The sequence below is a fragment of the Streptomyces sp. NPDC104307 genome, from assembly GCF_055584045.1.
In genome coordinates this window covers 1-56,574 of record NZ_JBVJMU010000027.1, presented here as the reverse complement: position 1 = coordinate 56,574, position 56,574 = coordinate 1, and the positions used below count along the sequence as shown (strand labels likewise).

The following is a 56,574-nucleotide window of genomic DNA, read 5'->3' as shown; positions in this document are numbered from 1 at the left end:
TTCGGGGCAAGCAGCAGCCCGACGGCTGAAGGGGACCACCCTCCATGAGCCCGTTTCCCAGCTCCGCACCACGTACGGAGAACTGGCGCCACCTCCGGGTCACGACGCGCGACGGGGTCGCCACCGTCACTCTGGCCCGCCCAGAGAAGCTCAACGCGCTGACCTTCGGCGCCTACGCGGACCTGCGGGACCTGCTGGCCGAGCTGTCCAGGGAGCGTTCCGTGCGGGCCCTGGTGCTGGCCGGTGAGGGGCGCGGCTTCTGCTCCGGCGGCGACGTGGACGAGATCATCGGGGCCACCCTCGCGATGGACACCGCCCAGCTCCTGGACTTCAACCGGATGACCGGCCAGGTGGTACGGGCCCTGCGCGAATGTCCCTTCCCCGTCGTCGCGGCCCTGCACGGAGTTGCCGCGGGCGCGGGCGCCGTCCTCGCGCTGGCCGCCGACTTCCGGATCGCGGACCCGACGGCCAAGTTCGCCTTCCTCTTCACCCGCGTCGGGCTCTCCGGCGGCGACATGGGCGCCGCCTATCTGCTGCCCCGGGTGGTCGGCCTCGGCCACGCCACCAGACTCCTGATGCTCGGCGACCCCGTCCGCGCATCCGAGGCGGAACGCATCGGGCTGATCAGCGAACTGACCGAGGAGGGCCGCGCAGACGAGCGGGCCGGGGAGCTGGCGCGCCGCCTCGCGGACGGCCCCGCGCTCGCCCTCGCCCAGACGAAGGCGCTGCTCACCGCCGAACTCGACATGCCACTCGCCGCCGCCGTCGAGATGGACGCCGCCACCCAGGCCCTGCTGATGCACGGCGAGGACTACGCCGAGTTCCACGCCGCCTTCACCGAGAAGCGGCCGCCGAAGTGGCAAGGCCGGTGACCGTCTCCGGCACCGGGGACCCGAAGGGCCCGCACCGTATCGCCGTCATCGGCGGCGGCCCCGGCGGGCTCTACGCCGCGGCGCTGCTCAAGCGGCTCGGCCCGGAGCGCGAGATCACCCTCTGGGAGCGCAACGCCCCCGACGACACCTTCGGCTTCGGCGTCGTCCTCTCCGACGAGACGCTCGGTGGCATCGAACACGCCGACCCCACGGTCCACCGCGCGCTCCAGAAGGAGTTCGTCCGGTGGGACGACATCGACATCGTCCACCGGGGCCACACCCAGACCTCCGGCGGCCACGGATTCGCCGCGCTCGGCCGCCGCCGCCTCCTGGAAATCCTGCACGAACGCTGCGCCTCCCTCGGGGTGCGGCTCCGCTTCCGCACCCAGGCCCCGCCCGCCGCCGAACTCGCCGCCTCCCACGACCTGGTCATCGCCGCCGACGGGGTGCACAGCGCCACCCGCGAGGCCCACGCCGACAGCTTCGGCCCCCGCGTCAGCGACCACCGCTGCCGCTACATCTGGCTCGCCGCCGACTTCGCCCTGGACGCCTTCCGCTTCGAGACGGCCGAGACCGCGTACGGCGTCATGCAGCTGCACGGCTACCCGTTCTCCCCGGACGCCTCCACCGTCATCGTCGAGATGCGCGAAGAGGTCTGGCGGGCCGCCGGATTCGACACCTGCGAAGTGGCCGAGTCGATCCGGCACTGCGCCACGATCTTCGACGCCGCGCTCGGCGGCCGGCCGCTGCGCTCCAACAACTCCTCCTGGCTCACCTTCAGCACCGTCGTCAACGCCCACTGGTCGCACGGCAACACGGTCCTCATCGGTGACGCGGCCCACACCGCGCACTTCTCCATCGGCTCCGGCACCAAACTCGCCGTGGAGGACGCCCTCGCGCTCGCCGCCTGCGTCGAGGAGCAGCCCGGACTGTCAGAGGCACTCGCCGCGTACGAGAACGAGCGCCGCCCCGTCGTCGAATCGACCCAGCGCGCCGCCGCGGCCAGCCTGCGCTGGTTCGAGGAGCTGGGGACGTACGTCGACCAGCCGCCCCGCCAGTTCGCGTTCAACCTCCTCACCCGCAGCCGCCGCGTCACCCACGACAACCTGCGGCTGCGCGACTCCTCCTTCACCGCCGCCGTCGAGGAGGAGTTCGGCTGCCCGCCCGGCACCCCGCCGATGTTCACCCCGCTGCGGCTGCGCGGACTCGAACTGCGCAACCGCGTCGTCGTGTCACCCATGGACATGTACTCGGCAACCGACGGCGTCCCCGGCGACTTCCACCTCGTCCACCTGGGCGCGCGGGCGCTCGGCGGCGCCGGGCTGGTCATGACGGAGATGGTCTGCGTCAGCCCCGAGGGGCGCATCACCCCAGGCTGCACCGGTCTCTACGACGAGCGACAGGCCGCTGCCTGGAGCCGGATCACCGACTTCGTGCACACCGGATCGCCCGGCACCGCCATCGGCGTCCAGCTCGGCCACTCCGGCCGCAAGGGCTCCACCAAGCTCATGTGGGACGGCATCGACCAGCCGCTCGACGCGGGCAACTGGGCCCTGATGGCCGCCTCCCCGATCCCGTACGCACCAGGGGTCAGCCAGCTCCCGCACGCCCTGGACCGGGCCGGACTCGACGCCGTGCGCGGGCAGTTCGCGGACGCCGCCCGCCGCGCCGACGCCTGCGGATTCGACCTCCTGGAACTGCACTGCGCCCACGGCTACCTGCTCTCCGGCTTCCTCTCGCCCCTCACCAACCGGCGCACCGACCGCTACGGCGGATCACTGGAGAACCGGCTCCGCTTCCCGCTGGAGGTCTTCGACACGGTCCGGGAGCTGTGGCCGGACGACCGCCCGATGACCGTCCGGATCTCCGCCACGGACTGGGCCGAGGGCGGCACCACGGCCGAGGACGCCGTCGGGATCGCCCGCGCGTTCGTCGCGCACGGCGCCGACGCCATCGACGTCTCCACCGGGCAGGTCGTCCCCGGCGAGCAGCCCGAGTTCGGCCGCTCCTACCAGACCCCGTACGCCGACCGGATCCGCAACACCCTGTGCGTGCCCGTCATCGCGGTCGGCGCCATCTCCTCCTGGGACGACGTCAACTCCCTGCTGCTCGCGGGCCGCGCCGACCTCTGCGCCCTGGCCAGGCCCCACCTCTACGACCCGCACTGGACGCTGCACGCGGCGGCAGAGCAGGGCTACCCGGGACCGGGCGCGCCCTGGCCGCTCCCGTACCGCGCGGGCAGCCGCACCCCGCCGGCCGGCCGCACCGACGCACCGAAACCGCGGCTCACCCTGGGCTGAGCGGCGGTCAGCTGCTCGTTGCCCGTGCCTGGGCAGATGTCGATGACCATCGACCTTCGCCCCGCCCCGGAACGCCTTCGTGCCCGCGCGCGACTCCTGCCCCAGCTCCCCGTACCGCCGCGATCAGCCGGCGAGGCTCGGCGGCCTCAGCCATCGTCGGACGCCACGCTGACCAGCATCCGGTCCGAGACCGCCCGGTAGCCGATCCGTGTGTACACGCCGTTGCTGGTCGGGTTCGACAGGTCGGTGAAGAGCAGCACCTCGGCCGCGCCCGCCTCCCGGGACACGCGGCTGACCTCGGCGGTCACCGCCGCCGCGTACCCGTGGCCGCGGTGCTCGGGCGGGGTGTAGACCGGAGCGACGCGGACCGTGCCGGAGAGCCGGAGCGAGACGCCCGCCATCGACACGGGGACACCGCCGTCCTCCCAGAGCGTCAGCCTGCCCTCCGCCGTCCGCTCGTCCACCGCCCGCTCGTGATGGCCCACACCGCGGTCCGGCCCGCCGATCTCGGCGCTGAACGCCGCGAACCAGCGCAGCAGCGGCTCCCGGTCGGCTGGGGTCGCGGGCCTGGCCCTGCCGGTGGGCGCGGGCGAGGGGGGCACCAGTTCGCCCAGCCGGTAGAGCCGCTCCTCCTCGTCGACCCGGTGCGCCGGCCAGTGGGCCGCCACCGCCTCGGCGATGGCCCGGTCCGCGTTGACGCGGGTGAGCGGGCGGGCGGCCATCAGCGGGCCGACCGCCTGCGGAGCGAGCGTGTTCAGCGAGACCGGATAGGGCGGTGTGTGGATCAGGGTCCCCGCGACCTCGCCACCGGGACCGCGCCACCAGCCCAGGAGCGGGGGGTGTTCACCAAAGGCGTGCGGACCGTGGCGGCGAAGGGCCGCGGTGATGGTCAGCACGAGGGTGTTCTCGGCCGGCCGGGCCGCGAGCGAGGCGCCGGCCGCGTCGAGGAAGACGTCGACGTCGTCGGCGAAGGTCCATGTCATGCACGCGCATTCTGCCGGGCGCGGCACCGGGGGCGCAGCCGGTTTATCCGCGGACGAACGCCGCCCCGGCGTCCCGCAACCGCTCGTGCAACCGCCCGAACACCTCCGCGGATCTGGTGCCCGGCCACCCCCGCGGCAGCAGTTCCGGCGGCAGCCCCGGGTCCGCGTACGGCACCTGCCGCCAGGAGTCCAGCGCCAGCAGGTAGTCCCGGTAGGCCGCCTCCGGATCCGGTACCTCGTCCGGCCGGGAGTCCCAGGCCCGCAGCACGGGTTCGTGGCGCTCCAGGAAGCCGTGGTGGAGCCGGGCCACCGCCTCCAGGTCCCACCAGCGCGCCACCGACTCGCCGGTGGCGGCGAAACCCAGGTGGTCACCGCGGAACAGGTCGACGTACGGGGCGAGTCCGAGCCGCTCCAGGGTGTGCCGGGTCTCGTCGTACAGCCCCGCCGGGGCGATCCAGACACCGGGGGCGGCGGTGCCGAAACCCAGCCGGGAGAGCCGCGAGCGCAGCAGGTGCCGCTTGTCGCGCTCGGCCTCCGGTACGGAGAACACCGCGAGCACCCAGCCGTCGTCGAGCCGGGGGGCCGGGTGCCGGTAGATGCGCCGGTCGCCGTCGTCGAGCAGCTGGCGGGCGTCGGCGGAGAGCGCGTACCCGGCGGCCCCGTCCGCCGTCCGGGCGGCGACGAGCAGCCCGCGCCGCTTCAGCCGGGAGACGGAGGACCGTACGGCCGGGGCCTCCACGCCGACGGCACCGAGCAGCCGGACGATCCCGGCGACCGGCAGCGGGGCCTCGTCGGGGGTCCGGCCGTAGGCACCGTAGAGGGTGACGATCAGCGAGCGGGGTGCGTGCGGTTCGGCCATGCGATCATTCTCGGCCGGGCGTGGCGGGGCCGGTACCCGGGTCGTCCGTACGCAGCCGGAACCGCTGCAGTTTGCCCGTCGCGGTACGGGGGAGTGCGGGCAGGAACGTGATGAGGCGGGGGCATTTGTGCGGGGCCAGCTCCGTCTTCATGAAGGCGCGCAGCGCGTCGGCCGAGAGCGCGGAGCCCTCCCGCAGCACCACGTACGCCGCCACGATCCGGCCACGCAGCTCGTCCTCACGGCCCACCACCGCGGCCTCCGCCACCTCCGGGTGGCGCAGCAGGGCGTCCTCGACCTCCGGGCCCGCGATGTTGTAGCCGGAGGAGATGATCATGTCGTCGGCGCGGGCCACGTAGCGGAAGTAGCCGTCCGCGTCGCGCACATAGGTGTCGCCGGTGAGGTTCCAGCCGTGCCGTACGTACTCCCGCTGCCGTTCGTCGGCGAGGTAGCGGCAGCCGACCGGTCCGCGTACGGCCAGCAGCCCCGGCTCGCCGTCCGGGACCTGCGTGCCGTCCCGGTCCACCACCCGGGCCTGCCAGCCGGGCACCGGGACGCCGGTGGTGCCGGGGCGGATCGCGTCATCGGCCGCGGAGACGAAGATGTGCAGCAGCTCGGTGGCGCCGATGCCGTTGATGATGCGCAGACCGGTCCGCTCGTGCCAGGCCCGCCAGGTGTCTTCGGGCAGGTTCTCACCTGCGGAGACACAGCGGCGCAGCGCGGAGAGGTCGTGTCCGTCGAGCCCGTCGAGCATCACCCGGTAGGCGGTGGGCGCGGTGAACAGCACCGAGACGTGGTGGGCGGCGAGGGCGGGCAGCAGCAGCTTGGGGCCGGACTGTTCCAGCAGCAGCGCACAGGCGCCGGCCCGCAGCGGGAAGACCACAAGACCGCCGAGCCCGAAGGTGAAGCCGAGCGGCGGGGAGCCGGCGAACACGTCCTCCGGCACCGGCCGCAGGACGTGCCGGGAGAAGGTGTCCGCGATGGCCAGCACATCGCGGTGCAGGTGCATGCACCCCTTGGGGCGGCCGGTGGTGCCCGAGGTGAACGCGATCAGCGCGACATCGTCGGACGCGGTGTCCACGGCCGGGTATCGGCCCGGTCTCGCGGCGGCCAGCCGTAGCAGGTCGTCCGGCGCGTCGCCGCCGTACGCGGTGATCCGCAGCCCGGGTACCCGGGCCCTCGCCAGGTCGTCGACCGAGCGGGCGTCGCACAGGGCGTGGGTGATCCGGGCGATCGAGCAGATCGTGGCGAGCTCGGAGGCCCGCTGCTGGGCCAGTACGGTGACGGCGATCGCGCCGGCCTTCAGGACCGCCAGCCAGCAGGCGGCGAGTCGGGGCGTGGTCGGTCCGCGCAGCAGTACCCGGTTGCCGGGCACGACTCCGAGGTCAGAGGTGAGGACATGGGCGATCCGGTCGACCAGTTCGCGCAGCTCCCCGTAACTCAGCACCGCGCCGTCCGGCGTACGGAAGGCCGCGCGGTCGGGTCCGAAGCGTTCGGTCGTACGGTCCAGGAGTTCGGCGGCGCAGTTCAGCCGGTCCGGATAGCGCAGCTCGGGCAGGTCGAAGACCAGCTCCGGCCACTGGTCCTCGGGTGGCAGGTGGTCCCTGGCAAAAGTGTCGATGTGCGCTGAGGTCTTCGGGTCCATGACGGATTCGCCCCCTTGTCGCCTCTGGAGCGTATCGTTTGGGTGACGGTAGTCAACGGTCCGCGATAAAACTGGCTACGAGGCAAGGCGCGTAAGTACGAGGCAAGGCGCGTAAGAACGGCACCGCGAAGTGAACGGCACCGCGTACAGCTTCCGACGGGACTCCGACAAGAGAGGCGCCGGTATGACGGCATTCTCGCTCGATCCGGCCCAGACCGCCTGGTGCGAGGAACTGCGCACCCTCGCGGAGCAGCGGCTGCGCCCCCTCGCGGAGAAGGGCGAGCCCGGCCGGGTGAACCGTCCGCTGGTCGCCGCCCTCGGTGAGCTGGGGCTGCTGGACCGGCTGCTGGGCTCCGGCGCCCTGGACCTCTGCCTGCTGCGTGAGTCACTGGCCCGGGGCTGCACGGAGGCCGAGACCGCGCTCGCGCTCCAGGGCCTCGGCAGCTGCCCCGTGGTCCAGGCGGGCACGGCGGCCCAGCGGGAACGCTGGCTGCCGGAGGTCCGGGCGGGCCGCGCCGTCGCCGCGTTCGCGCTCAGCGAGCCGGGGGCGGGGTCCGACGCGGCGGCCCTGGCGCTCGACGCCGCGCCCGCAGCGGACGGCTGGCGGCTGACCGGCGAGAAGTGCTGGATCTCCAACGCCCCCGAGGCCGACTTCTACACCGTGTTCGCCCGTACGACGCAGGGCGCCGGAGCCCGGGGCGTCACCGCGTTCCTGGTCCCGGCCGACCGTCCGGGGCTGACCGGCAGCCCCCTCGACATGCTCTCGCCGCACCCGATCGGGGCCCTCGCCTTCGACGGTGTGCCGGTCAACCGGGACGACGTGCTGGGCGAGCCGGACCGGGGCTTCCGGGTCGCCATGAACACCCTCAATCTGTTCCGGCCGAGCGTCGGAGCCTTCGCCGTCGGCATGGCCGCGGCGGCGCTCGACGCCACCGTGGAACACACCGCGACCCGCACCGCGTTCGGCGGCCCGCTCGCGGATCTCCAGGCCGTCTCCCACCAGGTCGCCGAGATGGCCACCCGCACAGAGGCCGCCCGACTGCTGGTCCACGCGGCCGCCGCCGCGTACGACGCGGGGGAGCCGGGTGTCCCGCGCCGTGCCGCCATGGCGAAGCTGTTCGCGACCGAGACCGCGCAGTTCGTCGTGGACACGGCCGTCCAGCTGCACGGCGCCCGCGCCCTGCGCCGGGGCCACCTGCTCGAACACCTCTACCGGGAGGTCCGCGCCCCGCGGATCTACGAGGGCGCCAGCGAGGTGCAGCGCACGATCATCGCCAAGGAGCTGTACGCGAACCGGGAGCCGTCCGCATGAGCCCGATCCACCGCATCAACCCCGCCGAACTCTCGCCGCCCGCCGGCTTCTCGCACGCGGTCACCGTCACCGGGAGCCAGCTGGTCTTCCTGGCCGGGCAGACCGCGCTCGACCAGCGCGGCGACATCGTCGGGACCACCCTGCCCGAGCAGTTCGCCACCGCGCTCACCAATCTGCTCGCCGCCCTGCGCGCGGCGGGCGGCGCCCCGGCGGACCTGGCCCGGGTCACGGTGTACGCCACCGACGTGGCCGACTACCGGGCGAACGCGGCGGAACTGGGCCGGATCTGGCGGCGGCTGGCCGGCCGCGACTACCCCGCGATGGCGGTGATCGGAGCGGTCCGGCTCTGGGACGAACAGGCACTCGTCGAGATCGACGGCACGGCGGTACTGCCCTGACCGGGCCGCGCGGCCAGTACCGCGCGGCCCGCCCGACGGATCAGTACGGCTTCACCAGCACGTGCGCTGCGCCCGGAATGCCGACCTTCAGCAGCTCGTCCTCCTCGGGCGTCGTCTCGCCGCCGGTCTCCTGCTTGAGCACGGCGCGCGACATCGCCTGCACCCACATGGCACGGGGGCGGCGGCGCTCCTCCCAGGCGGCGAGCGCGGCCGCGACGTCCGGCGTGGCGTCAAGCGACTGGGCGAGCACCAGCGCGTCCTCCACGGCCATCGCCGCACCCTGCGCGATGTGCGGGGTGCTCGCGTGCGCGGCGTCACCGGCCAGCACCACCCGGCCGACGTGCCACGGCTCCTCGACGGTCACCTGGGAGATCCGCGAGTACACCACGTCCTCGGGGCCGGTGACCGAGGCGAGCGCCTCCGCGACCGGGCCGGAGAACATCGGCAGCCGCTCCTTGAGCTGCTCGTGGGCCTTTTCCGGGTCGGGCCGGAAGTCCTCGGACTCCGGGAACACCGTGCCCAGGTACATCAGTTCGTCCGTGATCGGGGTGAGCAGCGCCTTGGCCGCCTGTCCCGCGGTGCTCATCACGACGCCCTTCACCCGCTCCTGGCGGGGCATGGTGACGCGCCAGTTGGCGAATCCCGTGTACTGCGGGGCGTAACGGTCGCCGTACAGCCGGGTGCGCAGCGGCGAGCCGATGCCGTCGAAGCCGACGACCAGGTCCCAGCGGCCGGCCGCGCCGTCGGACAGGGTGACGTCCACGCCCTGGCCGTCGTCCGTGAGCTCCGCGATGGTGGCGCCGAAGCGGATCGTGGCGCCGGCCGCCTGGGCGGCGTTGCCGAGCACCTGGGCCAGCGCGGGGCGGGGTATGCCGTTGTTGGAGGGGGCGTCGTCCATCCGGGGCTGCGGAATCTCCGCCAGGGTGTTCCCGGCCGGGTCCGCGATGGTCAGGACCTCCCACTCGAAGCCCGCCTTCAGGCAGTCGTCGAGCACCCCGATCTCCCGCATGACGTGGAGCGCGTTGGACGGCTGGATGATGCCGACGCCGAGTGCGTCGAGCTCGTCGCGGAGCTCGACGACCTCGACGGTGTGGCCGCGCCGGGCCAGGGCGGTGGCGAGCGTCAGCCCGCCGATGCCGCCGCCGTGTATGAGGACGCGCAGGGGTGTTGCCATATCGGGTCTCTCCAGAGAGGGAGTCAACGGGAATCAGCGTTACCGGCCGGAGCCGGACGGGAACGTCAGCCGGCCGCGACCGGCAGGCTCATCAGGTGTTCGACCAGGGCCAGCAGCACGTCCCGGCCGAACGTCCGTTCACGCACGTCACCGACGAGCAGCGGGACATGGGGATCGAGGTCGAGCGCCGCCCGCACCTCTTCCGCGGTACGGGTGTTGTGGCCGTGGAAGCAGTTGATCGCCACCACGAACGGGATGTCGCGGCTCTCGAAGAAGTCGATCGAGGCGAAACTGGTCTCAAGGCGGCGGGTGTCGGCGATCACGACGCCGCCGAGCGCGCCGTTCACCAGGTCGTTCCACATGAACCAGAAACGCTCCTGGCCCGGTGTGCCGAAGAGGTACACGACCAGCTCGGGACTGACCGTGATCCGGCCGAAGTCCAGTGCCACGGTGGTCGTGTCCTTCTGGCCGACACCGGCCAGATCGTCGACGCCGACGCTGGCCTTGGTCAGGAACTCCTCGGTACGCAGGGGTGCGACCTCGCTGACCGCGCCCACCAGGGTGGTCTTGCCGACGCCGAAGCCGCCGGCGATCAGTATCTTGACGGCGGCCGGGGCCGCCTGACTGCTTGTCATCTTTACTCAGAGTCTCCGGAGTCCGTCGCGAACAGCGGCCAGCACGCCCATGTCCGCACCACCGGCCGCCCGTGCCACCGAGAGCGGGGCGCGGGCGAGCAACAGGCCGTGCGACACCAGGTCCGCCAGCAGGATCTTGGTCACCGAGACCGGAAGGTTGAGGTCGGCAGAGACCTCGGCCACCGCCGCGGGACGCAGGCAGCGCTCCAGGATCATCCGGTGTTCCGGCTGGAGCCGGCCGGGCCTGGCCGCCGCGCCGTGTTCGTCCCGCGGGTCGTGGGCGGTCGTCAGCACGGTGATGAGGGTGAAGTCGTCCCGCTCGGGAGCGGTCCGGCCACGGGTGATGGTGTACGGGCGCACCATGGTGCCCGCCCCGTCCTCCTCCTCTTCCTCCCAGTGCGGGGTCACGCGTGCGGCCCGTCCCCGCCGCCGAAGGCGTTGAACTCACCGCGCACCGGAGTGCTGAGCTTCTGGCCGACCTGCTGGACGAGGTTGTGCATGGCGAGCGACATGATCTCGGCGTCCACCTCCTGGGAGGCGACGACGGCCAGGTGCGTGCCCTGGGCGGCCGAGATGATGAAGAGCCACAGGTCGGAGAGTTCGACGATCACCTGGTGTACGCCGCCGCCGTTGAAGAGCTGCCCGACTCCCCGGGCCAGACTCTGCTGGCCGGTGCAGATGGCGGCCAGCCGCTCCGCGTCCGCGCGCTCGACCGTGCGCGAATGGCTCACCACCAGGCCGTCGTCGGACAGCAGCACGGCGTTCAGCGTCTCGGCCACCGAGTCCACGAGGCCGTCGAGCAGCCAGTCGAGGTCCTGATGAGTGGCGGTTGTGCGTGTCATGACCGTTCTTCTCTCGTGGGGAGGTGGGCGGGCGGGCCGGGATCCGTCGGCGGTTCGTCGGTCGCGCGGGCGGCGCGGGACCGGCGCTGGAAGGCTCCGATCGCGGCTCCGGCCCTTCGGGGGGCCGGCCGCCGGAGCGGGGTCTCGTCCCGGCTCTGCGGCCGCGGCGCGGCGGGCCCGGCGGCCGGGTCGATCCGCAGCTCGTCCGCGAGGCTGGCCTGCCGTACCCGGCGCGGCAACGGGGGCTCCGAGGCCGGTGCGACGGGCAGCGCGGGCCGGCCGGCCCCGCCGCCGGCGGCCGTGGCGGACGACGGCGGTGCCGGATGGTCGGGCTCGGCCACCGGCAGCCGCCCGGGGTGCCCGGTGGGCGGTTCCGGCAGCCGGGCGCCGGGGAACCCGCTCCGGTCACCTGCGGCGCCCGCCGGATACGGGCCCGGGTACGGCTGCTGCGGAGTCATGTACGGCTCCTCCGGCGTCGGGTACGGCTGGTGCGGTACTGGGTACTGGCCCTCGGCCTTCATGTACGGCTGCTCGCCCCGGTCGTACGGGTCCTGGTGGGACCCGCCGTACGGGGACACCGGCCCGGCGGAACCGTACGGAGACGCCACGGGGGCGGGAGCGGGAGCGGGAACGGGCGCGGGTACCGGTGCGGTGTACGGCGGGTACGGGTGCTCGCGCCCGTCGGACGCGGCGTTGAAGGAGCCGCCGAACGGGTCGTCCGCCGGGGCGCCCGCGGTGGCGCCCGAAGTGGCTTCCGCGGTGCCTTCGGCAGTGGCATCCGCCGGGGCGGGCGGCTGCTGCCCGTCCGGGAAGGGCTGGGCCGCCACGCTGTACGGGGCCGCCGCGTCGAACGGCGCGCCGGAGGTGTGCAGCGCGGTGACCCCGGCGAGGGCCTGGCCGCGGCCCCGGCTGGGCAGCGCCTCCGCGTCGCCGGTCGCGGCGGGCACCGGGGGCGCGGCGGGCCGGGCGGCCTCGGGGGAGGGGACGCCCACCGGGCCGGTGCGCGGCTCGGTGACCGTGAGCGCGTCCGGGACGAGCACGACGACGCGGGTGCCGCCGAAGGCCGAGGGGCGGAACTCCACCCGCAGGCCGTGCTGGTCGGCGAGGCGCGCGATCACGTACAGGCCCAGCCGGATGTCGTCGGAGTGCGCCAGCACGTCCATCCTGGGTGGCCGGCTCATCAGTTCATTGGCGTCCGCCAGCTGTTGCTCGTCCATGCCGAGGCCGCGGTCCTCGACCTCGATGGCCAGTCCCCGGCTCACCCGGGCCGCCCTGACCTCGACGGGGCTCGGGGGCCTGGAGAAGCTGAGGGCGTTCTCGATCAGCTCGGCGAGCACATGGGAGACCGGACCGACGGCCCGCTCCGAGAGCCACGGGGCGCCGTCCAGGTCCAGCACCACGCGCTGGTAGTCCTGCACCTCGCCCTGGGCGGAGCGCATGACGTCCAGCAGCGGAACGGGCTTGCGCCAGCGCCGGTGCGGGGAGCCGCCGGCGAGGATCACCAGGTTCTCCTCGTAGCGGCGGAGCCGGGCGGTGAGGTGGTCGAGGTCGAAGAGGCCGTCCAGCACCTCGGGGTCCTCGTGCTTGCGCTCCAGCTCGTCCAGCTTCTTCAGCTGCTGACCGATCAACTGCTGGGTGCGGCGGGCGATGCGCTGCAGCAGCCGCTCGAAGCCGCGGTGCTGGTCGGCCTGTCTGACGGCCGCCTCCACGGCACCGGTGCGGGCCAGGTTGAGCGCGTTGCCCAGCTGCGTCAGCTCGTCGGACTTGCCGCTCCCGCTGTCCGGCGTAATGGCACGGGCCTCGGCCTCGACGTCGATGCGCTCGCCCTTGGCGAGGCGGTCGACCACATCGGGCAGCGTCCTCTCCAGCTCCTCTGCGCGTTCCTGGAGCCCGCCGATACGGCGGCGCAGGTTACGGGAGAGGCGCCAGGTGAACCAGATGACCGCGATGACCGCGAGGAGACCGACCACGGTGGTCAGGACGACCCTGATCAGCAACGAGATGACGCTGTCCTTGCCGTTCTCGACCACCATCGCGGTGCGGTGTTCCATCAGCTTCTTCAGCTGGGGAGTCAGATCGTCCATCGCGCCGCGCCAGGTCTTCTCCTTGGCGCTGAGGCTGACGAATCCGGCACTGTCCGGATCGGCGGGACGCAGCACCTCCGTCTCCACCTGGGTCTTGGTCTTCCAGGCGGGACCGGCGGCGATCTCGTCCCACATCGCCTTCTCGTCCGGCGGAAGGTAGGGGGCGACCTTGGAGGAGTACTGGAACGGCTGGGCGGCGACGGCCTGCCGGACCTCCTGGAGGTCCGCCGTGCTGATCTTGCCGTCGGGCCAGCCACGGGCCAGCAGGGCATCCGTCCGGGAGATCATCTCCTTGCCCCAGAACAGGTCGACCAGCGGCTGCGAGAGCGTGGTGATCTTGCCGTTGTCCACATGGCTGAGCGCGGTGAACAGCTGCAGATCGACCGTGATCAGATCCGTGTAGTAGCGGTACACGGCCTTCTGCTGATCGCCGTCGCCCTCGTCGACCAGGGTCCGCTGGGCGGGGAGTTGGGTGATCGCCTGGCGGGCCTGGGCGACCGCGTCGCGCACCTCGCCGGGTGCGTCGCCGGTGTCGATGTCGGAGAGGGTCTGGAAGCTGGTGATCGCCTCGTCGGTCAGCTTGCGCTGCTTGCTCAGCGCGTCGGTGGCTCCTCCGCCGCGGGCCAGCGCCTCGGCACTCAGCCGACGCTCCTCCTGCAGGTTGTAGTACACGATGTTGGACGGCTGGCCGGCCTTCTGGGCCAACTGCCCCTGGGCTGCCTGGGTCTGGAAGTCGAGCAGAGTCTGACCACTGGTGACGGCCCAGAGGGCTGCCAGTGCGACACCGGGGACGACGGCCAGTACGAGCAGGGCTGTCCGCAGCGACATGGTGGTCGAGTCGCTCCGCCGAGACGCGCGCGTGCGCAGGGCATGCTCCTTGGCGATGATGCCAGCCTCACGACTGGTCAAATCCGTTTAGAACTTCGACAGATAGATATTAGCCACACTGTAAAAATGAAAAGTAAGTGGCCTCACATGTCCAACACCGGACAATCACGGACTCGCCATCTACGCGCGGAGCAGTCGCGACCGATCTGAGTGCGCACGGGTGGGCGCGGCGCGCCGTACGGGTGAAGCCGGTTAAGGGATATATCTGTATTTAGTGCCCTTTGCCCGTTCTGCAACATCGTGCGGCGGACCGACCCGCGGAGCCGTATGACCGCGCTCATCGTCTGCCACTTCGTCCTGGCCGCGTGCGCCCACCCGCTGGTCCGGCGACTGGGCACGCGCGCGTTCGTCGTACTGGCCCTGCCGCCGGCCGCCACCACCTGCTGGGCCTTCACCCAGTGGGACACCGCCGCCTCCGGCGCCTCTGTCACCTGGTCGTGGCACTGGATCCCGGACTACGACGTCGCCCTCGGCCTGCGCCTGGACGCGCTGGCCGAACTGATGGTGCTGCTCGCGGCCGGTGTCGGCACACTCGTCCTGCTCTACTGCGCCTCGTACTTCACCGAAGAGACTCCGCAACTGGCCGGATTCGCCGGGAACCTGCTCGCCTTCGCCGGGGCGATGCTCGCGCTCGTCCTGGCCGACGACCTGATCTCGCTCTATGTGTTCTGGGAGCTGACCACGGTCTTCTCCTACCTGCTGATCGGCTACAACAGCGAGCACCGGCACAGCCGCAGATCCGCCCTCCAGGCGCTCACCGTCACCACCTTCGGCGGCCTCGCCATGCTGGTCGGCTTCCTGATCCTCGGTCAGTCGACGGGCACCTACCGGATCTCCGCGATCCTCGCGGACCCGCCCCGCACGAGCGTCGCCGTCTCGGTCGCCGTGGTGCTGATCCTGTGCGGAGCGCTGTCCAAGTCCGCGATCTGGCCGTTCAGCCTCTGGCTCCCGAACGCCATGGCCGCGCCCACCCCGGTCAGCGCGTACCTGCACGCCGCCGCCATGGTCAAGGCCGGCGTCTACCTGGTCGCCCGACTGGCACCCGGATTCGCCGATGTCCCCGTGTGGCGGCCCGTCGTGATGGTCCTCGGCGCCGCGACCATGCTGCTCGGCGGCTGGCGGGCGCTGCGGCTCAACGACCTCAAGCTCGTCCTCGCCTACGGCACCGTCAGCCAGCTCGGCTTCCTCACCCTGCTCGCCGGAATCGGCAATCGTGACGCGGCGCTGGCCGCCGCCGTCATGATCCTCGGCCACGCCCTGTTCAAGGCGCCGCTGTTCCTCGTCACCGGCATCATCGACCACGCGACGGGCACCCGGGACCTGCGCAGACTCTCCGGCGTAGGACGGGCCCTGCCGCACGTCTGCGCCGTCGCCGTGATCGCCGCCGCGTCCATGGCCGCGCTCCCCCCGCTGCTGGGCTTCGCCGCGAAGGAGGCGGCCTTCGAGGCGCTGCTGCACGGCGACACCGCGGACCGCTGGGCGCTGGGCATCGCGGTCGCGGGATCGATGCTGACCGTCGCCTACACCGTCCGGTTCGTCTGGGGCGCCTTCCTGCGCAAGCCCGGCGTCACCGACACCCCGGTCCACCGGGTCGGCCCGGCCTTCCTCGCCCCGCCCGCGCTGCTCGCCGCCTGCGGACTGGTCCTCGGCCCCGGCGTCGGGTGGACCGACCACCTGCTGAGCGCCTACGCGGACACCTTCCCCGCCCCCGCGCACCCCTACCACCTCGCGCTCTGGCACGGATTCGGCACCGCGCTGCTGCTCTCGGCCGTCGCCGTGGCGGGCGGCGCCGCGCTCTTCGCGTGGCGCGGCGGGGTCACCCGGCTCTCCCGGCGGATCGCCTGGCCGACCGCCGACAACGTCTTCGGGCATCTGCTGCTCGGACTGGAGCGGCTCTCCCTCCAGATCACCGGCTTCGTCCAGCGCGGCTCGCTCTCCGTCTACCTCGCCACCACGCTGCTCGCGATGCTCGGCGGACAGCTGGCCGTGCTCGCCACGGACCGGCCCTGGCGCGGGGCCGCCGCGCCCCGGCTCTGGGACGCACCGCTGCAAGGGGCCATCGCCGTGCTGACCTGCGCGGCGGCCCTGCTCTGCCTCACCGTCAGACGCCGCATGAAGGCCGTGGTGCTCGCCGGACTCACCGGGTACGGGACCGCGTTGCTCTTCGTCGTCCAGGGCGCGCCCGACCTGGCGCTCACGCAGTTCTGCGTGGAGACCGTGTCGATGATCGTGTTCGTGCTGGTGCTGCGAAGGATGCCGGTGCACTTCCAGGAGTCGGTCAGCAGCTGGCGCCGTGCCGTGCGCATCCCGGTGGCACTGGCCGCCGCCGCCACCCTGAGCGTGGCCGTCTGGGTCGCGGCGGCCGCGCGCACCGCGAGTCCGGCGGGCGCCGCCATGGTCGAGGAGACCGCGCACCACGGCCTCAAGGACGTGGTGGCCACCATCCTGGTCGACCTGCGGGCCTGGGACACGATGGGGGAGTCCGCCGTGCTGGCCGCCGCCGCGATCGGTGTGACGAGCCTGATCTATCTGCACCGCCGGGCCGAGGGGGCCGCGGCGCCCCCGGAGCGGGAGGGGCACACCGCCTGGTCGTTGACCACGGGCCGGCTGCCGGGGCTGCCGCACGGCGACGAGGGGGCGCCGGAACGCGGCTGGCTGGCGGCCGGCGCGACGCTCGCGCCCGAGCACCGTTCCGTCGTCTTCGAGGTGGTGGCCAGGCTGCTGTTCCACCCGATCCTGGTGCTCTCGGTGTATCTGCTGTTCTGCGCGGAGAACATGCCGGGCGGCGGCTTCGTCGCCGGACTGGTCGCCGGAGTCGCCCTGATCGTCCGTTACTTGGCGGGCGGCCGCTTCGAACTGGCCGAGGCCGCCCCGCTGCAGCCCGGACTCTTCACCGGCCTCGGGCTCTTCCTCTCCACCGGGGTCGCCCTGCTGGGCCTCGCCGACGGCACGGTCCTGCACGCCTGGACGTATGACGGACACCTGCCGCTGATCGGCGCGTACCACTTCGGTACGCCGGTCGTCTTCGACTTCGGTGTCTATCTCCTGGTGCTGGGCGTGGTGTTGGACATCGTGCGGGCCCTCGGTGCGAAGGTCGACCGGCAGATCGAGCGGGCCGCCGCGCAGGAGGCCGCAGACCTGGCGGCCGGACGCGGACCGGCGCCCGGGACGGGAGGCGCGGGATGACCGTCAGCGCCTCCCTCCTCGCGACCGCCGCGGTCCTGTGCGCGGTCGGCGGCGCCCTCATGCTCACCCGGCCGCTCACCCGGATCCTGCTGGGCGCGGTGATCGCGGGCAACGGCATCAACCTGCTCGTCCTGTCCGCCACCGGGACGGCCGGCCGCGAACCCCTGCTCTACGGCGTCGCGCTGAGCAAGGTCACCGATCCGCTGCCCCAGGCCATCGCCCTCACCGCCATCGTCATCACCCTCGCCACCACCGCGTTCCTCCTGGCCATGGCCTACCGCAGCCACCAGCTGACCGGTACCGACGAGGTCCACGACGACCTGGAGGACCGGCGCATCGTGCTGCGTGCCGAGGTACTGGGGGAGCGCGACGAACTGCGCGAGCGGTACCGGTCCGAGTCCGACCGCACCGAGGAGGAACGCCGCCGCTATCGCGCGGAGCGCCGCCGACTGAGAGCCAGACTGCGCGCCGACCGCGCCCTCCAGGCCCGCGGCCGGGACGCGTCCGGCGACCTGTGGCACGACGTCCTGGGCGCGGACCCGGAGCACTACGCGGCGACGGCCGACGGCGAAGGCCCCGCGCCGGGCCCCGACGCCGCACCGGGACCCGGCACCGGCTTCGGCTCCGACGCCGCCCCCGCCCCCGACGACCGGACCGGCCCCGACAACCCGACCGCCCCCGATTCGACCGCCCCCGACAACCCGACCACCACCCCCAACGAGCCGACCACCCCCGACCATCCGACCGCCCCCGAAGAAGAGACCCGACCCGACGACCCGAACCGAGGAGACACCGGGTGAACGCACTCGTCCCGCTGCCGGTGCTGCTGCCGCTCTGCGCCACCGGCCTGAGCCTCGCCTTCGGCACCCGGCTCAAACAGTTCCAGCGCTTCATCAGCGTCGCCGTGCTCACCGCCGTACTGGGCCTCTCGGTCACCCTGATGATCGACGCGGACATCGAAGGGCCGCTCACCGTGCACCTGGGCGACTTCGCGCCGCCGCTCGGCATCACGCTGGTCGCGGACCGGCTCTCCGGGCTGATGCTGACGGTCTCCTCCGCCGTCACCCTCTGCGTCCTCGTCTACTCCCTCGGCCAGGGCATGGCCGACCGGGACGAGGAGACACCCGTGGCGGTCTTCCACCCCGCCTACCTGATCCTGGTCGCCGGGGTCTCCTGCACCTTCCTCGCCGGAGACCTGGTCAACCTCTACGTCGGCTTCGAGATCATGCTGGTCGCCAGCTTCGTGCTGCTCACACTCGGCGGCACCGGCCCCCGGGTCCGCGCGGGCTCCACCTACGTGATCATCTCGCTGTTCTCCTCGATGCTCTTCCTCACCGCCATCGCGATGACGTACGCGGCCACCGGAACCGCCAACTTCGCCCAGCTGGCCGGGCGCCTGACCGCACTCCCGCTGGGTGTCCAGACCCTGATCCAGGCGATGCTGCTGACCGTCTTCGCCATCAAGGCCGCCGTCTTCCCGCTCGCCGCCTGGCTCCCCGACTCCTACCCGACCGCGCCCGCCCCGGTCACCGCGGTCTTCGCCGGACTGCTCACCAAGGTCGGCGTCTACTGCATGCTGCGCACCGAGACCCTGCTCTTCCCCGGCAACCGGCTCGGAGACCTGCTGATGGCGGCGGCCCTCGCCTCGATGGCCGTCGGCATCCTGGGGGCCGTCGCCCAGACCGACCTCAAGCGGCTGCTCTCCTTCACCCTCATCAGCCACATCGGCTACATGATCTTCGGTATCGGCCTCGCCACCCGGCAGGCGTACGGCGGCGCGATCGTCTACGTCGTCCACCACATCACCGTGCAGACCACGCTGTTCCTGGTGGCGGGGCTGATCGAACGGCGCGGCGGCACCACCGAACTCACCCGGCTCGGCGGCATCGCCAAGGCCGCCCCGCTGCTCGCCGTCCTCTTCTTCGTACCCGCGATGAACCTGGCCGGGATCCCGCCGCTGTCCGGATTCATCGGCAAGCTCGGACTCATGCGTGCCGGTGTCGCCGACGGTGGTGTCTGGGCCTGGATCCTCGTCATCGGCTCCACGGCGACCAGCCTGCTCACGCTGTACGTGATGGCCAAGGTGTGGAACCTGGCGTTCTGGCGGGCCGCGCCCCCCGGGCAGGCACTGGACGGCACGGTCCTGGAGTCCGACGAGGAGGACGACAGCGACGCCGACGAGGGCCCGGACCGGATGCCCGGCACCGGCGACGAAGGGGTACGGATCCGCCACCAGCCGGCCGGGCGCGCCGTGGCGGCCACCCTGCACGGCCACGCCGTCACCACCACGACGAAGCTGCCGAGGCCGATGACCTGGGCCACCGCCGCGACGGTCGCGCTCGGACTCGCCTACACCGTGTTCGCCGGCCCGCTGACCTCGTACACCGACCGCTCGGCCGCCGAACTCCTCGCCCGCTCCCCCTACATCGAGGCGGTGCTCGGACGGTGAGACGACTGATCAGGTTCTCCTACCGGAACAAGGACCTGCCGCCGTTCAGCTGCGAGTTCCGCGGCCGCCGCCGACGCGTGCTCGACCTGCCGCTGATCGCCTGGCTCACCGTCATCTGGGTCCTGCTCTGGTCCAGCCTGCACTGGGCCAACGTGCTGACCGGAGTGGTGGTCGCGGTCGCGGTCTGCCTGGCGTTCCCGCTCCCGCAGGTCGACCTCGGGCTCCGACTGCACCCCTGGGGCATCCTGCGGCTGGCCGGCTTCCTGCTCTACGACATGTACACCTCCGGCGTGAAGGTCACCCGGCAGATCTTCGCCGACCGTCCGCACCGGGCAGCCGTGATCGCCGTACCACTGCGCTGCCGCTCGGACCTGATGCTCACGGCGACCGCCGTCGCGATGTCCAACGTGCCCGGCGGCTCCGTCGTCGAGGTGCGCCGCGCCACGGCCACCGTCTTCCTGCACGTCCTGGACGCGGACCGGCCCGCGGAACTGGACGCGGCCCGCCGCTCGGTATGGCGCATGGAGGAGCTGACGGTCCGGGCCTTCGGCACCCGCGACGAGATCGCCCGAGTCGCCGCTCCACCACCGACGGCGCCGCACACCGGTCAGCGGCCGGAAGACCGGGGGGAGGGCGCATGAGCGTTCCGGAGGCCGTGGACCGGGGGCTGCTCATCGCGGCCGTCGTCGTGATCGTCATCGCGGGTGCGGGTCTGCTGACCCGTATCTGGCGGGGCCCCTCCATGCTGGACCGGGCGATCTCACTGGACGTCTGCGCGGCCCTCATCATCGCCGGGCTCGGCGCCAAGTCGGCCTTCGCCCGGGACCCGTTCTACTTCCCGATCATGCTGGTGCTGGCCTTCCTCGGCTTCACCGGCTCGGTCGGCATCGCGCGCTTCATCGCCGCACGCGACCGGCCGCCGGGCCGAGCACACGCCGACGGTCCCGAGAAGCCGGACAAGGAGGCACCTTGAGCGTCTGGCTCCAGATCACCGACACGGCCGGCGCGGTCCTGGTCCTCCTCGGCGCGGCCATCTGCCTGCTGGGCGTGATCGGCATGCTGAAGCTGCCGGACGTCCTGTCCCGCAGCCACGCGGCGACCAAACCGCAGTCCCTCGGCATGCTGATCGTGCTGGCCGGGGTCGCGCTGCGGCTGCGCAGCGGCATGGACCTGGCGACCCTGGCGCTGATCGGCTTCTTCCAGCTGATGACCGGCCCGGTCGCCGCACACCTGGTCGCGCGCTCCGCGTACCGGACCGGCCAGGTCGACCACGGTGAGCTGCTCTTCGACGAACTGGACGAGCAACTGACGGAGGAGAGCTGACGGGGACAGCCGGGCGGGCCCCGTGTCCTCACGTCGGCACCCGGTTCAGGTGCCGGATTTGCTGTGGAGCGTGGGTGGGAGTCGTGAGGGTTCGCGCAAGGTTCCCGGGATCCGGTGACGGGGGCGGAAGGCTCGGAGGGTTCGTCCGGCGCTCCCGAACGGGTCCGTGGCGCCGGCCTATGCGATGGGAGACCGATCAACGATGCTCACTCCGCTACGCAGCAGAGTACGGACGGCCGCGCTCGCGCTCTCGGCCGTCGCCGCCCTCGCCTTCGGCACGACCGCCACGACCGGCGCGGCAGCGGCGCCCCTTCCCGCCCCGGCTCCCACGAAGCAGGGGCCGACCTCGGTGGCGTACGTCGAGGTGAACAACAACAGCATGCTCAATGTCGGCAAGTACACCCTCGCCGACGGCGGCAACGTCTTCGACGTCGCCGTGGTCTTCGCGGCGAACATCAACTACGACACGGGCACGAAGGCGGCGTATCTGCACTTCAACGAGAACGTGCAACGCGTCCTCGACAACGTTGCCACGGAGATACGGCCGTTGCAGGAGAAGGGCATCAAGGTCGTCCTCTCGGTGCTCGGCAACCACGAGGGCGCGGGCTTCGCGAACTTCCCGAACCAGCAAGCGGCTTCGGCGTTCGCGAAAGAACTCTCGGACACCGTGGCCGAGTACGGCCTCGACGGGATCGATTTCGACGACGAGTACGCCGACTACGGCAACAACGGCACCGGCCAGCCCAACGACAGCTCGTTCGTACAGCTGGTGACGGCGCTGCGCTCGAACATGCCGGACAAGATCATCAGCCTCTACAACATCGGCCCGGCCGCCTCGCGGCTCTCCTACGACGGTGTGGACGTCTCGTCGAAGTTCGACTACGCCTGGAACCCCTACTACGGCAGCTGGCAGGTCCCCGGCATCGCGCTGCCCAAGTCGAAGCTGTCCCCGGCGGCGGTCGAGATCGGCGGCACCTCGCAGAGCACGGTCACCGATCTCGCCCGCCGTACCGTCAGCGAGGGGTACGGCGTCTACCTGACGTACAACCTCGACGGCGCCGACCGCAGTGCCGACGTCTCCGCGTTCACCAGAGAGCTGTACGGCAGTGACGCCCTCTACACGCCGTAGGGCGGCCGAACGCCCGGGGATGTGAACCGCGGTCCGGGCGGGTGACGCCCGGCCGCGGCGCTCACCGGCGGCGCGGCCCCCCGTTCCGCGCCGCCGGCGTTCTCCCGGTCACCGGGCGCGTGCTCAGGGAGTGTTGTTGGCCAGTGCCAGCAGCCTCGCGCTGGTGCCGCTGAAGCGGTCGCGGTCCACGGCGCCGGAGATGCCGCCCACCGAGCCGGAGTCGGTGTACTGCCAGAACGTCCAGTACGGGAAGCCCGCCGGGATGGAAGGGCTGGAGGCGCTGGTCCAGTGGGCCACGAAGAGCGGGCTCTTGGCGGACATGCCGGTCCAGCTGCCGGTGCAGGTGTTCCACCAGCTCGCGCTGGTGTAGATGACGGCGTCCCGGCCGGTCTTCGCCTTGTAGGTGTTGTAGAAGTCGAGGATCCAGGTACGCATCGACGCGGTGGACTTGCTGTAGCAGCCGCCTTCGAGGTCGAGCATGCCGGGCAGCGTCAGGTTGTCCTTGGACCAGCCCCCGCCGTGGGCCACGAAGTAGTTGGCCTGCGCCGCGCCGGTGGAGAGGTTCGGCCGCGCGAAGTGGTACGCGCCCCGGATCACCTTGGCGTTGTAGGCGTTCGTGTAGTTGGCGTTGAAGGCGGTGTCCTGGTAAGTGGTCGACTCGGTGGCCTTGATGTAGGCGAACTGGATCCCGGCGGACTTCACCGACGCCCAGTTGATCGTTCCCTGGTAGTGCGAGACGTCGATCCCCGGCACCGTGGCGTTCAGCTGCGGGGAGGCTCCCTCGGCATCCAGCCGGAGGTGCCCGGTGTCCGGCTGGAAGGTCCTGCCGTCCTCGGTGTAGCCGACGCCCATATAGCCGTCACCGAGCGGGATGGTGCCGTCGGCGGGCGCCGGCCGGGCCGCGGCCGGGACCGCCGACATCATCGGGGCGAGGGCCAGGCCCATGGCGAGCGCGGCGGCCGCCACGAGTCTGTGACGGACGGAACGGGGAGTGCGGATTCGGGATAACAACGGGTGCCTCCTGGCGCGTCGAGGGGGATGGGACGGTGTCCAGAGGTGCCGCAAGCCGTGCGGGTCTACCCGCGTAGCCGGCGGTTCGTCGCATGTGCGCGTGGGGTGCGGTGGGGGAGGTACGGGGAGTGCGATGCACAGAGTGTTCTTGATGTGAACGTGTCATGAGTGACGCATGGGTGAGCCCGCGATGTAAAGGGGGTACGGGTTCCAGCTATGGTCCAGACCAGTGCGGAAGGGGCGGAGCTGCGGGAACGGCCCCCCGCCGGCCGGAAGTTTCCAGAAATGAAAACTGCCCCGGGCCCGAGGGCGCGTCCGCAGAGTCCCGTCGTACCCGCGCACACGAACCCGTTCGGCTTGCGCGGTCGTTGCGCAAGCCGAACGGTGCAGGAGTCACGCGGGCGCTCCGGACCGCGATGCGGATCTCGCAACAGGACTCCCGCGATCCGGTGCACACCGCGTCCGCGCCGGGAGGGACGTCCGGATCACCCGAGCGGGGGAAGCCGCCCGATGCGCCTGCACGGGCAGGAAGCCGCTGCCGGCCGGGACCGCCGTACCTCCGGCGGCCAATCCCTGACTGTCTCCTGACCGCTGCCTGTCCGTTCCCCGACGGCGGGGAGACGGAGTTCTGATGGAGCCCTGAACCGGGATGCCTTGTCCCGTCCCGGGCCGCACCGGATCCTGGGAAGACGGTACCCGCGGCGGGCGGAAGGGAACGGGACGCATGATGCTGACGACGACGGCACACCCTTCGCGGGAGGTCTCCGCATCCGCCGGCCTGTCCCCGGGGGTCCGCAGGGTCACCCTCGACGCGGCCGGGATCCCCCTGTCCGCACTGCTGAGCGAACCCGCAGAAGGACGCCCGCCACGCGCCACCGTCGTCGCCCTGCACGGCGGCGGGATGAGTGCCGGCTACTTCGACGGACAGGCGCATCCGGACGTCTCCCTACTCACCCTGGGGGCGCGCCTGGGCTGCGCCGTTCTGGCGCTCGACCGGCCCGGGTACGGCGCCTCGGCTCCGCACCTGCCCACCGGACAGGGTCTGATGGATCAGGCGGAGGCGGTCCGCGCGGCGCTCGCGGACGCGCGGGCCCGTCTGGTGTCCGGCCCGCTGTTCCTGCTCGCCCACTCCTTCGGCGGCAAGCTCGCTCTCGCCCTGGCCGCCGACGCCCCGCCCGGCTCCTTCCTCGGCCTGGACATCTCCGGCTGCGGTCACCGGCCGGCCGCCTCCGCGGCGCTCCTGGGCCACCGGGCACGGACCAGCCTGCGTCGGCTCAACTGGGGCCCCCTGCGGCTCTATCCGGACGGAACCTTCCGCGAGATCGGCGCAGTCGTCGCTCCCATGCCGGAGCGGGAGATCGAATCGGCGCAGGAGTGGGACACACTGGCCCCGCGTCTGCTGCCGCGCGTGCGGGTGCCGGTGCGCTTCACCTTCGCCGAGCACGAGGCCTGGTGGCGCCAGAGCGAAGCAGACCTCACCGACCTCGCCGAGCAGTTCTCGGCAGCCCCCCGCGTCCTCGTCGACCGGCTCACCGGGGCCGGGCACAACATCAGCCTCGGCTGCGCGGCCAGGGCGTACCACCTGCGTGCCCTGGCCTTCCTCGACGAGTGCCTCGCAGCGGGCCCGCGGTCCGCCGCACGGTGACCGCCGACGCCCGTGCCCACCCCTTCCGGGCCCTCGGGATCCACAACTTCCGGCAGTTCGCCGCGGGCCAGGTGGTCTCGGTCGCGGGCACCTGGATGATGGTCGTCGCCCAGGACTGGCTCGTCCTGGAACTGACCGGGGACTCGGCGACGGCCCTCGGCACCGTCACGGCTCTCCAGTTCACCCCGATGCTGCTCTTCACGCTCCACGGCGGAAGGCTGGCCGACCGGTACGACAAGCGGGTGCTGCTGCTGGCCGCCAACCTCGTGTCGGGCCTGCTCTCGATTCTCCTGGCGGTGCTCGTCCTCACCGGTACGGCCGGGCTGACGGACGTCCATGTCTTCGCGTTCTGCCTCGGCCTGGTCAACGCCGTCGAGGTCCCCACCCGGATGGCGTTCGTCGGCGAGCTGGTGCCTCCCCACCTGCTGCCCAACGCATCGGCCCTGAGCGCCGCCTACTTCAATGTCGCCCGTGTCGCGGGCCCCGCCGCGGCCGGCCTGCTCCTCACCCTCCTCGGGACCGGCTGGGTCATGCTCGTCAACGCCCTCAGCTATCTCGCGACCGTCATCGCGCTGCGCCGGATACGCCCCGCCGAGCTGCTTCGCACAGCCCGCGCCGCAGGCCGTACGCGCGTCGTCGACGGACTGCGGTACGTGCGCGGGCGCCCCGATCTGATGGTCCCGTTCGCCCTGGTCGCCGGAGTAGGCCTGTTCGGACTCAACTTCCAGCTCACGCTGCCACTGCTCGCCAAGACCGTCTTCCACGCCGACGCCTCGTCGTTCGGCCTGCTCACCACCGTCTTCGCCGCGGGCTCCCTGACCGCCGCGTTCTTCACCACGGCGCGCACCACACGGCCCTCCGCTCGTCTGGTCACCGTGTCGGCCCTCGTCTTCGGGGCGCTGGAGGCCGCCGTCGGCCGAGTGCCGGGCTACCCGGCCGTCGTGGTCCTTCTCTTCCTCACCGGTGGTGCCTCCCTCTACTTCGCCCAGGCCGCCAACCACCGCATCCAGCTCGGCTGCGCACCCCTTTACCGAGGCCGCACCCTCGCCCTGTACGCCCTCATCCTTCAGGGCTCCACCCCACTCGGCGCCCTGATGGTGGGGTACGTCGCCGAGGCGCACGGCGCTCGAAGCGCGTTCGTCGTGGGCGGGCTGGCCTCGCTCGGCACAGGCCTCGCCGCCCTCTGCCTGCGGGCGGGCCGCGCCGGACCCGCGCCCGCCGGGAAGACCCCGGGTGCCGTCGGACCCACCGCCGACGACGTGCGGACCGGGAACGCGCAGCCGTGAACGCCCCTCCGCATGTCCTGCTCAGGACCCTGTCACTGCCGGCACCGGGCGAGGCCTCCGCGCCCCTGGCCCACAGCTGCCTCGACGACGGGGAACGGGCCCGTGCCGCCGGCTTCGTCGGCACGCGGGCCCGCCTTCGCTATGTCACCGCCCATGTCGCGCTGCGCCACGTCCTCGCCGAGTACACCGGCACGGAACCGGCGCTGCTGCGGTTCGGGCGCGAGCGGATCAGCGGCCACATGGAGGGACGCCCGCGCGGCCGGCCGGTCCTGCTGGGCCTCCCGGCCGGGCCGCACTTCTCCCTCTCGCACAGTCATGACCTGATCATGATCGCCGTCGCCGACGTGCCCGTCGGCCTCGATGTGCAGCGCGTGCCACCGCCCGGCACTGTCGACGCGCTGCTGCCCCGGCTGCACCCGGACGAGAGCGAGGGACTCCTGGGTGTCCCCCCGGCCGGGCGCACCGTCGCCTTCACCCGGCTGTGGACGCGCAAGGAGGCCTACCTCAAGGGTCTCGGTACCGGGCTCACGCGGGGGACGGCCACCGACTGCCTCCTGGAAGGGGCGCGGACGCCACCGCCGGCCGGCTGGTACGTACGCGACGTCCCCGTACCTTCCGGGTACGCGGCGGCGACCTCCGCCCGGCACCCGGTATCCCCGAAGCCGTGAAGGACCCCTACGCCTCGGCAGCCGTACCCGCACGGCGCGAACCGGCCACCGAGGCGAGCAGTTCGCTGGTGTACGGATGGGCGGGCTCCGCGAACACCCGCGCCACCGTGCCGGACTCGACGAGCCGGCCGCCCCGCATCACCCCGACGCGGTGGGCGATGTCCCGCACCACGGCAAGGTCGTGCGAGATGAACAGGCAGCTCAGCCCCGACTCGTCCTGGAGCTCGGCGAGCAGATCCAGGATGCGCGCCTGCACCGACACGTCGAGCGCCGACACCGGTTCGTCGCACACCACCAGATCGGGGCGCAGCGCCAGCGCCCGGGCGATCGCCACCCGCTGCCGCTGCCCGCCCGACAGCTCGCGCGGGCGCCGCCGCAGTGCGCCGGCCGGGAGCCGCACCCGGTCCAGGAGAGCGACCGCCTCCTGGGTACGCCAGGCCCGGCTGCCCACCCGGTGGGCGCGCAGCGGCTCCGTGACGATGTCCCCCACCGTCAGGCGCGGGTCGAGAGAGGCGTAGGGGCTCTGATGGACGATCTGCATGCGGCGCCGCAGCCGGCGCAGCGCCTCCCCGCGCAAACGGGTGATGTCCTCGCCGTCGAAGTGGACCGTGCCGGACGTCGGATCGGCGAGGCGGACCAGCAGCCGGGCGGTGGTCGACTTTCCCGATCCCGACTCCCCGACCAGGGCGAAGGTCTCCCCGCGCCCGATCCTCAGGTCCACGTCGTCGACGGCACGGACGGGCGCCGCCCCGCGACCGGCCCCGGCGAACTCCTTCACGAGCCCCCGGGCCACGACCAGATCCCGGTCCGGTCCGGCGGACCGGACCGGCGGGGTCCTCTGCCGTACCGACGTCAGGCTCGGCGCGGACCTCAACAGCTCGCGGGTGACCGAGTGCCCGGGGGCGCCCAGCACCTCCTCGACGGGCCCGGACTCGACGATCTCGCCGTCCGACATCACCGCCACACGCTGCGCCCGGTCGGCGGCGACACCCAGATCGTGGGTGATGAGCAGGACCGCCGTCCCGGTCCGGGCGACGAGTTCGTCCAGGTGGTCGAGGAGAGCCCGCTGCACGGTGACGTCGAGCGCGCTGGTCGGCTCGTCGGCGATCAGCAGCCTGGGCCGGGCGGCGAGAGCGATCGCGATGAGTACCCGTTGCCGCATCCCGCCGGAGAGTTCGTGCGGGTACTGCCGGGCCCGCAGCTCCGGTTGCGGCAGGCCCGCCTCGGCGAGGAGCTCGACAGCCCGCTGCGCCGCCCGCCGCCTGCTGTCCACCAGCTTGTGGATCAGGAGGACTTCACCGACCTGCGGGCCGATGCGGCGGACGGGGTTCAGCGACACCATGGGGTCCTGCGGGATGAACCCGATGTCCCGGCCGCGGTGCCGGCGCATCGCCGCTTCCCCGGCCGTGGCGAGATCGGTCGCGCCGAAGCCGATCCGGCCCGCCGTGAGCGCCGCGCCGGGCGGCAACAGGCCCACGACGGCATGGGCCGTCGTGGACTTGCCCGATCCCGAAGCACCCACCAGCGCGAGGACTTCGCCGGGTGCGACGGCCAGGCTCACTCCGCGCACCGCGTCCACCCTGCCGGTTCCCGAGCGGTAGGAGATCCGCAGGTCCTCGATGCCGAGCAGGACGGGGGGTGGCGCCCCGGCCGCCCCTGCTCCTTCGGACTCGGGCGCGGACCGGCCCGCCGGCCGGGCGACCGGCCCGCCCGGGGGTGTCGTCGGCTTCTTCATCAGGTGCTCTCCTTCGCCTCGCCGTCGAGGGCGCGCGCGATGCGATTGGCGGCCAGGACCGTCGCCGCCAGGGCCAGACCGGGCAAGGTGGTCAGCCACCAGGCGGTGGCGAGGTAGTCGCGGCCACCGGCGACCAGCGACCCCCACTCCGGGGCCGGCGGGCGCGCCCCGTAGCCGAGGAACGACAACGAGGACACCTGGAGCACGACTGCGCCGAAGTCCACCGCCGCGTACACCAGGACGGGCCCGGCCGCGTTCGGCAGCACGTGTCGCAGCAGCACGCCGTACCACCGTGTGCCACTGGCGCGGGCGGCCTCCACGTACGTGGTGCGGGCGACCCGCAGGACCTCGGCCCGCATGATCCGGGCGAACATGGCCACGCTCGTCACCCCGACGGCCACGGCGACCTCGATCGTCCCGAAGCCGAGTGCGGTCACCAGCGCGAGCGACAGCAGCAGTCCGGGCACGGCGAGCAGCACGTCGGTGAGCCGCATCAGCACGCCGTCGACCCACCCGCCGGCCGCGCCGGAGACCAGACCGGTCAGTGACCCCGTCACCAGGCCCACGAGCACGGCGAGAGCGGCCGCCCGCAGGGTGAGGGAGCTGCCGTGCACCAGCCGGGTGAACAGATCGCGGCCGAGCTGGTCGGTGCCCAGGAGGTGCTCCGCGTCCGGCGGCCGCAGCCGGTCCTCGGGAACTCCGGTCAGCGGATCGCCTCCCGCCAGCGCGGCAGGGTGCAGCGCGGCGAGGAGGACCAGGGCGATGAACAGGACGGACAGGACGAGACCGGGCCGGGCGAGCCAGAACCGGACGGTCCGGCGCAGCCACGCCCTCCGCTCCGGGGCCCGTCCGGCCAGGGACGTGCCGAGCGCGGTCACGGGTTCACCGCCGTCGGGCCCGTTGCCGTGATCCGCGGGTCGAGCACCGGGTGCAGCAGGTCCACGGCCAGGTTCGCCAGGACGAACGCGCACGCCCCGAACACCACGAGCCCCTGGACGACGGGAATGTCCTGCGACGTCACGGCGGTCGCCGTCAGCCGGCCGATACCCGGGCGGGCGAAGACGGTCTCCACCACCACGGACCCCGCCAGCACATGGCCGACCAGGACCCCGGCGACGGTCAGCGGTGCGAGGGCGGCGTTGCGGGCCGCGTGGGAGAGGTGGACCCGGAGCCGGCTCGCCCCCTTGGCGGCCGCCGTCTCGATGTACGGCTCGGCGAGTGCGGTGCGCAGGCTCTTCGCGAAGACCTGGGCGACCAGGGCGGCCGCCGGCAGCGAGAGGGTCACCGCGGGCAGCACCAGCGAGGCGAGGCCCTCGTCTCCGAAGGCCGGCACCAGGCCCCAGCGGAAGGAGACGAGCTGGATGAGCACGAGGCCGACCCAGAAGGTGGGTGCGGCCACCCCCGCCGATGGCAGCGAGAGCAGCAACTGCCGCAGCCACCGTCGGCGGGTGTACGTGCCGGACAGGGCGACCAGGGCTCCCAGGGGCAGGGCCAGGGCGAGCGTGGCCGTCGTGAGCTCCAGCGTCGCCGGCCACGCGTCCGCGATCATCCGCGAGACGGGCTCGCCGCTGTGGACGGAGGCTCCGAAGTCCCCGCGAACGGCGTGGCCGAGCCCCGTCGCGTACTGCTCGGCCACCGGCCGGTCGAGTCCGTACCGCTCGCGCAGCGAGGCGAGTTGCTCCGGGGCGACGGAGGTGCTGTCGCCACCACCGGCCGCCATGATGGTCACGGGGTCGCCGGGCAGCAGGTAGAGCACCCCGAACGACAGGGTGTACGCGGCCCAGAGAACGAACACGGCCTGCGCGAGGCGGCGTACGGCATAAGCGGCCATGTTCAGGACAGCCACGCGTCGTGGAACTGCGGGTAGGACGTCGAGTCCAGCGTCAGGCCGTGCACCTTCTTGCTGAGGCCGTACACACTCGCCATCTCGAACACCGGGATCTGATAACCCTGTTCGAGCACGCGGCGCTGAGCGGCGGCGACCAGCGCGGCCCGCTTGCCCGGGTCGCTCGCGGCTGCCTGTGCGTCCAGTGTCCGCTCCAGTTCCGCGTCGGTGATCCGGCCGAGGTTGAGCAGCTTGCCGGAGAACGCGGTGCGCAGGACGTCCGGGTCGTTGCGGGTGCCGTTGCCCCAGGCGAGGTCGTAGTCACCCGCGCCGCGCGCCTGCTGGTAGTCGGGCAGCGAGAGCAGCGTCAGGTCGAGGCCGATGCCGCTCTTGCGCAGCTGTTGCTGGATCAGCTCCAGCACGGTCTGGTTGGGACCGAAGTTGGCACCCAGGATGACCTTCAGCCTGAGCTTCTTCCCGCCCTTCACCCGGATCCCGTCCGGGCCGGGCAGCCAGCCTGCGGCGTCGAGCGTGCTCCTGGCCTGCGCGGGATCGTGCGCGAGCAGCTTCGAGTTGTCGGCGTACCCGCCGGTGGAGCTGGACAGGGCGCTGGTCGCGGGGGGATAGCTGGGACTGAGCACGGTCCGCACGACTTCGTCGCGGTCCACGGCCGTCAGGAGCGCTCGGCGCACGGCCGGGTCCTTGGTGAGCGGCCGCGCGGTGTTGGCGCTCAGCGCGACGGGCACTCCCGGGTTGGGCCGGTCGAGCACGGTGAACCGCTGGGACGGCAGGGTGGTCTGGTCCTGCGGAGCGACTCCGCCGATGGCGTCGACCTGACCCGAGGTCAGGCTCCCGCTGCGCACGCCTGCCTCGGGGACGACCTTGAAGGTGAGCTTGTCCAGATAGGCGGAAGACCCGGGGCGCTTCCAGAGCGGAGAACCCCAGGTGTAGCCGGCGCGCCGGGTCAGTTCCACCGAGGTGTTCGGCGTGTAGCGGTCCAGGGTGAACGGCCCGGACCCGATCAGTTCGGCGGTGCAGCGCCGGTCGGCGGGAAGCCTCAGGCTCGCCGGGGAGAGAAGGCCCAGTGTGGCCGTCGAAGTCGCCTGCAGGAATTGGGCGTTGGGGCCCTTGAACGTGACCTTGGCCGTGTCCAGGTCGACCACCTCGGTGCTGCGGTAGCCCTGGAGGAACCCGGCGCCCAGCATCGACTTGGCGCCCAGGGCCGCGACCGCGTCCAGATTGGCCTTGACCGCCTTGGCGTCGAGCGGTGTGCCGTCGGCGAAGGTGACGCCCTCGCGCAGGGTGAACGTGTACTGCGAGGCGTCCGGCGAGACCTCCCACGACCGCGCGATCCACGGCACGATCTGCCCTGTCTTCGGGTCCTGGTCGGTGAGCGAGTCGACGTAGGTACGGGCGGCGTAGAGGGCGTCGGTGGTCGTGGCCTGGTGCGGATCCATGCAACCGGGATCCGAGGACAGTGCGAACCGGAGGTGGCCGCCGGACCGCGGCGCGGTTCCTGCCTCGGCGGAGGACCCGGATGCTCCGGAGCAGGCGCTCGCGGTGAGCGACAGGACGAGCGCGGCGGTGACGGCGGCCAACGGGGATCTCGCGGAGAGGCGCGAGGGCGCGGGGCGTGTGGACATGAGGGAACGTCTCCGGATGTACGAGAGCGGAAGAGGGGTGTACCGGACCGGCCCCGCACAGGTGGCGGGGCGGCAGGGGGCCGACCGTGCCCACGGGCGGAGCCGGCGTGCCGGCCCGGCGCAGGGCGGCGGACCGGCTCATTGCGCGGCTGTCCCGGGCACGCCGGTGACGGACGGCTGTCCGTGGAAAACGGTTGGCAGGGGCGTCAGTGAGCCGGACAGAGGGTGCCGGCGATGCGCTGCAGATCGATGTGGCGACGGGTTGTCAGCGGTACGCGCTCAGACACGGCCCATCCTGAAGCCGACACCGCGGACGGTGATGATCCAGTCGGGCGAGCCGAGCTTCGCCCGGACGGCGCTCACATGCGTGTCGATCGTCCGGCTCGTCCGGGTGCCGGGAATATGACGTCCCGGGAACCCCCACACACCGGCCATCAACGAGGCTCGGGAGTGGACGGTGTGCGGCTCCGAGGCGAGCCGGTGCAGCAGGTCGAACTCCTTGAGGGTGAGATCGACGAGCCGGCCGTTGAGCCGCACCTCGCGGGTCTCCGGGTCGATGCACAGCGAACCGTGCGCGATCGCCGTCGCCCGCGCACTGCGCGCGGGTTCCGGGCGGGAGCGGCGGAGCACCGCGTCGATCCGGGCGAGCAGTTCGCGAAATCCGTACGGCTTCGCCATGCAGTCGTCGCAGCCCGCCTGCAGGCACAGAATCCGGTCGAGTTTCATACCGGCATCCGTGAACGCGATGACGGGAATATCGCTCTTCGCCCGGACGGTTCGGCAGACTTCGAGTCCGTCGATGTCCGGAAGGAGGAGATCGATCAGAAAGAGATCGAATTTCTCGTGCCTTTCCAGGGCGTCGGTGCCCGTCGTGCAGACCTCCACGTCATGCCCGTGAAGTTTCAGTTGGGTGCTCAATCTGTTTCCGTTCGACCTGTCGGAATCAACGACCAGGACGCGCATCGGTTTCCCCCGTTCCAAGGCGCAGGCGCGGCACCCGAAGTGACGGCCCCAGGCTAGGCACGGGCCCGCGCAACTGACTGTGAGCGGTGTCACAGCAGCGATCCGATTCGGGGTTCCTGTGCCTTCCGGGCAACGGATTTGTACTTTCCCTGACATTCCCCTGTGAGTGGCCGGGCAGTCGGACATGGCACGCAAGCGGTCCGGATCCGTGAACGTCAGGGATTCGCCCCACCGGCTTGACGATCGCCTGACAGCTCCTTGCGCAGGACCTTGAATTTCTGCCTTGAAAACGAAGAATGCGGCGGCCGAAGATATTTCACGTCAGCAGGAATCGAACGGACCCCCAGTCGGGAGACTCCATGGATGCGTCGGTCATCATCGTCGGAGCGGGACCGGCCGGGCTCGTACTCGCCGGTGAACTACGTCTGGCCGGAATAGACGTCATCGTCGTCGAACGCCTTTCCCGGCGCACCGGCGAATCACGCGGACTGGGTTTCACCATTCGTACGACGGAAAGCCTCGACCAGCGCGGCCTGCTGGCACGCTTCGGGGAGGTGGAGACCAGTACGCAGGGCCACTTCGGCGGCATCCCGCTCGATCTGGCCGTCCTCGGCGCGGGTCACCCCGCTGCCCGGGGCGTGCCGCAGTCCGTGACGGAGACGGTTCTGGAGGGCTGGGCGCGTGAACTGGGCGCCGAAATCCGGCGCGGACAGGAGTTCCTGTCGCTCCAGGACACGGGCGCGAGCGTCATCGCCCGCATCAGCGACGGCGACCGGGAAACCACCCTCACCGCGCGCTACCTCGTCGCTGCGGACGGCGGACGCAGCACGGTCCGCAAGGCCGCAGGCTTCGACTTCCCCGGCACCGAGGCCACCACGGAACTGCTCCTCGCCGACATCCGGGGCGTGGACGTGAATCCCAGGGCGACCGGACAGAGCCTCGCGGGCGGCATGGTCATGGCCGCACCGCTCGGCGACGGCCTGCACCGCGTCATCGTCGGCGAACGAGGCGCCCTGCCCGGCCGGCGCACCGGGCCGCCCTCCTTCGACGAGGTCGCCGACGTGTGGAAACGCCTCACCGGCAACGACATCTCGGGCGCAGAGGCGGTGTGGGTATCAGCCTTCACCGACGCCACCCGGCAGGCCTCCGAGTACCGCCGGGGCCGCGTCCTGCTCACCGGCGACGCCGCCCACATCCATCTGCCGGCCGGCGGACAGGGCATGAACACCTCCATCCAGGACTCGTTCAACCTCGGCTGGAAACTCGCCGCCGTCCTGCACGGCACGGCGCCCGCCACCCTGCTCGACACCTACCACTCCGAACGCCACCGGGTGGGGCGGCACCTGCTCGCCAACACCCGCGCCCAGAGCCTGCTCATCCTCGGCGGCGACGACGTGCAACCGCTGCGCGACGTCCTGGCCGAACTCCTCCCGTACGAAGAGGTGGCCCGCCACCTCGCCGCCAAGGTCAGCGGGACCGACATCCGGTACGACACCGGCACGGGCACCCACCCGCTGCTCGGTGCCCGCCTGCCCCACCTGGAGCTGACCGCCGGAGCCACCCGCACCAGCTCCACCGCCCTGCTGCGCCCCGGCCGCGGCGTCCTGCTCGACCTCACCGACAACTCCTGGCTGCGCCGCCGGGCCGCCCGCTGGCGGGACCGGATCGACGTGGTCACCGCGGCCCCGCACGGCCCCGCCCCCGAAGACCTCACCCGCACCACCGCGGTCCTGGTGCGCCCCGACGGCTATGTCGCCTGGGCGGCCCCCGGCAGCCACCACGATCTGCCCAGTGCGCTGGACCGCTGGTTCGGACCCGCCTGACCCCCCGACCGCACTCAGAGAGGCCACCATGCACAGCAACCTCATCGTTGCCCGGATGGAACTCGGCAGCGCCGACGAAGTCGCCCGCCTCTTCGGCGAGTTCGACACCACCGACATGCCCCACCGGATGGGCACCCGCCGCCGCCAGCTGTTCGCGTACCGCGGGCTGTACTTCCACCTTCAGGACTTCGACGGCGAGGACGGCGGCGAGCGCATAGAGGCCGCGAAGTCGGACAGCCGGTTCATCGGTATCAGCGACGACCTCAAGCCGCACATCGCGGCCTACGACCCCGCCACCTGGCGGTCACCGTCCGACGCCCTCGCCCGGCGTTTCTACCACTGGAGCGCCAAGTGACCGCCGCACCGCCCGGACCGGCACGCCGCGTCGTCATCACCGGCGTGGGGGTCACCGCCCCCGGCGCCCTCGGCACCAAGGACTTCTGGCAGCTGATCTCCGACGGCCGCACCGCGACGCGCCGGATCTCCCTCTTCGACCCCTCGCCCTTCCGTTCCCAGATCGCTGCGGAAGTCGACTTCGACCCCGAACTCGCGGGCCTCGGCCCGCAGGAGGTCAGGCGCATGGACCGGGCGGCCCAGTTCGCCGTGGTCACCGCCCGCGAGGCCGTCCACGACAGCGGCCTCGACCTCACGGCCCTCGACCCGGTGCGCACCGGAGTCACCATCGGCAGCGCCGTCGGTGCCACCACCGGCCTCGACCAGGAGTACCGCACCGTCAGCGACGGCGGCAGGCTCGACCTGGTCGATCACCGCTACGCCGTTCCGCACCTCTACAACTTCCTGGTCCCCAGCTCCTTCGCCACGGAGGTCGCCTGGGCCGTCGGCGCCGAGGGCCCCGGCACTGTCGTCTCCACCGGCTGCACCTCCGGACTGGACGCCGTCGGGCACGCCGCCGGAGTCATCAGGGACGGACTCGCCGACGTGATGGTGGCCGGCGCCACCGACGCCCCGATCTCCCCGATCACGGTGGCCTGCTTCGACGCCATCAAGGCCACCACCCCCCGCAACGACGATCCCGAACACGCCTCCCGCCCGTTCGACTCCAGCCGCAACGGATTCGTCCTCGGCGAGGGCGCCGCCGTCTTCGTCCTGGAGGAGCTCGACAGCGCCCGCCGGCGGGGAGCCCACATCTATGCCGAGATCGCCGGATACGCCACCCGGTCCAATGCCTTCCACATGACCGGACTGCGGCCCGACGGAAAGGAGATGGCCGAGGCGATCCGGGTGGCCCTGGACGAGGCGAGGCTCGACGCCGAGGACATCGACTACGTCAACGCCCATGGCTCCGGCACGAAGCAGAACGACCGCCACGAGACCGCGGCGTTCAAGCGGAGCCTCGGCGACCACGCCTACCGGACCCCGGTCTCCTCGATCAAGTCGATGGTCGGCCACTCGCTCGGCGCCATCGGGTCCATCGAGGTCGCCGCGTCCGTCCTGGCGATGGAGCACCACGTCGTCCCACCCACGGCCAACCTCCACCATCCCGACCCCGAGTGCGACCTCGACTACGTGCCGCTGACCGCCCGCGAACGGCACACCGACGCGGTGCTGTCCGTCGGCAGCGGCTTCGGCGGGTTCCAGAGCGCCGTCGTCCTCGCCCGACCCGATCGGAGCACCCGATGAGCGCGGAGACGGTGGTCACCGGGATCGGCGTCGCCGCCCCCAACGGCCTCGGCCTGGAGACGTACTGGCAGGCCACGCTGGCCGGGCGGCGGGCCATCGCCCCGCTGACCCGCTTCGACCCGACGCCCTACCCCTCCCGGCTGGCCGGCGAGATCGCCGGCTTCGAGGCCCGCGAACTGCTGCCGGGCCGGCTCCTGCCGCAGACCGACCGGATGACGCGGCTGTCGCTCGTCGGTGCCGACTGGGCCCTCGCCGACGCGGACGTCAGCCCCGGGGAACTGCCCGACTACGACGTCGGCGTGATCACCGCAAGTCACTCCGGCGGCTTCGAGTTCGGCCAGAACGAGCTCAAGGCGCTGTGGAGCAAGGGCGGCCCCTACGTGTCCGCGTACCAGTCCTTCGCCTGGTTCTACGCGGTCAACAGCGGACAGATCTCCATCCGCACCGGGGCCCGGGGGCCGAGCAGCGTCGTCGTGAGTGACCAGGCAGGTGGCCTCGACGCCCTCGCCCAGGCGCGACGCCAGGTCCAAAGGGGCACCCCCGTCGTCATCGGCGGCGCCATCGACGCCTCCCTGTGCTCCTGGGGATGGGTGGCGCAGATCGCCGGAGGCCGGCTCACCACGTCCCAGGACCCCGAGCGCGCCTACCTCCCCTTCGACACCGACGCCTCCGGGCACGTACCGGGGGAGGGCGGCGCCCTCCTCGTCGTCGAGGACGCCGAGCACGCCCGCCGCCGCGAGGCCCCCCGCGTGTACGGCGCGATCGCCGGCCACGCCTCCACGATGGACCCGCGGCCGGGCAGCGGGCGCGCCCCCGGACTCCAGCGGGCGATCGAGCTGGCCCTGGCCGACGCCGGGAGCGAACCGGGCGACGTCGATGTCGTGTTCGCCGACGCCGCCGCCGTTCCCGAACTCGACCGCGCGGAGGCCGAGGCGCTGACCAAGGTCTTCGGACCGCGCGGTGTGCCGGTCACCGCGCCCAAGACCATGACCGGGCGCCTGTACTCCGGCGCGGCGCCGCTCGACGTCGCCGCCGCCCTGCTGTCCCTGCGGGACGGCGTCATCCCGCCGACGATCGGCTCCACGCTCGCCGAGACCTACGAGATCGACCTCGTCGGTGCCCGGCCCCGCCCCGCCGCACTGCGCACCGCGCTGGTCCTCGCCCGCGGACAGGGCGGCTTCAACTCCGCCCTCGTCGTGCGCGCCCCCGGCGACCGGGCGTGACGCCTCCGCGACCCGGAGACCGCTCACGCTCCCCGGCCGCCACCGTCAGCCGGCGCCCACCACCGTCCGCAACGCATCCTCGCCACGAAGGGTCCCGCCATGTCCTCGCCCGACACCCACACCGCCTTCGCCCTCGACGATCTGCGCCGCATCCTCCGGGAGGCCGCCGGAGCCGAGGAGGGGGTCGATCTTGACGCCGACATCCTCGACACCACGTTCGACGCCCTCGGCTACGAGTCGCTCGCCCTGCTGGAGACGGGCGGCCGGATCGAGCGCGAGTACGGCATCGCCCTCGACGACGACACCCTGACCGACGCCGAAACGCCCCGGGCGCTGATCGACGTGGTCAACACCCAGCTGACCAACGCCCGCACCGCCTGAGGAGTCCGCATGTCCCAGCACACCGGCCCCGTCGCCCTCGTCACCGGTGCCACCAGCGGTATCGGCCTCGCCGTCGCCCGGCTGCTCGCCGGCCAGGGGCACAGGGTCTTCGTCGGAGCCCGCAGCCACGACAACGTCACCGCCACCGTCAAGGAGCTGCGGGCGGAGGGACTCGACGTCGACGGAACCACTCTGGACGTCCGGTCCGCCGACGACGTCCGTGCCTTCGTCCGGGCCGCGGTGGACCGCTACGGCACGGTCGACGTCCTCGTCAACAACGCAGGCCGCAGCGGGGGAGGCGTGACCGCCGACATCGCCGACGACCTGTGGGACGACGTCATCGACACCAATCTCAACAGCGTCTTCCGCGTCACCCGGGAGGTACTGAACGCCGGGGGCCTGCGCGCCAAGGAACGGGGCCGGATCATCAACATCGCCTCCACCGCGGGTAAACAGGGCGTCGTCCTGGGCGCCCCCTACTCGGCCTCCAAGCACGGCGTGGTCGGCTTCACCAAGGCGCTCGGCAACGAACTGGCCCCCACCGGAATCACCGTCAACGCCGTCTGCCCCGGCTATGTGGAGACACCGATGGCCCAGCGCGTGCGCGAGGGCTACGCGGCCGCCTACGCGACCACAGAGGAAGCGGTCCTGGAGAAGTTCACGGCCAAGATCCCGCTGGGGCGCTACTCCACACCCGAGGAGGTCGCCGGTCTCGTCGGATACCTCGCGTCCGACACCGCCGCCTCCATCACCGCGCAGGCCCTGAACGTCTGCGGCGGCCTCGGAAACTTCTGACGAGACATCAAAGAGCCATACTGAAAGGAGACTTCATCATGACAACCCGCGAGGTCGAGCACGAGATCACCGTCCGGGCCGCTGCCTCGGACGTCTACCGCCTGCTCGCCGAGGTCGAGAACTGGCCCCGCCTCTTCCCGCCCTCCGTGCACGTCGAACAGCTGGAGGCCGACGGGGACCAGGAGCGCATCAGGATCTGGGCCACGGCCAACGGCGAGGCCAAGAGCTGGACCTCCATCCGCATCCTGGACCCGGAGAAGCTGCGGATCCGCTTCTGGCAGGAGATACCCGCCCACCCCGTCGCCGAGATGACCGGAACCTGGATCATCGAGCCCTTCGCCGAGGAGGAGACCCGGGTCCGCCTCCTCCACGAGTACCGGGCCGTCGACGACGATCCGGAGAAGCTGATCTGGATCGACGAGGCGGTCGACCGCAACAGCCGGGCCGAGCTGCCCGCTCTCCGGCAGAACCTCGAACTCGGCTCCCAGGACGCCGAACTGTTCCTCTCGTTCGAGGACTCCGTACGCATCGACGGCTCCGCCAAGGACGTGTACGACTTCCTCAACGAGGCCACGCACTGGTCCGAGCGGCTTCCGCACGTCGCCGGCGTCCGGCTCACCGAGGACACCCCCGGCCTGCAGATCCTGCGCCTGGACACCCGCACGCAGGACGGATCGACGCACACCACCGAATCCGTCCGGGTCTGCTTCCCGCACCGCAGGATCGCCTACAAGCAGACCACTCTGCCCGGACTGCTCACCCTGCACACCGGCTACTGGCAGATCGACGAGGACGCCGACGGCGTGACCACCGCCACCTCCCAGCACACCGTCGTCCTGGACGCGGAGAAGATCACCGCGATCCTCGGAGCCGGCGCCGGGGCCCCCGAGGCCCGCGCCTACATCCGCGACGCCCTCGGCGGCAACAGCCGCGCCACCCTGGGCCACGCCAGGCAGTACGCGGAAGCCCGGCGTTGACCGGGCCGGAGCCCGGGACCCCCGCGTCCGACGTGATCATCGTCGGGGCGGGACCCGTCGGGCTGCTCCTCGCCGGCGAACTGCGCCTCGGCGGAGCACGGGTGACCGTGCTGGAGCAACTCGTCGAACCCACCACGGAATCCCGGGCGTCCACCCTGCACGCCCGCACCCTGGAGATCCTTGAGGACCGCGGCGTACTGCGCCGTCTGGGCGCCCTGCCCGACGGGGGTCCCGGCCACTTCGGAGGGCTCCGTCTCGACCTCGCCGAGGCGGAGCCCGGCCACCCGTACGCCGGACAGTGGAAGTGCCCCCAGGCCCGGCTCGAAGCCGTCCTGACCCAGTGGGCCACCGGCCTCGGGGCCCGGATCCGGCGCGGGCACCGCGTCACCGGTCTCACACCCCGCCCCTACCGGGTGGACGTCGAGCACACCGCGACCGACGGCACCGGGCACCACTCCGCGGCCGCCTTCGTCGTCGGCTGCGACGGCGAACGCAGCACGGTGCGGCACCTAGGAGGCTTCGAGTTCGCCGGCGAGGACGGAACGCTGGAGATGCTGCGCGCCGACGTGGCCGGCCTCGACGTACCCGACCGGCGGTTCGAGCGGCACCCGCACGGACTGGCCACCGCACACCGCTGGCCCGATGGTTCCACCCGGGTGATGGTGCATCTCTTCGGCACACCGCCCGGCCGGCGCGCCGGACCGCCCTCGTTCACGGAGGTGGCTGCCACCTGGGCGAAGGTCACCGGCGAGGACATCGCCCACGGCACACCGCTGTGGCTGAACGCGCTCGACAACACCAGCCGGCAGGCCACGGCCTACCGGCGCGGGCGGGTCCTGCTCGCCGGGGACGCCGCCCACGTACAGATGCCGGTCGGCGGCCAGGCACTCAACCTGGGCCTCCAGGACGCCGCCGCCCTCGGACCCCGGCTCGCCGCCCGCGTCACCGGCCGCTCCGACGACGCCGAACTCGACGCCTACCAGCGCGAACGCCACCCGGCAACGGTCCGCGCCCTCAACGGAATCCGGGCCCAGGCACGGCTGCTGCTCGGCGGCCCCGAAGTGGACGGCGTGCGTGACACCTTCGCCGGACTCCTGCGGCTGGGCACCGTCCGCCGCCATCTCGCCCGGACCGTCACCGGACTCGACACCCCTCCACCACCCACATCCTCAGGGAGCTGACCATGAGTAACAGGCTCGAAGGCAGGACCGCACTCGTCACCGGGTCCAGCCGGGGCATCGGCCGCGCCATCGCGATCAGGCTCGCCCGCGAGGGCGCCCTCGTCGCCATCCACTACGCGAACGACGAGAAGTCCGCCGACGCGACGCTGGAAACCATCGAGCAGGAGGGCGGCCGCGGCTTCACCGTGCGCGCCGAACTGGGCGTCCCGGGCGACGTCCATGAACTCTTCCTCGGCCTGGAACGCGGGCTGAAGGAGCGGACCGGCGAGACCACCCTCGACATCCTCGTCAACAACGCGGGCGAGACCACCCAGGACGGCGTCGCCCCCGAGGACGTCACCCCCGAGCAGTTCGACCGCTTCTTCGCCGTCAACGCCAGGGCCCCCTACTTCCTGATCCAGCGGGCCCTGCCGTCCGTCCCCGAGGGAGGCAGGATCATCAACATCTCCTCCGGACTGACCCGGGTCGCCAACCCCGGCCAGGTGGCGTACGCCATGACCAAGGGCGCCATCGAACAGCTCACGCTGCACCTGGCCCGGCAGCTCGCCCCCCGCGGCATCACGATCAACAGCGTCGCGCCGGGGATCACCGACAACGGGAGCCCCGTCTTCGGCATCCCCGAAGCGGTGGCGGAGATGGCCAAGCTGTCCGCCTTCCAGCGCGTGGGGGAGGCGGGGGACGTCGCCGACGTCGTCACCTTCCTCGCCACCGACGAAGCGCGCTGGATCACCGGTTCCTTCGTCGACGCCACCGGCGGCACCCTCCTCGGCTGAGTGCCTCCGCCCCGCCCCGGACATGTCCGCCACCCCCCTTCGAAAGGCATCTGTCATGGACGTCGGACTCCTCTTCGACCTGCGCAACCCCGGTCAGTGGCAGCGACCCTGGGCCGACCACTACGCGCGGACCCTGGAGTTCTGCGAGGAAGCGGACCGCCGCGGTGCGGGCGGACTGTGGTTCACCGAGCACCACCGCTTCGAGGACGGCTACCTGCCCCAGCCACTGACCTTCGCGGCGGCCGTCGCCGCCCGCACCCGCCGCGCGCGCATCGGCACCTCCGTCGTCCTGCCGGCCCTGCACCACCCCGTCGACATCGCCGAACAGGCTGCGATCGTCGACATCCTCAGCGACGGCCGGCTCGAACTCGGCCTCGGCGCCGGCTACCGCGTCCCCGAGTACGCGCTCTTCGACGCCGACTTCGGGCACCGCTTCGCACGCACCGAGGAACGCATCGCCGAGATCCTGCGGCTGTGGCGCGAGCGGGACATCACGCCCCTGCCGATCCAGGACCCGCCGCCGGTCTGGGGCGGTTTCTACGGGCCGCGCGGTGCCCGGCTCGCGGGCCGGCTGGGCATCGGGCTGCTGCACATCTCGCACGAACGCTTCGCGCAGTACCGCGAGGGCCTGGCCGAAGGCGGCCACGACCCGCAGACCGCACGCGTGAGCGACCTGATTCCCCTCCTGCTCTCCCGCGACCCGGAAGCCGCCTGGCACCGCATCGGCCCCCACCTGGTCCACCAGGTGAACTCCTACCGGCAAGGAGCCCTCCAGGGCACCGCCTTCGACGGCCCGCCGCCCCTCACCATCGAGGACCTCCGCGACCCGGACGCCAAGGACCGGCGCGGACTGCTCGACATCCTCACCCCCGAGGACGCCGCCGTGCGCATCAAGGAACTGACCGCGGGGCTCCCCGTGAAGCACCTCATCTTCTGGGCGAGCATCGCCGGGATGCCGGACGACCTGGTCGCCGAGAACCTGGAGCTGGTCACCGAGCAGCTGCCGCGCCTCCTGCCATGACGGACACGGACCGGGCTCCCGCCGGACCGGCGTGGGCGCTGCTGCTCGTCCTGTCCGGGAACATGGTCCTGGACGCGATCGAGGTCTCGATCGTCCTCGTCGCCCTGCCGGTGATCGCGGACGACCAGGGTCTGTCGCTGTTCACCGTCCAAGGGCTCATGAGCGGCTTCGCCCTCGGGTTCGCGGCCCTGCTGACCACCGGGCCCCGGCTCGCCGCCCGGTTCGGCAGACGTCGCGTCTACTTCGCCGCGATGCTCGGCTTCGCCCTGGCATCGGTGGCGGGCGGCCTGGCCGACGGCCCCGTCCTGCTCATCGCGACCCGGGTGGCCAAGGGCGCGTGCGCCGCGCTCACGGCGCCCATGGGGCTCGCCATCATCGGCACCGCCTTCCCCGAGGGCCCGGAGCGGCGGCGGGCCGTCTCCGTCTACTCGCTCTTCGGGGCCGCGGGATTCACGGCCGGACTCCTGCTGTCCGGGGCCCTCCTGGAGGCCGGCTGGCGCTGGATCTTCCTCGTGCCCGCTCCCGTCGCCCTCGCCCTGCTGCTGTGGGGGCTGCGGGTGGTCCCCGACGAGGAGACCGCAGCACCGCCCCCCGCCACGGACCGTGCCGGGCCCCTCCCGACCGGATCGCCCGGGCACGACCGCGTACTGCTGCGCACCTGTGTGGGCGCGGCCACGCTGAACGGCACCTACCACGGTCTGCTGCTCCTGCTCACCTTCCAGGCGCAGACCGAACTCGGACTCCCGCCCTGGCTCGGTGCGCTCGCGCTGCTGCCCGCCTGCGTGCCGCTGGCGGTGACCGTGCCGTTCGCCGGGTCCCTGGTCCGGCGCCACGGAACGGGACGCCTCGTCGCGCTGGGCGCCGCGGCGCCCCTGCTCGGATACCTGCTCGCCCTGTGGCGGCCCCCCTCGGGCTCGTACCTCACCGGAACACTGCCCGTCCTGCTCCTCGTCGGCGCGGGGTTCGTGCTGTCCTTCGCCGCGCTCAACATGCGGGCCGCCGAAGCCGTTCCGGCGTCCCGCCGCACCACCGCCATCCCGCTCTACCAGACAGCCGTGCAACTCGGCGCGGTCCTGCTCATCCCGCTCACCGCCCTGCTCCTGACGTCCTTCGACGACCGGCGCCCGGCCCTCGCCCTGCTGTGCGCAGCGGCGGCCGTGGGCCTGGCAGCAGCCCTTCCCGGACTCCGCCGGAACCGGCGCCCTCACCCACTCCCGCAGAAGGAAGCCGCATGACCCGCTCCGCACCACCGCTCTCCCTCGCCGTCATCACGGCCAGCGTCCGTGACGGGCGCCTCGGCCCCACCCCGGCCGGGTGGTTCGCACGACGGGCCCGCGCCCGCGCCGAATTCGACGTACACACCGTGGACCTGCTCGCCCACCCCCTTCCCCTGGTGCTGCCCGCACCGGGCCAGGAACCACCCGCCGAGGCGGTTGCGCACCGCGACGCGCTGCGCGCGGCACTCGCCCGGTCCGATGCCTTCGTCGTCGTGACCCCCGAGTACAACCACAGCTTCCCCGCCGCCCTCAAGAACGCCCTGGACTGGTTCCTGACCGAATGGGCCGCGAAGCCCGTCGGATTCGTCTCGTACGGCGGACTGGCCGGAGGCCTGCGGGCCGTCGAGCACCTGCGTCCTGTCTTCGCCGAACTGCACGCCGTCACCGTCCGCGAGACCGTCAGCTTCCACACGGCATGGGAGGCCTTCGACGGCGAGGGAGAGCCGCTCGACACCAGGAGCAGCGAAGGCGCCGCAGACCTCCTGCTCGACCAGCTCCACTGGTGGGGAAGCGCGTTGCGCAACGCCCGGGCGGAGAATCCCTATGGGAGCTGAACCCCGGGCCGCCACCCGCCGCGGCCCCGACATCGCCCGCCCGGACGCCTCCTCGATCCACATCACCCATTGGTACGCCCCCGACCGCTCCGCCGGACTCGCCCTGCTGGACGAGGTGTCCGGCCAGTGGGCCGGCGCCGCTTGGCCCGAGGGCCTGCTGTCCTTCCACGCGTACCTGAGCACGGACGGCGACACGGTCCTCACCTACGTCCAGGCCACCCGCCCCACGGCCCATCGTGACCTCATCCGGACCCTGCGCGGCGCGGCAGCCGCCGGGGCCGTCGCCTACCGGCTGCACACCAGCGTCGTCCTGGACCGCTCAGGAACACCGCCCGGCGCCGTCGTCATCGCCACCTTCGACGTGGACGGTGCCGAGCGTCAGGACCGGATCGTCGAATCCGTCGCGCGGGCCGTCACCGAGGCACCGCCCGCACAGCGCGACGGCATGCTCAGCGCCCACTTCCACGCGGCCACGGACGGCAGCCGGGTGCTCAACTACGCCGAGTGGACCAGCGACGACGCGCATCTGGCGTTCCTCGACGGGGCAGCCCGGCGGGCCACCCTCCGGGCCACCGGCGCGACCCCCGGGGTGCGCCCCGTCGGGTTCCGCCGCTTCCACCTCCATCACGGCATCACCCCCGACAGGAGCGGAACATGACCATTCTGGTGACCGGAGCACGCGGGCGGGTCGGCGCCTCCGTCGTACGCGGACTGCTCGAAGCCGGGGAGAAGGTGCGGGCCGCGAGCGCCGACCCCGCCTCCCTGACGACGCTGCCCGAGGAGGTGGAGCGGACACGGCTCGACCTGTCCGCACCGCACGGACTGCGCGAGGCCCTGCACGGCGTACAGAAGATCTTCCTGTACGCACAGCCGGCCGGCGCCGCCCGCCTGGCCGAGGCCGCGGCGGCTGCCGGGGTCGGGCACATCGTGCTGCTCTCCTCCCTGGCCATCGACACCCACGGGGCGGGCACCAGCCCGATCGCCCAGCAGCATGTGCTGGTGGAGGACGTGCTGAGGGCCTCGGGGCTCGGGTGGACCTTCGTCCGGCCCGGCGGCTTCTCCACCAACGCGCTCCAATGGGCGCAGGACATACGGGCCGGGCGCCCGGTGCGCCTCGCCTACCCCGAGACCTACAGCGAACCGGTCCATGAGTCCGATGTCGCCGGCGTCGCGGTCCGCGCGCTGCTGGACGAGGCCCACCGGGGTGCCACGCTGCGGATCACCGGACCCGAGTCCCTGTCGGCACGGCGCCAGGCGGAGCTCATCGCGGCGGTGGCCGGCCGGGACGTCCGGGTGCGTCTCGTCTCGCCCGCGGAGTACCGGGAGCAGCTCGCCGCCTTCCTGCCCGCACCGGTCGTCGACACACTCCTGGACCACCAGGCGGCGCGGGACGGCCGGCCTCAGGCGACGAGCGACGATGTGCGGACCGTCCTCGGCCGGTCGGCGTTGTCCTTCGCGCAGTGGGCGAAGGACAACGCCGCAGCCTTCCGCTGACAGGCCCCACACGTGAGCGGCGCCCCCACCGTGGGGGCGCCGCTCACGCGCTGCTCCGGCCCTACCACTCGACGGGCAGGCGCCTGACACCCCGCATCACCCGGTTGGTGTTCCACTCGACCTCTTCGGCCGGCACCGCGAGCCGCAGACCTGGCAGCCTGCGCACCAACGTCGCGATGACCGACCGGAGTTCGAGCCGGGCGAGCGGCGCGGCGGGGCAGTGGTGCGCCCCGTGCCCGAAGGCCACGTGCGGGTTGACCGTCCGGTTGAAGTCCAGCTCCTCCGGGTGCTCGAAGACGGTCTCGTCCCGGTTGGCCGCGTCGTTCTGGGCGACCACCGCGTCCCCGGCACGGATCAACTGCCCGGCGAGCCGGAAGTCCTCCACGGCGATCCGGGAGAACGGTGCCACGCTGGTGGCGAGCGGGGTGTGGCGCAGCAGTTCCTCGACCGCGGAGGGCACCAGTGCGGGGTCCTTGACCAGGGACTCCCACAGCGGTGGCCGGGAAAGCAGGGTGTAGAGGAAGTTGCCGGTCTGGTTGGCGGTCGTCTCGTGTCCCGCGGTGAGCAGATCCACGGCGAACACCGCGAGTTCGCTCTCGGTCAGCCGGTCGTCACCTTCGCGCGAGGTGACGAGCCGGCTCAGCAGGTCGTCGCCGGGGTCGGCGATCCGCCGTGCGATCAGCTCCCGCAGATAGGCGTCGAGGCTGTCCCGCGCGTCCTGGATGGTGGCGGGATCGGCGACGCTCAGCGCCATCATCGCGTCGGTCCACTCGCGAAACCGGCCGCGGTCCTCGACCGGTACGCCGAAGGTCTCGCAGATCACCGTGATGCCCATGGGCCAGGCCAGCCGGGTGGCCAGGTCGGCCGGGGACCCCGACTCCTGCAGACCGTCCACGAGCGCGTCGATGGTCGCCTGCACCCGCGGCTGGACCGCGGCCACCTGACGTGCGGTGAACGCCTTCGCCGCGAGCCGGCGAAGACGCGTGTGGTCCGGCGGATCCATGCTGAGGAGGGAGTCGGCCTGCTGGATCAGAGGGCTGGAGCGCGGGACGTCCTTGCCGACGGCGGCGGCCCGGCTCAGCCGGGGGTCGGCGAGCGCGGAGCGTACATCCGCGTACCGGGTCACCAGCCAGGCGTCCCCGCCGTGCGGCATCGTGACCCGGGCCACGGGCTCGTCCCGGCGCAGAGCGGCGTAGGCCGGATCGAGGTCGAGGCGTTCGGAGGTGAAGCCGGAGGCGTGGTAAGGGCAGGCGGACGGTGCATTCGACTGCTCGGAATCGGTCGTCGTCATCGGACGGTCTCCGTCTGTGAGGTGAACCAGCACGCGGACCCTGCCGACTCTAGATTCGGCCCTTTTCCGTCTCGGTCAGCTGATTCACCGCATCTCGACAATTCGTTGTCAGGGAAAGGAAAACCGGTGGGGAGCAGCGGGCCGGAGGGCGGTGACGGTCCCCGGGCCCACTGTCTCCTCTCACTCGTGCCCGACTCTGAACCCCACCCCCCTGACCGTCCGTATCCAGCTGCTCCGGCCCAACTTGCTCCGCAGGGAGCTGACATGGGTGTCCACGGTGCGGGTCGCCCGGGGCCCGAGCAGATGCGGCATCGGGTCCTCCCAGATCTCCGTCATCAGCCGCTGCCGGCTCACGACGCTCTCCGAGTGCCGGGCGAGGTAGTAGAGCAGATCGAATTCCTTGCGGGTGAGATCGACGGGGCTCCCGCGCAGCAGGACCTCGCGGGATGCGGCATCGATGCGCAGGGTGCCGATGGAGAGCACCGTCAGGGGCTCCCGCCGTCTCGGGCGGGCGTGCCGACGCCGGGTCACGGCCTCGATGCGTGCGACCAGTTCGCGGAATTCGTAAGGCTTGTCGAGGCAGTCGTCGGAGCCGGCCCGGAGCCCGAGGACCCGGTCGAGTTCGCTGCCGTTGTCGGTGAACGTGATGATCGGTGTGTCCGCGTCCTCGCGGATACGCCGGCAGACTTCCAGGCCGTCGATGTCGGGCAGGTCGAGGTCCAGCAGGACGATGTCCGCACCACGGTGTGCGTCCAGCGCCGTCGCGCCGTTGCCGACGGAGGTCACGTCGTACCCGTGGCGTTCGAGCGCCCGGGCCAGTTCGCCGCTGCTGGTGTGTGAGTCCTCCACCACGAGAATCTGCACGATGTCTCCCTTGATCCGATCGAGTACGCGCACGCAGTCGATGTTCTCTGCGGAGCCCCGGATCCGATGGCACGTGCCGACGGTCTTAAAGAAGCGTTCACGGAGGTTCATGAGCGCTTCGCGTAGGACTGTCCGCTGTTGCCGTTGTACGTCAACTCACCTTGATAGAGGTGAAGTTGACGCACCGTATGCCTGAAGGAAGGTCCGGACCGCCGACTGTGCCACCTGGCGGATCTCCGCCTCTGGCACGGCTCGGGTGCCGAGCTGGGACCGGGCCTCCATCGGACCGGTCAGCAGGGCGAGGAAGTGTTCGGCCGCTTCCGCCGGATCGCAGGGCCTCAGCAGGCCGGACAGGGCCAGCCGGGCCAGTCGGTCGGCCAGTGCTTCCTTGAGCCGGCTCGCACCTCGGCCCCAGACGATCTCCAGCAGATCGGGGAATTGAGTGATTTCCGCGTAGAGCAGGCGCCGCAGCGCCCAGGACTGCTCGTTGCAACATCGCAACAGCAGTCGGTGCGCCAGGACTTCGAGCCGCCCGAGCGCGTCGTCGTCCGAGGCGCCGGTGTCCTCACCCGTCCCGCTCCCGGCGGGGAACAGGTCGATGACGGCGAGGTTCTGCGCCATGACGTCGTCGGCCGCCGCCTCCATCGCGCTGCGGAACACGTTCTGCTTGTCGCCGAGGTGGTTGTACACGGTGTGCTTGGCGACTCCCGCGACCTCGGCGATCTCCTCCATGCAGGCGCGGGCGTAACCCCGTTGCGCGAACACGGTGAAGGCGGCGCCGAGGATGGCCTGCCGCTTGTCGATGCGGCCTCGCGACGGGGATTTGGGGCTGCTCGTTCCGCTCACCGGGCCATCGTACCGGGCCGGCCCGAGAATTGCACTTGTGAGTGCAATTAAGTAGGCCGACTCGTTGATAATGCTCGTCTCGGTGTCCTACGCTGCACCAGCCAGTGCAATTCTCGCCCGACCTCACCGGAGACAGCCATGGCGCAAGCACAGGACGAACGTCTGGATCCCGCTCTGCGGCGGCTGATCGGCGTGATCCTGTTAGGCGGGATCATGGGGATCCTCGACGGCTCGATGATCGCCGTCGCGGCCGACACCCTCGCCCACGAATTCGACACGTCGCTGTCCACCATCAGCTGGGTGTCCACCAGCTATCTGCTCGCGCTGACCGTCTCGATCCCCGTCACCACGTGGGCCGTCGACCGGTTCGGCGGACGCAGGCTGTGGCTGCTCGGCCTGGTCGTCTTCCTGATCGGCTCGGTCGCGTCCGGCCTCGCCTGGAACGCCCCCAGCCTCATCGTCTTCCGCATCGTGCAGGGGCTCGGTGCCGGACTGCTCGACCCGCTGATGCTCACGCTGCTCGCCCGTGCCTCCGGACCCGCCCGTGCCGGACGCGTGATGGGCCTGATGGGTGTCGTCGGCTCCAGCGGCCCCGTGTTCGGTCCGGTCGTCGGCGGAATCATCCTCCAAGGCGCCGACTGGCGCTGGATGTTCCTGGTCAACGTGCCCATCGGCCTCGTCGCCCTGGTACTCGCCCTCAAGCACCTGCCCGCGGACACCTCCTCGGAGAAGCCGTCCGCAGGCAAGCTCGACGTCCTCGGGCTCGCCCTCGTCGGACCCGGCGTCGCGGCCGGGGTCCTCGCGCTCTCGCAGGCAGCCGAGCAGGCGGCGTTCGCCGTCCCGTCCGTCCTGGTACCGCTCGCCCTGTCCGTCCTGCTGCTGGGCGGATACGCCTTCCACGCCCTGCGCCCGCGAGGCGACGGCAGGGCCGCACCCCTCATCGACCTGCGCCTGTTCAGGCGCGGCAGCTTCGCCGCCAGCGTCACGGTCGGCTCGCTCGTCGGCCTCGCGACGTTCGCCAGCCTCTTCGCGCTGCCCCTCTACCACCAGCAGGTCCAAGGGCACGGCAGCTTCGCGGCTGCCCTGCTGCTCGCCCCGCTCGGCATCGGATCCGCCCTGTCCATGCCGGTGGCCGGCCGCCTTTCCGACCGGGTCGGTTCACGGAGCCTCGTCCTGGCGGGCGGCGCGCTCGCGCTGCTGAGCGCCTTCGCCTTCACCCGTATCGGGGCGGACACGTCCGAGGTGTGGCCGGCGGTCGCCGCGTTCACCATCGGTGTGGGCCTCGGCGCGGTGGGCGCGCCCACGATCGCCTCGCTCTACCGCACCCTGCCCCCGCACCTGGTCCCGCAGGGAAGCTCGGTGCTCTACATGCTCAACCAGCTCGGGGCGTCGATCGGCATCGCGCTCGTCGCGCTCGTGATGCAGACCGCGGGCGACGGGGACCCGGTCCGCGGATTCCACGCCGCCTACTGGACCGTGTCCGTGGTGCTCGTCCTCGTACTGGCCGCGGCGACCCTGCTCCCCGGCCGTCCCGCACCGGCCGGTGAGGCCGCTCACCCGGAGCCCCCGGGTGACGAGGCCTCGCCCGCCGGGATTCCCGCATCCGCCCGCACGGCGGGAGACGGCAAGTGAACACCCTTGTCATCGCCGGCGGCACCGACGGCATCGGCCGGGCACTCGCCGAGCTGTACCTCCACCGGGGCGACACGGTCGTCGTCATCGGCCGGAACCCCGGAAAGGGCCGGCGGTTCCTCGACGAAGCGCGCGCGGCCGGCGCCGCCGAACGGGCCGTCTTCGTCACGGCCGACCTCAGCCTGCTCGTGGAGACCACCCGGGCCGCCGAGGAGATCAGTGCCGCCTTCCCCGTGATCGACGCGCTGGTGTTCTGCGCCCGTCACTACCGGTCCCGCCGCACGGAGACCACCGAGGGGTACGAGGAGAACTTCGCGCTCTTCTACCTGAGCCGGCACCTGTTGGGCCAGGCGCTCGCCGAACCGCTCTCCCGGGCACAGCACCCCGTCGTCGTGAACGTGGCCGGTCCGGGAGCCGGACTCGACGTCGTCCGGTGGGACGACCTCCAGCTCAGCCGCAATTACCACGGCGGCGCGGCGCTCGGCCAGGGCGGAAAGCTCAACGACCTGCTCGGCGTCAGCTATGCCGAGCAGCACGGGCCGGCCGGGATCCGCTACGTACTGATCCACCCCGGCGTCACCGCCACCGGCTTCTCCGGGGAGTACGACGCGCAGACGCTGCCCCACATCCGGTCGATGCAACAGCAGGCCAAGCCCGTCGAGGCCGCACTGCCGCCGATCGTCGCCGTCATCGACAAACCGCCCGCGGAGGCGCTCAGCGCGCTCGTCGAGGGCCGTCGCATTCCGGTCGGCACCAGCGCCTTCGACCCGGCGGCCGCACGCCGGCTGCGCGACCTCACCGACCGTCTCCTTGCGCGGAGTTGACACTCCTGACGAAGACCTGCAACGGCGTCTCTGGGAAACGGATCAGCCGGGAAGGAGACTGAGGAGGCACCCGCCTCCTCGGCCTCCCCGCCCCGACAGACCCCCAGGAGCCGCACCATGTCCTACGTCTCCGCCGACCCCGTACGGGTAGCCCTCGACGATCCGCGCAGCGCGGCCGTCCTCGTCACCACCCTCGCCACCCGCGGACCGGACGACACCCGGCGGACCGCCGAACAGGCAGTCGCCGACGCGCTTCGCGGACCCTGGCCCGAAGGACTCCTCTCCCTGACCGTCTACACCAGCGGTGACGACGACTCCGTCCTCACCTATGCCCAGTGGTCCGCCGAGGACCGGCTGCCGTCCCCCGGCGCACCGCCCGGAGCGGGAGCCGTTTCCCGGGTGTTCCGCCACTACCGGGCGGTCCGCGGCACCGCGGTCGAGGAACCGGCGCCCGTCCCTCAGTCGTTCCCGGCCGCGTTCTTCCCCGCCGAGAGCGATCAGGCCGCCCGTGCGTGGCTCGACGGACTGCTGGCGGGGGAGGAGCGTACCGAGGGCGAGGACCGCGCCTACCCCGGAGCCATTGCCGCGCATCTACACATCGCCGTCGACGGCGGCCAGGTGCTCAGCCTCTCCGAGTGGGTCGACGAGGGCCCGGCCGTCGAGCACATCGAGGCCGTCTGGGCACCGGTGCTCAAGGACTTCGGCGGCACCGGCTCCCTCTACCGGCACCACCGCACCCTATTGCCCGGAAGCGCGGCGCTCCCGGAGTGAGGGAACGGAGCCGGTGACCGTCCGGTACCGCCGCCGGCTTCCTTCTGTCGGACGCCGCGGGAAGAGCCCACTCACTCAGCTGACGGAACGACCGGCTGCCACCCCCTGAGCGGACCTGCGAGGTGCAGTTCCCCGGGGAACTTCAGGCAGATGGCATGTTGAGGTGTTGTGCCCCTTGATGCGGCCGAAAGTCCCAGGAAAGTCCCAGAGGGCTCCCAAGAAGGCCGGGTGTTCTTGCCAGGTCGTGCGGGCTGTGCAGGACGGCCCGGAGCTCAGCGGTCGGGGAAGACGAGCGATTCGCCAGCGTTCAGGGGCCGAGCCGCATCCTCCCCGCCGACGCGGGGGTGATGCCTTTCGACTCTGGACGGCAGTACGGGCTGGGCGGTTGAGCTTGAACCCTCCCTCTTGGCCGGCAACAGCGCAGCGTCCCCGCCCTGCTCGCCACCTACGCCCGCTGCATCACGGGCCGGCTTTGCCGAGCTCCAGCAGCGCATCGAAGGCCGCCAGCGACTGCACGCCGGGCCGGCGCTGAGCATGCCGGTGCCCAAGGCTGGGTCCACGCTCGCACCACGTCGCCGAGCCTGACCCGGACGCCGGGACGCTCAGATCTTTGCTTCCGGCGCTGGCGTTCACTCAGCGATATCGACGCCGTATCCGCGTGCGAGAGCGTCGAGGCCGTGGTCGTAGCCCTGGCCGACGGCGCGTAGGCGCCAGATAGTGCCTCTGCGGTAGATCTCCGCGAGCAGTATGGTGCGTTCGGTGGTGGCGGCGTCCAGGGTGGCGCGGGCGAGCGGCGACCCGCTGCTGCCGGGGGCCGCGCCGATCTGGATCGCACCGACCGTTCCGAAGGTCGCGGCGCCGTCGATGGCGGCAGCGACCACGACCTTGCGCGTCGCGGGCGGCAGCGAGGCCAGGTTGAGGGTGATGGTCTGTTCGGCAGGACCGCCGGTCAGCAACCGCACAGTTCCAGCCGGGCTCTCCGGGGCCCCGTAGAAGACGAAGTCCCCGTCGAAGGTGACCTGCTCGTCCTCGTCGAGAAGGAAGGCGACGACGTCGATCTCGTAGCCGGACTGCGGAGCCCAGCTGGCGGTGACGTACCACTCTGGCGCGGGTCTGCCGTGCGGCATGGGCAGGTCGATGACGCCCCCTCTCGGCATCACATACGGCTCTTGAGGACGGAGCGCCGCCACAGCCGGTGGGGTGGCGGTTGGAGCGGAGAGCCAGTGGAGGTCGTGCGTGGGGAGTCCGAGGGTGGTGATGCGGCTTATGCGCCGGTCGCCTTCTCCTCCCTCTAGGAGCACGACGTCGGTGACGCTGGCGGACAGGTTGACCGCCGCAGACCCGCCCAGTTCGACGATGCGGGTACGAGCCGCCGTGGCATCGGCATGTGCGCCACCGAGCACCAGCACGCGACGCCCGGCTAGAGGCTTGTCCAAGGTGCCGATTGAGGGCTTTGGTCGGCGCGGAGCGGGTACCGGCGTACCCGAGGCGGCCGTGGGGAGATCTGCTGCTTCCGGGACGGGTGCGGCAGAGGCTGTGGTGGACGCCAACTCCATGCGTCCGACGCCTGGTTCTGCTTCCGGCCCAGCCGCGGGGGCGACAATGACGGCCGTCGCCTCATGGGCTGTCCCCGGCCGGGAGTCTGCCAGCAACCGTAGGAAGGCGTACTCATCGATGACCGGCACGCCTTCGGCGAGTGCGCGTCGGGCTTTTGCCGAATCTGACGTCGGTTCATTGGTGACCAGCACGCTGGTGTGTCGGCTGACGGAGGTCATCATGTTCAGGCCGGCGGCGACCGCCCGACCGACCAGCTCCGCCCGGGCATGGGCGGTCTCACCGGTGATCGCGACCTTCATCCCCTGCTGGAGCGGCCCGCCGGGAGTCAGCCGTCCGGGATTGCGGTAGGCGCAGGGAGTCTTCGGCGGCTTCGGCGTGAACTGCGATTCTGCACGGGGTGGGCAGGTCACCAACGGCAAGGGAAGATCGAGCCGCGCTGCCTGGTGCAGTGATGCCCGCAGGATCCCGGCCAGAACACGGGCGTCGTCCAGCGCATCGTGCGCACGCTGCTGGGGGACGCCATAATGGGCGGCGAGGGTTCCGAGCTTCATGTCGTCCGTCGGCGGATCCACCTGGCGATTCAGAGCCAGGGTGCACAGCCGCTGCGACACCGGCAGCCACATCCGCGCACGGGCGAACTCGTAGGCCAGGAAGTCGTAGTCGAACTGGGCGTTGTGGGCGACCAGGATCCGGTCCTGAAGCATCGCTCCGATCTGCCCGGCAACCTGGTCAAATGTCGGCGCACCCTGCAGTCGCTCGATGGTCAGCCCGTGCACCTCCACCGGTCCCGGATCGCAGCCCGGATTGAGCAGGGTCGAGAACTCCCCGGTCTGCTGGCCGTCCGGACCGATCGTGATCACCGCGACGGACAGCACGCGATCTCGCCGGGCTACGAGGCCCGAGGTCTCCACATCAACCAAGGCCCAGTCGTAAGGGTGGTCGCCCATGGCGGGCCCATCGAAGGAGGCGAAGGCGAGACTCATGGCGTTAAGGATGATCTGATATCCGTTCCTCCTTCAACCCGTATGCCGATTTGCCATTGTTTGGATGCCGGCAATGAGGCGGTCCTGCGACATCGGCCCGCTGAACTGGCCGGAGTGGTCGCTGCCCACGGTGCTCCATCACCACTGTCTGGAGTGGGTCTACCTGGTGACCCGCGAGCTGCTCGTCACTCTGCTTGGAACGGCTCGCTTGCAGAAGCGCCGGAGAGCCATCGCGCGGCCCACGCTTCGGCACTGTCTCGCCTCTTGACGTGCGCGATTGCCTGAGACTCGCCTTCGAGGAGCGAACTGAGACTGTCCATCAAACCGGTACCCGCCAGGAAGTGGGCGAGTGGGGCTACCGACGCAGCCGCCCCCGGTGTGACGGGACCGCCGTGTTGGCCTGCGGAGTTCGTCTGGCTGTACGTTCCTTAAGCGCTGCCAACGCATCGCCTGCGTTGCTGTGGGATCGTGCTGCGTCCGCGGTGCGGAGCCCATGTCGGGGGGTCCGGAGCCGCCGTACGGTGCCGGTCACGGGGAGGCGTGGTGGCTGGTGCCTCGCAGGGCATGAATCCCCAGTGAGGTCACGTGCATTGCGGTTGAACTGTTCCGCCCCGCTGCGTGGTTGCGCTCTGAGCCGGACGGTGATCAGCGTGTGCGCTGGGCGGTGGGCCCGGCCGGAGGCGCAGGGGCCGTCGCCTGCTTGGTGGCCAGGTGCACCGGGTACATAGGGGCCGCGGGCCGGAGATGGCCGAGAGTGACGCCGTGGGCGAGGGTCTCGGAAAGGTGGGCCAGCAGGGAACTCGGGGTGTGCGGGGACGCGGCGATGGCCCAGGTGGGTCGGTTCGGGTTGGGGCCGGCCCAGACGGTCCAGGTGTCCAGGTTCTGGGGGTGTTGTGTGGTTAGGGGGCGAAGCGGAGGCCCGCATCCCTGCTGGGGGCGTCCAGCGGATCCCGTGCCCGTCCAGCGTGTGCTTCCAGCCGGCGTCGGAGAGCGGCTGCGTGGCCGTGGCGACCGTCTTCTCGTCGATCGCGGCTCTGATTGCGGTGTCCCGGCCGTCGCCGTCGGCGAGGTGGTTCAGTAGTAGTTCCTGTAGCACCGGGGCGGGGGTGGTGCTGGTCGCGGTGAGGACCCACATGCGGTCGGAGACGGGGGTCTCGTAGGCGGCGATGGTCCAGGCGGTCTCGCGGGCCTGGGTTTCGTGGATGAGCTCGATGCGCAGGGTCTGGGACTCGTGGATGGCGTGGGTCGTGTCGTCGGACCAGGTTCTCCACTTCTCGAACTGTCCGTGTGTGTTGAGGAAGTCGTTGAGGAGGGCGTCGTGGTTGCCGGCGTCGGCGAGGTAAACGGGGACGGTCTCCGGTTCTGGCGGGGGCTTGGCGGTGGTGAGAGTGAACGGGGTGCGGGCCTCGGCGGCGGAGCGCTCGACGTCGGTCAGGGGCGCCGGGGGAGGGTTCCAGATCCGCTCGTTGCTGTCGTAGGTTCCCACGCACGGGATGGCGCCTTCGGAACCGCGGATTCGCTGAATCACCGCGCCGAGAAAGTCCGCCAGTTCCGGGTTGATCAGCAGAAGCTGCTCTGGATCCGTCATGGACGGAGCAATCTGCAGCAGCGGAACAGCATCACCTGTCGTGGACAGGTTGTAACTGATGATGCTGTGATGTCCGAGTTCCAGCAGTTCCTCGACGCGAATGCCGGTGTGCCTCAAGATCTCGATGGTTGCCTAAGGGCTGTCCCGCAAAGATCTTGAAGCCGCCTCGGGCATGGCGGCCGCCTTGCTTATCCGGCGAGGGCGAGGTTGTGCATCCGGGCGATGC

The 56,574-nt window shown here is 71.7% G+C and carries 52 protein-coding genes and 2 pseudogenes; 33 read left to right on the top strand and 21 right to left on the bottom strand.

From position 1 onward, the window contains the following. The first annotated feature begins 44 nt into the window (after window positions 1-44). Together ACZ601_RS37805 and ACZ601_RS37800 are read left to right on the top strand one after the other, a co-directional pair. Window positions 45-872, top strand: a complete 828-nt coding sequence (locus ACZ601_RS37805) for an enoyl-CoA hydratase family protein (RefSeq protein ID WP_469546429.1) — start codon at window positions 45-47, stop codon at window positions 870-872. Continuing rightward, on the top strand, window positions 857-3,172 hold the full coding sequence (locus tag ACZ601_RS37800; protein ID WP_469546427.1) for a bifunctional salicylyl-CoA 5-hydroxylase/oxidoreductase: 2,316 nt from the start codon (window positions 857-859) through the stop codon (window positions 3,170-3,172). Before ACZ601_RS37805 ends, ACZ601_RS37800 begins: the two co-directional genes overlap by 16 nt. Window positions 3,173-3,318: 146 nt before the next feature. Here the strand turns inward: ACZ601_RS37800 and ACZ601_RS37795 are convergent, their stop codons facing one another. The 3 genes from ACZ601_RS37795 to ACZ601_RS37785 are packed head-to-tail and all read right to left on the bottom strand — an operon-like array spanning window position 3,319 to window position 6,656. Beyond that, a complete protein-coding gene (locus ACZ601_RS37795) occupies window positions 3,319-4,155 on the bottom strand; it encodes a GNAT family N-acetyltransferase (RefSeq protein ID WP_469546425.1) in 837 nt (278 codons plus the stop codon). Window positions 4,156-4,198: 43 nt separating this feature from the next. Continuing rightward, window positions 4,199-5,014 (bottom strand): PaaX family transcriptional regulator, encoded by an 816-nt coding sequence (locus ACZ601_RS37790; RefSeq protein ID WP_469546422.1) that lies wholly within the window; start codon window positions 5,012-5,014, stop codon window positions 4,199-4,201. Window positions 5,015-5,018: 4 nt separating this feature from the next. Then, window positions 5,019-6,656 carry an AMP-binding protein gene (locus tag ACZ601_RS37785; RefSeq protein ID WP_469546419.1) on the bottom strand — a complete coding sequence of 546 codons (1,638 nt, stop codon included), beginning with the start codon at window positions 6,654-6,656 and terminating at the stop codon, window positions 5,019-5,021. A 184-nt stretch (window positions 6,657-6,840) separates the two neighbouring features. Between ACZ601_RS37785 and ACZ601_RS37780 the strand changes: the two genes are divergently transcribed. Together ACZ601_RS37780 and ACZ601_RS37775 are read left to right on the top strand one after the other, a co-directional pair. After that, window positions 6,841-7,968, top strand: a complete 1,128-nt coding sequence (locus ACZ601_RS37780) for an acyl-CoA dehydrogenase family protein (RefSeq protein WP_469546418.1) — start codon at window positions 6,841-6,843, stop codon at window positions 7,966-7,968. After that, on the top strand, window positions 7,965-8,366 hold the full coding sequence (locus tag ACZ601_RS37775) for a RidA family protein (protein WP_440577189.1): 402 nt from the start codon (window positions 7,965-7,967) through the stop codon (window positions 8,364-8,366). Before ACZ601_RS37780 ends, ACZ601_RS37775 begins: the two co-directional genes overlap by 4 nt. Before the next feature lie 40 nt (window positions 8,367-8,406). Here the strand turns inward: ACZ601_RS37775 and ACZ601_RS37770 are convergent, their stop codons facing one another. The 5 genes from ACZ601_RS37770 to ACZ601_RS37750 all read right to left on the bottom strand — a co-directional run bounded on the left by ACZ601_RS37770 (window position 8,407) and on the right by ACZ601_RS37750 (window position 13,929). Continuing rightward, window positions 8,407-9,540, bottom strand: a complete 1,134-nt coding sequence (locus tag ACZ601_RS37770) for an FAD-dependent monooxygenase (protein ID WP_469546413.1) — start codon at window positions 9,538-9,540, stop codon at window positions 8,407-8,409. A 65-nt stretch (window positions 9,541-9,605) separates the two neighbouring features. After that, on the bottom strand, window positions 9,606-10,175 hold the full coding sequence (locus ACZ601_RS37765; protein ID WP_469546412.1) for a GTP-binding protein: 570 nt from the start codon (window positions 10,173-10,175) through the stop codon (window positions 9,606-9,608). A 6-nt stretch (window positions 10,176-10,181) separates the two neighbouring features. Next, a complete protein-coding gene (locus ACZ601_RS37760) occupies window positions 10,182-10,583 on the bottom strand; it encodes a DUF742 domain-containing protein (protein ID WP_440577186.1) in 402 nt (133 codons plus the stop codon). Continuing rightward, the gene (locus ACZ601_RS37755; RefSeq protein WP_311302621.1) at window positions 10,580-11,017 is read right to left on the bottom strand and encodes a roadblock/LC7 domain-containing protein; all 438 of its coding nucleotides are present in this window, start codon (window positions 11,015-11,017) and stop codon (window positions 10,580-10,582) included. Before ACZ601_RS37755 ends, ACZ601_RS37760 begins: the two co-directional genes overlap by 4 nt. Further along, window positions 11,014-13,929 carry a sensor histidine kinase gene (locus ACZ601_RS37750; RefSeq protein WP_469546409.1) on the bottom strand — a complete coding sequence of 972 codons (2,916 nt, stop codon included), beginning with the start codon at window positions 13,927-13,929 and terminating at the stop codon, window positions 11,014-11,016. Before ACZ601_RS37750 ends, ACZ601_RS37755 begins: the two co-directional genes overlap by 4 nt. Before the next feature lie 327 nt (window positions 13,930-14,256). Here ACZ601_RS37750 and ACZ601_RS37745 point away from each other — a divergent pair, with 327 nt between their 5' ends. The 7 genes and pseudogenes from ACZ601_RS37745 (at window position 14,257) to ACZ601_RS37715 (ending at window position 22,076) form a co-directional block, all read left to right on the top strand. Next, a complete protein-coding gene (locus ACZ601_RS37745) occupies window positions 14,257-17,175 on the top strand; it encodes a Na+/H+ antiporter subunit A (RefSeq protein ID WP_469546407.1) in 2,919 nt (972 codons plus the stop codon). Continuing rightward, window positions 17,172-17,747 (top strand): annotated as a pseudogene (locus ACZ601_RS37740) (Na(+)/H(+) antiporter subunit C); the annotation flags it as partial. The gene ACZ601_RS37745 and the pseudogene ACZ601_RS37740, both read left to right, overlap by 4 nt. A 224-nt stretch (window positions 17,748-17,971) precedes the next feature. Then, a complete protein-coding gene (locus ACZ601_RS37735) occupies window positions 17,972-19,624 on the top strand; it encodes a Na+/H+ antiporter subunit D (protein ID WP_440578065.1) in 1,653 nt (550 codons plus the stop codon). After that, window positions 19,621-20,265, top strand: coding sequence for a Na+/H+ antiporter subunit E (locus ACZ601_RS37730; protein ID WP_440578066.1), 645 nt, complete (start codon window positions 19,621-19,623; stop codon window positions 20,263-20,265). Before ACZ601_RS37735 ends, ACZ601_RS37730 begins: the two co-directional genes overlap by 4 nt. Then, on the top strand, window positions 20,262-20,597 hold the full coding sequence (locus ACZ601_RS37725; RefSeq protein WP_440578067.1) for an MrpF/PhaF family protein: 336 nt from the start codon (window positions 20,262-20,264) through the stop codon (window positions 20,595-20,597). Before ACZ601_RS37730 ends, ACZ601_RS37725 begins: the two co-directional genes overlap by 4 nt. Then, a complete protein-coding gene (mnhG, locus tag ACZ601_RS37720; protein ID WP_073734802.1) occupies window positions 20,594-20,947 on the top strand; it encodes a monovalent cation/H(+) antiporter subunit G in 354 nt (117 codons plus the stop codon). Before ACZ601_RS37725 ends, mnhG begins: the two co-directional genes overlap by 4 nt. A 202-nt stretch (window positions 20,948-21,149) precedes the next feature. Beyond that, entirely contained in the window at window positions 21,150-22,076 is a 927-nt protein-coding gene (locus tag ACZ601_RS37715; protein ID WP_469546403.1) for an endo-beta-N-acetylglucosaminidase H, read from the top strand. 123 nt (window positions 22,077-22,199) lie between these two features. Here ACZ601_RS37715 and ACZ601_RS37710 read toward each other — a convergent pair whose 3' ends face one another. Continuing rightward, on the bottom strand, window positions 22,200-23,021 hold the full coding sequence (locus ACZ601_RS37710) for a GH25 family lysozyme (protein WP_440578072.1): 822 nt from the start codon (window positions 23,019-23,021) through the stop codon (window positions 22,200-22,202). 790 nt (window positions 23,022-23,811) lie between these two features. On the opposite strand from ACZ601_RS37710, the gene ACZ601_RS37705 reads away from it, so the two are divergent. The 3 genes from ACZ601_RS37705 to ACZ601_RS37695 are packed head-to-tail and all read left to right on the top strand — an operon-like array spanning window position 23,812 to window position 26,686. Then, complete coding sequence (locus tag ACZ601_RS37705; protein WP_469546400.1) at window positions 23,812-24,732, top strand: alpha/beta hydrolase; 921 nt, start codon at window positions 23,812-23,814, stop codon at window positions 24,730-24,732. After that, on the top strand, window positions 24,696-26,018 hold the full coding sequence (locus tag ACZ601_RS37700; RefSeq protein ID WP_469546398.1) for an MFS transporter: 1,323 nt from the start codon (window positions 24,696-24,698) through the stop codon (window positions 26,016-26,018). Before ACZ601_RS37705 ends, ACZ601_RS37700 begins: the two co-directional genes overlap by 37 nt. Then, a complete protein-coding gene (locus tag ACZ601_RS37695) occupies window positions 26,015-26,686 on the top strand; it encodes a 4'-phosphopantetheinyl transferase family protein (protein ID WP_469546396.1) in 672 nt (223 codons plus the stop codon). Before ACZ601_RS37700 ends, ACZ601_RS37695 begins: the two co-directional genes overlap by 4 nt. 7 nt (window positions 26,687-26,693) lie before the next feature. Here ACZ601_RS37695 and ACZ601_RS37690 read toward each other — a convergent pair whose 3' ends face one another. The 6 genes from ACZ601_RS37690 to ACZ601_RS37665 all read right to left on the bottom strand — a co-directional run bounded on the left by ACZ601_RS37690 (window position 26,694) and on the right by ACZ601_RS37665 (window position 32,852). Then, complete coding sequence (locus tag ACZ601_RS37690) at window positions 26,694-28,421, bottom strand: dipeptide ABC transporter ATP-binding protein (protein ID WP_469546394.1); 1,728 nt, start codon at window positions 28,419-28,421, stop codon at window positions 26,694-26,696. Then, window positions 28,421-29,299, bottom strand: coding sequence for an ABC transporter permease (locus tag ACZ601_RS37685; RefSeq protein ID WP_469546392.1), 879 nt, complete (start codon window positions 29,297-29,299; stop codon window positions 28,421-28,423). Before ACZ601_RS37685 ends, ACZ601_RS37690 begins: the two co-directional genes overlap by 1 nt. Next, window positions 29,296-30,252, bottom strand: coding sequence for an ABC transporter permease (locus tag ACZ601_RS37680; protein WP_469546509.1), 957 nt, complete (start codon window positions 30,250-30,252; stop codon window positions 29,296-29,298). The genes ACZ601_RS37685 and ACZ601_RS37680 overlap by 4 nt, the downstream gene beginning before the upstream one ends. Before the next feature lie 2 nt (window positions 30,253-30,254). Continuing rightward, complete coding sequence (locus tag ACZ601_RS37675) at window positions 30,255-31,889, bottom strand: ABC transporter substrate-binding protein (RefSeq protein ID WP_469546390.1); 1,635 nt, start codon at window positions 31,887-31,889, stop codon at window positions 30,255-30,257. A 206-nt stretch (window positions 31,890-32,095) separates the two neighbouring features. Beyond that, on the bottom strand, window positions 32,096-32,176 hold the full coding sequence (locus ACZ601_RS37670) for a putative leader peptide (RefSeq protein ID WP_469546506.1): 81 nt from the start codon (window positions 32,174-32,176) through the stop codon (window positions 32,096-32,098). Then, a complete protein-coding gene (locus ACZ601_RS37665; RefSeq protein WP_440575996.1) occupies window positions 32,169-32,852 on the bottom strand; it encodes a response regulator transcription factor in 684 nt (227 codons plus the stop codon). Before ACZ601_RS37665 ends, ACZ601_RS37670 begins: the two co-directional genes overlap by 8 nt. Window positions 32,853-33,211: 359 nt before the next feature. Between ACZ601_RS37665 and ACZ601_RS37660 the strand changes: the two genes are divergently transcribed. The 14 genes from ACZ601_RS37660 to ACZ601_RS37595 all read left to right on the top strand — a co-directional run bounded on the left by ACZ601_RS37660 (window position 33,212) and on the right by ACZ601_RS37595 (window position 45,992). Beyond that, window positions 33,212-34,675: an FAD-dependent monooxygenase gene (locus ACZ601_RS37660; protein WP_469546387.1), complete on the top strand. Its 1,464-nt coding sequence runs from the start codon at window positions 33,212-33,214 to the stop codon at window positions 34,673-34,675. Between the two features lie 28 nt (window positions 34,676-34,703). Then, on the top strand, window positions 34,704-35,030 hold the full coding sequence (locus tag ACZ601_RS37655) for a TcmI family type II polyketide cyclase (RefSeq protein WP_440575998.1): 327 nt from the start codon (window positions 34,704-34,706) through the stop codon (window positions 35,028-35,030). After that, on the top strand, window positions 35,027-36,316 hold the full coding sequence (locus ACZ601_RS37650) for a beta-ketoacyl-[acyl-carrier-protein] synthase family protein (RefSeq protein WP_440575999.1): 1,290 nt from the start codon (window positions 35,027-35,029) through the stop codon (window positions 36,314-36,316). The genes ACZ601_RS37655 and ACZ601_RS37650 overlap by 4 nt, the downstream gene beginning before the upstream one ends. Beyond that, the gene (locus ACZ601_RS37645; RefSeq protein ID WP_469546385.1) at window positions 36,313-37,539 is read left to right on the top strand and encodes a ketosynthase chain-length factor; all 1,227 of its coding nucleotides are present in this window, start codon (window positions 36,313-36,315) and stop codon (window positions 37,537-37,539) included. The genes ACZ601_RS37650 and ACZ601_RS37645 overlap by 4 nt, the downstream gene beginning before the upstream one ends. A 99-nt stretch (window positions 37,540-37,638) precedes the next feature. Beyond that, window positions 37,639-37,920 carry an acyl carrier protein gene (locus ACZ601_RS37640; RefSeq protein WP_440576001.1) on the top strand — a complete coding sequence of 94 codons (282 nt, stop codon included), beginning with the start codon at window positions 37,639-37,641 and terminating at the stop codon, window positions 37,918-37,920. Between the two features lie 9 nt (window positions 37,921-37,929). Continuing rightward, window positions 37,930-38,715, top strand: a complete 786-nt coding sequence (gene fabG, locus ACZ601_RS37635; protein ID WP_469546381.1) for a 3-oxoacyl-ACP reductase FabG — start codon at window positions 37,930-37,932, stop codon at window positions 38,713-38,715. 38 nt (window positions 38,716-38,753) lie between these two features. Next, window positions 38,754-39,692 carry an aromatase/cyclase gene (locus ACZ601_RS37630; protein ID WP_469546379.1) on the top strand — a complete coding sequence of 313 codons (939 nt, stop codon included), beginning with the start codon at window positions 38,754-38,756 and terminating at the stop codon, window positions 39,690-39,692. Beyond that, the gene (locus tag ACZ601_RS37625) at window positions 39,689-40,873 is read left to right on the top strand and encodes an FAD-dependent monooxygenase (RefSeq protein WP_440576004.1); all 1,185 of its coding nucleotides are present in this window, start codon (window positions 39,689-39,691) and stop codon (window positions 40,871-40,873) included. Before ACZ601_RS37630 ends, ACZ601_RS37625 begins: the two co-directional genes overlap by 4 nt. 2 nt (window positions 40,874-40,875) lie before the next feature. Further along, on the top strand, window positions 40,876-41,646 hold the full coding sequence (locus tag ACZ601_RS37620; protein WP_469546376.1) for an SDR family NAD(P)-dependent oxidoreductase: 771 nt from the start codon (window positions 40,876-40,878) through the stop codon (window positions 41,644-41,646). 55 nt (window positions 41,647-41,701) lie between these two features. Further along, entirely contained in the window at window positions 41,702-42,667 is a 966-nt protein-coding gene (locus tag ACZ601_RS37615) for an LLM class flavin-dependent oxidoreductase (RefSeq protein ID WP_469546374.1), read from the top strand. After that, on the top strand, window positions 42,664-43,902 hold the full coding sequence (locus ACZ601_RS37610; protein ID WP_469546371.1) for an MFS transporter: 1,239 nt from the start codon (window positions 42,664-42,666) through the stop codon (window positions 43,900-43,902). The genes ACZ601_RS37615 and ACZ601_RS37610 overlap by 4 nt, the downstream gene beginning before the upstream one ends. Further along, entirely contained in the window at window positions 43,899-44,498 is a 600-nt protein-coding gene (locus ACZ601_RS37605) for an NADPH-dependent FMN reductase (protein ID WP_469546368.1), read from the top strand. The genes ACZ601_RS37610 and ACZ601_RS37605 overlap by 4 nt, the downstream gene beginning before the upstream one ends. Beyond that, entirely contained in the window at window positions 44,488-45,156 is a 669-nt protein-coding gene (locus ACZ601_RS37600; protein ID WP_469546365.1) for an antibiotic biosynthesis monooxygenase, read from the top strand. Before ACZ601_RS37605 ends, ACZ601_RS37600 begins: the two co-directional genes overlap by 11 nt. Next, window positions 45,153-45,992, top strand: coding sequence for an NAD(P)H-binding protein (locus ACZ601_RS37595; protein WP_469546363.1), 840 nt, complete (start codon window positions 45,153-45,155; stop codon window positions 45,990-45,992). The genes ACZ601_RS37600 and ACZ601_RS37595 overlap by 4 nt, the downstream gene beginning before the upstream one ends. A 61-nt stretch (window positions 45,993-46,053) precedes the next feature. On the opposite strand, the gene ACZ601_RS37590 is transcribed toward ACZ601_RS37595, so the two are convergent. The 3 genes from ACZ601_RS37590 to ACZ601_RS37580 form a co-directional block, all read right to left on the bottom strand. Next, window positions 46,054-47,283, bottom strand: coding sequence for a cytochrome P450 (locus tag ACZ601_RS37590; RefSeq protein ID WP_469546361.1), 1,230 nt, complete (start codon window positions 47,281-47,283; stop codon window positions 46,054-46,056). A gap of 180 nt (window positions 47,284-47,463) precedes the next feature. After that, window positions 47,464-48,180, bottom strand: coding sequence for a response regulator transcription factor (locus ACZ601_RS37585; RefSeq protein WP_469546358.1), 717 nt, complete (start codon window positions 48,178-48,180; stop codon window positions 47,464-47,466). A gap of 123 nt (window positions 48,181-48,303) precedes the next feature. Next, window positions 48,304-48,993: a TetR/AcrR family transcriptional regulator gene (locus tag ACZ601_RS37580; protein ID WP_469546355.1), complete on the bottom strand. Its 690-nt coding sequence runs from the start codon at window positions 48,991-48,993 to the stop codon at window positions 48,304-48,306. A 138-nt stretch (window positions 48,994-49,131) separates the two neighbouring features. Between ACZ601_RS37580 and ACZ601_RS37575 the strand changes: the two genes are divergently transcribed. The 3 genes from ACZ601_RS37575 (at window position 49,132) to ACZ601_RS37565 (ending at window position 52,220) form a co-directional block, all read left to right on the top strand. Next, a complete protein-coding gene (locus ACZ601_RS37575) occupies window positions 49,132-50,625 on the top strand; it encodes a DHA2 family efflux MFS transporter permease subunit (protein WP_469546353.1) in 1,494 nt (497 codons plus the stop codon). Next, entirely contained in the window at window positions 50,622-51,449 is an 828-nt protein-coding gene (locus ACZ601_RS37570; protein WP_469546350.1) for an SDR family NAD(P)-dependent oxidoreductase, read from the top strand. The genes ACZ601_RS37575 and ACZ601_RS37570 overlap by 4 nt, the downstream gene beginning before the upstream one ends. A 117-nt stretch (window positions 51,450-51,566) precedes the next feature. Next, window positions 51,567-52,220, top strand: coding sequence for a hypothetical protein (locus tag ACZ601_RS37565; RefSeq protein WP_469546348.1), 654 nt, complete (start codon window positions 51,567-51,569; stop codon window positions 52,218-52,220). Between the two features lie 629 nt (window positions 52,221-52,849). On the opposite strand, the gene ACZ601_RS37560 is transcribed toward ACZ601_RS37565, so the two are convergent. Continuing rightward, window positions 52,850-54,760, bottom strand: a complete 1,911-nt coding sequence (locus ACZ601_RS37560; RefSeq protein WP_469546346.1) for a TerD family protein — start codon at window positions 54,758-54,760, stop codon at window positions 52,850-52,852. Between the two features lie 64 nt (window positions 54,761-54,824). Here ACZ601_RS37560 and ACZ601_RS37555 point away from each other — a divergent pair, with 64 nt between their 5' ends. After that, on the top strand, window positions 54,825-55,028 hold the full coding sequence (locus tag ACZ601_RS37555) for a hypothetical protein (protein ID WP_469546344.1): 204 nt from the start codon (window positions 54,825-54,827) through the stop codon (window positions 55,026-55,028). 377 nt (window positions 55,029-55,405) lie between these two features. Here the strand turns inward: ACZ601_RS37555 and ACZ601_RS37550 are convergent, their stop codons facing one another. After that, window positions 55,406-55,639 (bottom strand): SPDY domain-containing protein, encoded by a 234-nt coding sequence (locus ACZ601_RS37550; RefSeq protein ID WP_469546503.1) that lies wholly within the window; start codon window positions 55,637-55,639, stop codon window positions 55,406-55,408. A gap of 235 nt (window positions 55,640-55,874) precedes the next feature. Continuing rightward, a pseudogene (locus tag ACZ601_RS37545) lies at window positions 55,875-55,964 on the bottom strand (hypothetical protein); the annotation flags it as partial. On the opposite strand from ACZ601_RS37545, the gene ACZ601_RS37540 reads away from it, so the two are divergent. Next, window positions 55,959-56,507, top strand: a complete 549-nt coding sequence (locus tag ACZ601_RS37540) for a hypothetical protein (protein WP_469546518.1) — start codon at window positions 55,959-55,961, stop codon at window positions 56,505-56,507. The pseudogene ACZ601_RS37545 and the gene ACZ601_RS37540 sit on opposite strands and share 6 nt — an antisense overlap. The last annotated feature ends 67 nt before the right edge of the window (window positions 56,508-56,574 follow it).

Coding starts and splice junctions, on each gene's coding strand:
- ACZ601_RS37805 (WP_469546429.1), top strand. CDS start 45: ATGAGCCCGTTTCCCAGCTCCGCACCACGTACGGAGAACTGGCGCCAC.
- ACZ601_RS37795 (WP_469546425.1), bottom strand. CDS start 4,155: ATGACATGGACCTTCGCCGACGACGTCGACGTCTTCCTCGACGCGGCC.
- ACZ601_RS37790 (WP_469546422.1), bottom strand. CDS start 5,014: ATGGCCGAACCGCACGCACCCCGCTCGCTGATCGTCACCCTCTACGGT.
- ACZ601_RS37785 (WP_469546419.1), bottom strand. CDS start 6,656: ATGGACCCGAAGACCTCAGCGCACATCGACACTTTTGCCAGGGACCAC.
- ACZ601_RS37780 (WP_469546418.1), top strand. CDS start 6,841: ATGACGGCATTCTCGCTCGATCCGGCCCAGACCGCCTGGTGCGAGGAA.
- ACZ601_RS37775 (WP_440577189.1), top strand. CDS start 7,965: ATGAGCCCGATCCACCGCATCAACCCCGCCGAACTCTCGCCGCCCGCC.
- ACZ601_RS37770 (WP_469546413.1), bottom strand. CDS start 9,540: ATGGCAACACCCCTGCGCGTCCTCATACACGGCGGCGGCATCGGCGGG.
- ACZ601_RS37765 (WP_469546412.1), bottom strand. CDS start 10,175: ATGACAAGCAGTCAGGCGGCCCCGGCCGCCGTCAAGATACTGATCGCC.
- ACZ601_RS37755 (WP_311302621.1), bottom strand. CDS start 11,017: ATGACACGCACAACCGCCACTCATCAGGACCTCGACTGGCTGCTCGAC.
- ACZ601_RS37750 (WP_469546409.1), bottom strand. CDS start 13,929: ATGTCGCTGCGGACAGCCCTGCTCGTACTGGCCGTCGTCCCCGGTGTC.
- ACZ601_RS37745 (WP_469546407.1), top strand. CDS start 14,257: ATGACCGCGCTCATCGTCTGCCACTTCGTCCTGGCCGCGTGCGCCCAC.
- ACZ601_RS37725 (WP_440578067.1), top strand. CDS start 20,262: ATGAGCGTTCCGGAGGCCGTGGACCGGGGGCTGCTCATCGCGGCCGTC.
- ACZ601_RS37715 (WP_469546403.1), top strand. CDS start 21,150: ATGCTCACTCCGCTACGCAGCAGAGTACGGACGGCCGCGCTCGCGCTC.
- ACZ601_RS37710 (WP_440578072.1), bottom strand. CDS start 23,021: ATGGGCCTGGCCCTCGCCCCGATGATGTCGGCGGTCCCGGCCGCGGCC.
- ACZ601_RS37705 (WP_469546400.1), top strand. CDS start 23,812: ATGATGCTGACGACGACGGCACACCCTTCGCGGGAGGTCTCCGCATCC.
- ACZ601_RS37690 (WP_469546394.1), bottom strand. CDS start 28,421: ATGAAGAAGCCGACGACACCCCCGGGCGGGCCGGTCGCCCGGCCGGCG.
- ACZ601_RS37680 (WP_469546509.1), bottom strand. CDS start 30,252: ATGGCCGCTTATGCCGTACGCCGCCTCGCGCAGGCCGTGTTCGTTCTC.
- ACZ601_RS37675 (WP_469546390.1), bottom strand. CDS start 31,889: ATGTCCACACGCCCCGCGCCCTCGCGCCTCTCCGCGAGATCCCCGTTG.
- ACZ601_RS37665 (WP_440575996.1), bottom strand. CDS start 32,852: ATGCGCGTCCTGGTCGTTGATTCCGACAGGTCGAACGGAAACAGATTG.
- ACZ601_RS37660 (WP_469546387.1), top strand. CDS start 33,212: ATGGATGCGTCGGTCATCATCGTCGGAGCGGGACCGGCCGGGCTCGTA.
- ACZ601_RS37655 (WP_440575998.1), top strand. CDS start 34,704: ATGCACAGCAACCTCATCGTTGCCCGGATGGAACTCGGCAGCGCCGAC.
- ACZ601_RS37645 (WP_469546385.1), top strand. CDS start 36,313: ATGAGCGCGGAGACGGTGGTCACCGGGATCGGCGTCGCCGCCCCCAAC.
- ACZ601_RS37640 (WP_440576001.1), top strand. CDS start 37,639: ATGTCCTCGCCCGACACCCACACCGCCTTCGCCCTCGACGATCTGCGC.
- fabG (WP_469546381.1), top strand. CDS start 37,930: ATGTCCCAGCACACCGGCCCCGTCGCCCTCGTCACCGGTGCCACCAGC.
- ACZ601_RS37630 (WP_469546379.1), top strand. CDS start 38,754: ATGACAACCCGCGAGGTCGAGCACGAGATCACCGTCCGGGCCGCTGCC.
- ACZ601_RS37620 (WP_469546376.1), top strand. CDS start 40,876: ATGAGTAACAGGCTCGAAGGCAGGACCGCACTCGTCACCGGGTCCAGC.
- ACZ601_RS37615 (WP_469546374.1), top strand. CDS start 41,702: ATGGACGTCGGACTCCTCTTCGACCTGCGCAACCCCGGTCAGTGGCAG.
- ACZ601_RS37610 (WP_469546371.1), top strand. CDS start 42,664: ATGACGGACACGGACCGGGCTCCCGCCGGACCGGCGTGGGCGCTGCTG.
- ACZ601_RS37605 (WP_469546368.1), top strand. CDS start 43,899: ATGACCCGCTCCGCACCACCGCTCTCCCTCGCCGTCATCACGGCCAGC.
- ACZ601_RS37600 (WP_469546365.1), top strand. CDS start 44,488: ATGGGAGCTGAACCCCGGGCCGCCACCCGCCGCGGCCCCGACATCGCC.
- ACZ601_RS37595 (WP_469546363.1), top strand. CDS start 45,153: ATGACCATTCTGGTGACCGGAGCACGCGGGCGGGTCGGCGCCTCCGTC.
- ACZ601_RS37590 (WP_469546361.1), bottom strand. CDS start 47,283: ATGACGACGACCGATTCCGAGCAGTCGAATGCACCGTCCGCCTGCCCT.
- ACZ601_RS37575 (WP_469546353.1), top strand. CDS start 49,132: ATGGCGCAAGCACAGGACGAACGTCTGGATCCCGCTCTGCGGCGGCTG.
- ACZ601_RS37565 (WP_469546348.1), top strand. CDS start 51,567: ATGTCCTACGTCTCCGCCGACCCCGTACGGGTAGCCCTCGACGATCCG.
- ACZ601_RS37560 (WP_469546346.1), bottom strand. CDS start 54,760: ATGAGTCTCGCCTTCGCCTCCTTCGATGGGCCCGCCATGGGCGACCAC.
- ACZ601_RS37555 (WP_469546344.1), top strand. CDS start 54,825: ATGCCGGCAATGAGGCGGTCCTGCGACATCGGCCCGCTGAACTGGCCG.